The sequence below is a fragment of the Citrobacter sp. TBCS-14 genome (genome assembly GCF_005280805.1).
Classification (GTDB): domain Bacteria; phylum Pseudomonadota; class Gammaproteobacteria; order Enterobacterales; family Enterobacteriaceae; genus Citrobacter; species Citrobacter gillenii.
The window spans coordinates 115,343-162,964 of record NZ_SZWM01000289.1 but is presented as its reverse complement, the minus strand read 5'-3'; the positions used below and the strand labels follow the sequence as shown (position 1 = coordinate 162,964).

The following is a 47,622-nucleotide window of genomic DNA, read 5'->3' as shown; positions in this document are numbered from 1 at the left end:
GCATGACCAGACCATCACCGTGGCGCATGACCGCAGCATCACGGTACGCAATGACCAGACGCTGAAAGTGAAGAATGACCGGACAGTCAGCATCAGCCATGACGACGGGTTGTATGTGGCGAATGACCGGAAAGTAACGGTGGAAGGGAAACAGGAGCATAAAACCAGCGGGGACCATATCAGCCTGGTGGAAGGCAGTCACAGTCTGGAAGTGAAAGGCGACCTCGCGCGGAAGGTGTCGGGAGCGCTGGGGATAAAAGTCGAGGGTGATATTGTGCTGGAGAGCAGCAGCAAAATCAGTCTGAAAGTGAGTAGTTCGTTTATTGTCATCCATTCGGCTGGGGTGGACATTATGGGGCCGAAGATAAATCTCAACAGCGGGGGCTGTCCGGGAGTGCCAGTAGGGACTCTGCAACCCGTTGTTCTGGAGTCACTGACGAATAATGAAGATATAGCGCCTGAACAGAATGATAGCGAAGACAAAAATAACTCTGGGGACAATAACGATTCAGAAGAGCAAAATGAACCCAAAGCTGATGATGAAAACAGAAAAATTCAGATCATCACAAATAAATTGAATATCTTGGAATCACATGTGGTTGGGCTGGATTTTAAAATCAGAAATGAGAATAATGATACATTAATCAGATCTAATACATCCCAACACAATGGAGAAAGTGCGTTATATCCAGAAGAAATGTTTTCAGACGCCAATCACTTATTTATCGGTAAAGAAAGTGATAAATGGCAAGTTTACGTTTCTGTAGATGATTTATAAGGAGAGCATATGTCTTTAGAACTATTAGTCGTTTTTAAAGATTCATTGATGGGAAGTCCATCAGGATTACAATACAAAATTACTGTAAACAACATTGAGATAGAAAACAACCTTATATCCGAACACAATAACTCGCTGGCTTATAATTTTACCACAAAAGGTAATACAGTTACTATTTCTTCATCTGGCTTGCAAAAAACAATCCCAACTGCAAATAAGTATGAAATTAAAACATTTATTATAGATAATGAGGTTGAAAAAGAAATAGGAAGTACGATCCTATCAGATGGAAAAAAAGTAACAATGGTAATTGTATCCCCCTGGACCAGGGTACCAATCAATATTAATAAGTCAGGTGATAATTTTCATGGCGACTTTTTCGACGTTGAATATGAAGAGAGAATATCATCAGGAATTTCTTTCGGTGAGAAAAACACTGTAATAAAAAGCACAAAGATAGTAATAAGGGATATTCCAAGAAAGATAATATTAACCGCCTTGAAATATCGGGGTTCCACAAAATGGGCTGGAGAAGTGGAAAAAGACTCTTACCATCCTATACTGAAAAAGACATATCATTTTGGTTCGAATACAAATAAATGTAGTGCCTTTGTAAATGATGTATTACTTGAGTCTGGACTGACTGTACCGTGGGTTGAAACTGGTTATGCACGTTATTCGCCACAATGGCTTTATCAGGAACTTAGACCTCCCCTGGCAGAAGAATGGGCTGACCCAACAAAATTGACAGGACAATGGGATTACTTCAGTACTCCTCTCCCTGGAGATGTAGGCGCCTATATAAAAAAAGAGAAAGGCGCGACAGGACATGCAGGAATAATTATAGCAGCAGGGGTTACAATTTCGGCAAATAATAGAGAAATTATAGTTAACGATGCAGGATTCAGAAATAAAAATGGCACAGCCGCAATATCAATATCTCATACCGAGTTTGATTTCAATGCTTTTAGAAGGTATAAAGGAAAGACAAATGAATAAAATAAGAACAATTCTAGCCAGTGTATTTATAATTACCGCATCGGTTTACTGTATTTTCTTTATGGCCAGTGAAAAAAACTGCCTATGTTACAAAAACAACCCTTTTAAAGAAGACTCTCTCATCAAAATAATAAATTCGGCAGCAGAATCAAAAGTTATCCAATGGCGAGAAATGGAAAATGTATATACTATATTTTTCAACAATGAATTATACATGATTAGTGAAACCCCAAAAGACTATCTTTCTAGCGCTATTAGAATAATATTAAGTAAAGATTATGATCAAAGCCAGAAAGTTTACACTATTATATTAATGCAAAACCTCCCCATTAAAGAGTATATGTGTTTCATGGATACTGTGAATGAACAGTTTGAAAAGGGTCTCATTGACAAAGAAGTAGCACAATTTGCCATTTTACCCGATATTAACCTTTACAGTACATCAGTTTATTATTGGTGGCTCCCAGACTGGCGAGAAAGATTTAAGAAAAATGCCAACAGCTTATTTAAACAAAAATTGATAGATGATGTATTAAGCGGCCGACGCTTCCTCTATGCGTTACGAAAATAATCAGCATAAAGATCGTAACCCAATAAATACAACCGTTTTTTATGTTGGTAAAACTTTCTCGCTGCCATGCTTAATTTCTCATCAATAGTTACTATTACACTAGCGATCTTATTAACAGGATGCTGTGTTTTTATTAAAAACAAAATAAATTTTGCTTCTGATATATTGCCAGTTGCTTCAGTTGGAAGAAATTATCATGCACAGCTAAAAACTACAGGATTACCGGCAGACGATATGTCAGTGGATGGAAGAAGTATGCTATCAACGAATGGGTTGAATATCATTTCATACAGTATAGGTGGTTTTTGGCATATAGATATTTCTGGAATACCTGAAAAAAAAGGGGAGTTTTCATTTTGGATGTCAGGAAGCACAGTGGGAACTCAGTGTCCGGGAAATGATTTCAAGGAAAAATTCACGGTTATAGTGATAGATTCGAAAAAAGAAAAGGATATACCAGTAAACTTAATAGATGATAAAAAATCATAAAACATAATGTTAATAGTATTAATAAAGTTCCCCCTTACCCCATTCAAGCTAGGGTAAGGGTTCATACTTCACACTAACGTAATTACAGCGGTTGTGTTTGCGCTTCTACAACCGCCAGCGCCACCATATTCACGATACGACGAACAGAGGCGATCGGCGTTAATACATGAACCGGTTTCGCCACACCCATCAGCACCGGGCCGACCGTTACGCCTTCAGAGCTGGACACGCGTAGTAAGTTGTAACTAATACGCGCCGCTTCCATATTCGGCATCACCAGAATATTGGCGGAGCCTTTCAGCGGACTGTCCGGCATCCGATCGTTACGAATGCTTTCTACCAGCGCGGCATCACCGTGCATCTCACCGTCTATCATCAGTTCTGGCGCACGCGCCTTGATAAGCTCCAGCGCTGCGCGCATTTTGCTGGCCGACGGACAGTTGGAAGAGCCAAAGTTGGAGTGCGACAGCAATGCCACCTTCGGTTCGATACCAAAACGCCGTACGGTTTCGGCCGCCATCACGGCGATTTCCGCCAGCTGATCCGGCGTCGGGTCATCGTTAACGTAGGTATCGGCGATAAAGGTGTTGCCGCTTGGCAGCAACAGCGCGTTCATCGCCCCCGCCGTATGCACACCGTCGCGGTGACCAAATACCGCTTTCACCACGCTGAAATGCTCGTGATAGTCGCCAATCGTGCCGCAGATCATCGCATCAGCTTCACCGCGTTGCACCATGATCGCACCAATCACCGTGGTGTTGGCAATCACCGCACGCTGCGCCTGCTCCTGGGTGATCCCCCGGCGCTTCATGATCTGATAATACTCACTCCAGTACTCTTTGAAGCGCGGATCGGATTCGTTGTTGACGATCTCAAAATCAACACCGGCTTTGATCTGCAGCCCCAGTTTCTGGATGCGCATTTCGATCACGCTCGGACGGCCAATCAGGATCGGCTTCGCCAGACCTAAGGTGATCAATTCCTGGGTCGCATGCAGCACGCGCGCCTCTTCCCCTTCCGTCAGCACCACGCGCTTCGGCGCTTTGCGTGCCAGCGAGAAAATCGGCTTCATGAACAGATTGGTTTTGTAGACAAACTCACTCAGCTTATCGATGTACGCATCAAAGTCGGCAATCGGGCGCGTTGCCACGCCGGAGTCCATGGCCGCTTTCGCCACCGCCGGTGCAATTTTGACAATCAGACGCGGGTCAAACGGCTTAGGAATGATGTATTCCGGGCCAAAGCTCAGGTCCTGATCGCCATAGGCGGAGGCCACCACTTCGCTCTGCTCAGCATGCGCCAGTTCCGCAATGGCGTGTACCGCCGCCAGCTTCATCTCTTCGTTGATTGCAGTGGCACCCACGTCCAGCGCACCGCGGAAGATGAACGGGAAGCACAGGACGTTGTTGACCTGGTTCGGGTAGTCGGAGCGACCGGTACAAATAATGGCATCGGAACGCACTTCTTTCGCCAGCGGCGGCAGAATTTCCGGTTCCGGGTTGGCCAGCGCCAGAATCATCGGCGCACGCGCCATTTTCTTGACCATCTCCTGGCTCAGCACTTTCGGGCCGGAACAGCCAAGGAAGATGTCAGCCCCGTCAATCACGTCATCCAGTGTACGCTTGCCGTCATCTTCCACCGCGTAGGCTGCTTTGGTTTCAGCCATATTTGGTTCGCGATCTTTGTAAATCACACCTTTGGAGTCGCAGACCACAATGTTGTGCTTCTGCATGCCCAGCGCCACCAGCAGGTTCATACAGGCAATCGCCGCCGCCCCCGCACCGGACACCACCATACGCACATCAGAGATATTCTTCTCCACCACCCGCAGACCGTTGAGGATCGCAGCGGTGCTGATGATAGCCGTGCCGTGCTGGTCGTCATGGAATACCGGAATATTCATGCGCTCACGCAGTTTTTGCTCTATGTAGAAGCATTCCGGCGCTTTGATATCTTCGAGGTTGATGCCGCCAAACGTCGGCTCAAGGGCCGCCACCACGTTAATAAATTTATCCGGATCGAGTTCGTCGACTTCAATATCGAACACGTCAATCCCGGCAAATTTCTTAAACAGAACGCCTTTCCCTTCCATCACCGGTTTGCCGGCCAGCGCACCAATGTTGCCCAGCCCCAGTACCGCAGTACCGTTGGAAATCACCGCCACCAGGTTGCCGCGCGCGGTGTATTTGTAGGCCGCCAGCGGGTCTTTTTCGATTTCCAGACACGGGGCTGCAACACCGGGTGAATAGGCCAGCGCCAGGTCACGTTGGGTGGCAAGGGGTTTGGTTGGCGAAACCTGAATTTTGCCGGGTACTGGAAACTCGTGGAAATCGAGGGCGCTTTGTCTTAACTGGTCATCCATCTTGTTGTTCCTTTCACGTATCGATCAATAAAGTGGCGCAGGTAACCCTTTTGCAGAGCCGCACATTATCACCTCAGTTAGCGGCGCAAACTTTGAAGGTCGCCAAACTCTCACTACTCAAAGAAAGAATTTGTTATCAATTTATAACAGCCATGTTACCTGCTTAAGCCAGCAATACCATGCCTGTCTGCTATGCTTTTTGCTGACAACGCCTGCAAATTCTCCAAAAGTGTGAATTAATACACGCTCTAACACTTTACTTTTCAAGGAGTATTTCCTATGACCCGTAAAGAGCTTGCCAATGCCATTCGTGCGCTGAGTATGGATGCGGTCCAGAAAGCCAACTCCGGACATCCCGGCGCACCGATGGGCATGGCCGATATTGCCGAAGTGCTATGGAACGATTTTCTCCGCCATAACCCGAGCGATCCTCACTGGTACGATCGTGACCGGTTTATTTTGTCCAACGGTCACGCCTCAATGCTGCTTTACAGCCTGCTGCATCTTTCCGGTTACGACCTGCCGTTGGACGAGTTAAAGAACTTCCGCCAGCTGCATTCAAAAACGCCCGGGCACCCGGAACTGGGCTACACGCCGGGCGTGGAAACCACCACCGGGCCGTTGGGTCAGGGCCTGGCGAACGCCGTCGGGCTGGCGGTGGCCGAACGAACGCTGGCCGCGCAGTTTAATCAGCCGGGCCATGAGATTGTCAGCCATTTCACCTATGTTTTTATGGGCGACGGCTGCCTGATGGAAGGGATTTCCCACGAAGTCTGTTCGCTGGCGGGGACGTTGGGACTGAGCAAGCTGATCGGCTTTTACGACCACAACGGCATCTCTATTGATGGCGAAACCAAAGGCTGGTTTACCGACGATACCGCGAAGCGCTTTGAAGCGTATCACTGGCATGTGGTACACGAGATAGACGGGCTCGATCCTGAAGCGGTGAAGAAAGCCATTCTGGAAGCCCAAAGCGTGACCGATAAGCCATCACTCATTATCTGTCGGACGGTAATTGGCTTTGGTTCGCCGAATAAGGCCGGGAAAGAAGAGGCGCACGGCGCGGCACTGGGTGAAGAAGAAGTGGCGTTGACCCGCCAGAAGCTGGGCTGGCATCATCCCGCCTTTCACATCCCCAAAGAGATTTATCGGGCCTGGGACGCGCGGGAAAAAGGCGAAAAAGCCCAGCAGGACTGGAATACGACCTTCTCCGCGTACCAGCAAGCACATCCTGAACTGGCAGCAGAGTTTACCCGCCGGATGCGTGGTGGGCTGCCAAAAGAGTGGGAAAAGAGTACCGAGAAATACATTCGCGAATTGCAGGCTAATCCGGCAAAAATTGCCACCCGTAAGGCATCGCAAAACACCCTCAACGTCTATGGCCCGATGCTGCCCGAACTGCTTGGCGGCTCTGCCGATCTCGCCCCCAGCAACCTGACTATCTGGAAAGGCTCAACCTCGCTGAAAGACGACCCGGCCGGGAATTACATTCACTATGGCGTGCGTGAATTTGGCATGACCGCCATTGCCAACGGCATCGCCCATCATGGCGGTTTTGTCCCGTATACCGCCACCTTCCTGATGTTTGTCGAATACGCCCGTAACGCCGCACGCATGGCAGCATTAATGAAGGCCCGACAGATCATGGTCTATACCCACGACTCGATTGGTCTGGGGGAAGACGGTCCGACTCACCAGGCGGTAGAGCAGCTCGCCAGCCTGCGCCTGACGCCCAACTTCAGCACCTGGCGTCCGTGCGATCAGGTCGAAGCGGCGGTAGGCTGGAAACTGGCCGTTGAGCGCCATAACGGTCCCACGGCGCTGATCCTTTCCAGGCAGAACCTGGCACAGGTTGAACGCACGCCTGAGCAGGTCAAAGAGATTGCCCGCGGCGGCTACGTACTGAAAGACGGCGGCGGGAAGCCGGATATTATCCTGATTGCTACCGGGTCAGAGATGGAGATCACGCTGCTGGCGGCAGAGAAATTGACGGGTGAAGGGCGTAACGTTCGCGTGGTCTCCCTGCCCTCAACGGATATCTTCGACGCCCAGGACGAGGCATACCGTGAATCGGTCCTGCCAGCAAACGTCAGCGCACGCGTGGCGGTCGAAGCAGGCATTGCCGATTACTGGTACAAATACGTCGGTTTGAAAGGCGCGATTGTCGGCATGACCGGCTATGGGGAATCCGCCCCGGCGGACAAATTATTCCCGTTTTTCGGCTTTACGGTGGAGAACATTGTCGAAAAAGCACATAAGGTGCTTAACGGGTGATCCACAATGTGGGCCAGGCGTCGGGGCCATGCCAGTTATCACAGCTTGGCTCCTGCGCATAACGCACCAGACGAAAACGCTGGCCGTCAAAACGCCAGCGAGTCTGGATACCGCAGTCCGACAAACCTCGGCCCTTGGCGAGCGTAATCAGCTCGCGCGATTTTTCATCGAACGCAGCATTGGTCAACTCCATATCATTGCTTTCTGCATCCGTTTTAAACGGCAGACTCAACCGCACGGAGCGGGAGGTCAGCGGTTTGCTGCGGGACACAATCCATGCCAAATCGATGGTGTTATATGCCCCGGCCTCACAGCCGATCATCAGCAGCGCTTTGTCGTCCGTTAACGCAGACACCCGCACCTCACGACGCATCGGGTCGAGCGAACAACGCAACCCGTTTATCCGCCAGTTCCCATAATCCAGCAGGTCGCTGCGTTCTTGTTCAGACAGCGGCGTTGGCGTGGGATTCACGATGGCCACACCTTTCAGGGCGGGAGCCGGCGGCACGCTGAGCGGCGGCTCGTCGCCTTTTTGTATCCAGGCGGTTTCACTGCCTACACGTTTTTGCTGTGCATCAATAAACAACAGCGCGGCTTTCAGTCCTGCCAGCGACAGGGTTTGCCCCCCTTTTTGCAGGGTAATAGCCTGCGCGTTTTGCACGGTCTGTAAAAAGGCGCTAATGGTGACAGGATCGTCAGTCATCAGATGCCAGGGCGTTACATTCCAGTGTTCACCGGTCAACGGCAGCGGTGCGCCGTCGAGCAGCAAACGCGGCGCAATCTCTGCCTCTTTGGCATCGGGGGAGTCCAGTCCCCCCAGTTCGATGCGCAACACCGCGTCGGTATGCGCCCCGGCGCTGCGGCTTAGGGTCATCACCAGGCCGTGATGTTCACCGGTATTGCGCGCCACGCAAAAATTCTGGTTATTGCAGGTCACCTGCCAGTCGGAAAATGCCTGCTGCGCAGGAGCCGCCCACAAAAAGCGGACCGGCAGCAAACCGAGCAGAAAGATGAAAATAACGCGATAGCGCATGGACGGTACAACCCCGAAGTCAAAACCAACAACCTGAGCCGTATCTTCCTTGCGCGATTGATGAGGCTCAATCAGAATCGTCGGATTGGCCGTTATTTTGTAAAGAAATATAAATCCCGATCATGAGTCCATGAGATGTGACGACTGCAAATAGTTCAGCAATAGCACCGTTTTACCATCTCGGATCTCGCCAGTTTTGATCATCTCCAGCGCCTGCATGAAGGGGAGTTCCAGAACCTCAATATCTTCATCTTCAACGCCGCCACCGGCATTCGCCCGCTGGCTGTCACTGTATTGCGCGATAAAAAAGTGGATTAATTCGGTCACGCCGCCCGGCGACATGTACAACTCAAACAGTTTACGCACCTCACCCACTTCATAGCCGGTCTCTTCTATCGCCTCTTTGCGAATGCAGGCTTCCGGCTCGTCGTTGTCCAGCAGTCCGGCGCAGGTTTCTATTAGCTGTCCGCTTTCGTTACCGTTGACCCAGGTCGCGACGCGAAACTGGCGGATCAGCACCACGGTCTTTTTCTCCGGGTTATACAGCAGGATGGTGGCCCCGTTACCGCGATCGTAAACCTCGCGTTTGTGGCGGATGACCTCGCCGTTGCTACGGGTCAGTTCATAGGTGATATTGCGCAAGATGAAGTAGTTATCGGAAAGGACTTTGTCTTTGATGAGGGTAATTTTTTGCGACATACCGGCTCCACGGAGAGAAGTGAGCAATAATACTACGCCGTGAAACCGGGTTTGTCTTAGAACAATGTAGGCCTGATAAGCGAAGCGCCATCAGGCATTCATACGGCATATTGCCGGATGGCAACGCTAACGCGTTTTATCCGGCCTACCCGCTGATTAGTGAGATTTAACTGATTTTATACCCAGCCAGTCGACGATCCCCTGTGCGGCATGACGCCCTTCCGCCATGGCCGTCACCACCAGATCGGCTCCGCGCACCGCATCCCCCCCGGCAAAAATCTTCGGGTTCGTGGTTTGATAACGGTAAGCGCTCTCAACGTCCGCAGCGATCCGCCCCCAGCTATCAACCTTCACGCCGTGCGCCTCCAGCCATGGCATGCCGTGCGGATGAAAACCAAACGCCATGATCACCGCATCGGCAGGCATCACAAATTCACTCCCGGCGATGGGAACCGGACGCTGCCGCCCCTGCGCATCAGGTTCACCGAGTTGGGTGCGTAAGAAACGCACGCCGCTGACGCGCCCTTCAGCATTCAGCACCAGCTCAACCGGCTGGACGTTAAATTCAAAGTTAGCCCCCTCTTCGCGGGCATTTTTGACCTCTTTTTTCGAGCCGGGCATGTTGGCTTCATCCCGACGGTAAGCGCAGGTGACCTGGCTTGCCCCGTGGCGCAGCGCGGTACGCACGCAGTCCATGGCCGTATCGCCGCCGCCGAGGACCACGACGTTCAGTCCGGCGGTGTCAATAAACGGCTCCTCTGGCAGTTCATCCAGTCCCATCACCTGCTTGGTATTGGCAATCAGGAACGGTAGCGCGTCATACACACCGGGGGCGTCTTCATTCGGCAGATCCGCTTTCATCGAACGATAGGTCCCGACGCCCACGAACACCGCATCGTAGTCTTCCAGCAACGCAGCCAGCGTCACGTCCTTGCCGACTTCGCAGTTCAGCTCGAAATGAATACCCATGGTACTGAAGATTTCACGACGGCGCGCCAGCAATGATTTATCCAGTTTGAAGGCCGGAATACCAAACGTCAGTAAGCCGCCAATTTCAGGATGGCGATCGAAGACGGTGGTGCTAACGCCGTTGCGGGCTAACACATCCGCACAAGCCAGCCCCGCCGGACCCGCACCGATAATGGCGACGCGTTTATCGACTTTCTGTACATGACTTAGGTCCGGTCTCCACCCTTTGCTCAACGCGCGGTCGGAGATGTAACGTTCAATATTGCCAATGGTGACCGCACCGTGTTCATCACGTACCGTACAAGCCCCTTCGCAGAGCCGGTCCTGCGGACAGACGCGTCCGGTAATTTCCGGCAGACAGTTGGTCTGGTGCGAAAGCTCAACCGCTGCGTCAATATTTCCGGCTTTCACCAGTTCGATCCACTGTGGAATATGGTTGTGCAGCGGGCACGTCCACTCACAAATACTGTTCTCGCCACACTTCAGGCAGCGGGAGGCTTCCCGTTCAGCCTGCGCCGTGCGGAACGGCAAATAAATTTCATCAAAGCTGGTTTTACGGGCTTCAATCGGCAGTTTATCGGGCTCACCGCGCGGGGGCGTGGCCCGCATTTGTTCAACTTTACTGGTGACATGCTGCGTCACTCCGCTGGCAATCGCATGCCAGGGTTGACACTCCTGACTGGCTGCGCGCAGCCTGCGTGCTTTTGAAAGACCGGCAAGTGAGCTTTCAGTCACCTGCTGTAGCGCCTGCGCCGGACAGTTCTCAACGCAGGCCGGTCCTTCTTCCCGCCCCTGACACAAATCGCACTTATGCGCGGTCGCTTTCACCTTTCCTTTCGCCACGGGAGTCAGTACGATCTGCATCGTGCCAAAAGGACAGGCAACAACGCAGGATTTACAGCCAATACACTTTTTCGCGTTCACCTGCACGCTGTCATTGTCATGACTGATTGCGCCATTCGGACAGCTTCTGGCACAGGGCGCGTCTTCACAGTGGCGGCAAGTCACCGCACTGCGCTGGTGTTGATGTTTGATGACGGTAATGCGCGGCTGAAAATGCCGTTGGCTCAGGACATGCCGCTCATCGTTATGCGCCATGACACAGGCGACCTCACAGGCGTGGCATCCCAGGCACTGTTGGCTGTTGACCATAATAAAACGATTCATGGCTTCCTTCTTTTTTGGTTGCAAAAACCTTATTCTTTATATGACTGTTATTAACCGACCCTGAAGTGAGCGGCAATGTCCATTTGCCCAGAAAGTACAACTATTTATCCAGAACCTGTGGCAGATCAATTTATTTCATCGCATATGAAATTGTGTTTCAGTTACCATCCTGTTTCATGGCGATTTTATTAACATTTAACAAATACACTGAGTCGTTCGGGCTGCAACCAGGCGCGAGGCGCATTGTGTGAGGATGTGCGAGTGACGGTAAAGCGTCCTGTCTCGGCCAGTTTAGCCAAGGCTTTTTTCTACATCGTGCTGCTGTCAATTCTCTCTACGGGCATTGCGCTGCTTACGCTCACCAGCAGTTTGCGCGACGCGGAGGCAATTAATATTGCCGGTTCCCTGCGTATGCAAAGTTATCGGCTGGGGTATGACCTGCAAAGCCAAAGCCCACAACTCAACGCCCATCGCCAGCTTTTCCAGCAGGCGTTAAACGCGCCGGCATTACAAAATCTGAACGCCTGGTATGTTCCAGAGGCGGTAAAAAGCCGCTATGGACGTCTGCATGCGAACTGGCTGGAAATGAACACCCGACTGATAAGCGGCGATTTGCCCTGGTATCAGGCCAATATCAACAACTATGTCAATCAAATCGACCTCTTCGTTCTGGCGCTGCAGCATTATGCTGAGCGCAAAGTGATGCTGGTGTTTGGCATATCGCTGGCGGGCGGGATCGGCATATTCACCCTGGTGTTCTTTACTTTGCGGCGTATTCGCCAGCAGGTAGTACGTCCACTCAATAACCTGGTGATGGCCAGCCAGCAGATTGAACACGGTCAGTTTGATATCCCCCAACTGGATACCGGCTTGCCCAACGAACTGGGGCTGCTGGCGAAGACGTTTAGCCAGATGTCGAGTGAACTGCATAAACTGTACCGCTCGCTGGAAGCCTCCGTGGCGGAGAAAACACACGACCTTCACGAAGCCAATCGCCGCCTGGAAGTGCTGTATCAGTGCTCTCAGGCGCTGAATACCAGCCAAATTGACGTGCACTGCTTCCGCCATATTTTACAGATCGTTCGCGAGCACGACGCTGCATATTTCCTGGAACTCACCGTCGGGGATAACTGGCGGATCAGCGAAGGAACGAAAAGCCCCGACCTGCCGATGCAGATCCTGCCGGTCACCATGCAAGAGACCGTCTATGGTGAACTACACTGGCAAAGCCCTAACGTAAGTGCGTCCACACCGCTGCTTAATAGCGTGTCAACCATGCTGGGTCGCGGGCTGTACTTCAATCAGGCGCAAAAACATTTTCAGCAGCTGTTGTTAATGGAAGAGCGAGCGACCATCGCGCGTGAACTCCACGACTCGCTGGCGCAGGTGCTGTCTTATTTGCGCATTCAGTTAACGCTACTGAAGCGTTCGATTCCGGAAGATAATGCCCCGGCGCAGGGCATCATGGCCGATTTCTCCCAGGCGTTGAATGATGCGTATCGCCAGTTGCGCGAGCTGCTCACCACCTTCCGCCTGACCTTACAGCAGGCCGATCTGCCTTCTGCCCTGCACGAAATGCTGGAAACTCTGCAAAACCAAACTTCGGCTAAACTGACGCTCGATTGCCGGTTACCGACGCTGGCACTGGATGCGCAAATGCAGGTGCACCTGTTGCAGATCGTTCGTGAAGCAGTGTTGAACGCCATTAAACACGCCAGTGCGAGCGAAATTGCCGTCAGCTGCGTGACCGCGCCGGATGGGAATCATACCGTGTATATCCGCGATAACGGCGTCGGTATCGGTGACCCGCAAGAACCCGCGGGACACTATGGTTTGAATATTATGCGTGAGCGAGCAGAAAGACTCAGCGGTACACTGACCTTCTCGCAACCCTCCGGGGGCGGAACGCTGGTCAGCATTAGTTTTCGATCGGCAGAGACGGAAAGTCAGCTAACGTAAAGAACAGCAATGCGCCGTCTGGTCTGCACCCAGTCCAGACGGCGTTGGCACGAAAGGTACGCTGTAAACGCGTATGATAATTTACATTATCTTCTTTTTTTCTCCACGTTTGGCTCGTACCTTGCCGCTACAGTGAAGCAGGTCATACCCACAAATATACGCAGAAACACGAGGTCCCCTTTTAATGGCGAATTTTTTTATCGATCGCCCCATTTTTGCCTGGGTGTTAGCTATCCTGTTGTGTCTCACAGGAACCCTGGCTATTTTTTCGCTGCCCGTTGAGCAATATCCCGATCTGGCGCCGCCGAACGTGCGCGTCACCGCGAACTATCCAGGCGCGTCGGCACAAACGCTGGAAAACACCGTGACCCAGGTTATCGAACAGAACATGACCGGTCTCGATAACCTGATGTATATGTCGTCGCAAAGCAGCGGGACCGGCCAGGCGTCGGTGACACTCAGTTTTGTGGCAGGGACCGATCCTGACGAAGCCGTACAGCAGGTACAAAACCAACTGCAGTCGGCGATGCGTAAGCTGCCGCAGGCGGTACAGGATCAGGGGGTGACGGTACGTAAAACCGGGGATACCAATATCCTGACTATCGCCTTTGTCTCCACCGACGGCTCAATGGACAAGCAGGATATTGCCGACTACGTGGCGAGTAATATTCAGGACCCGCTCAGCCGTATTAACGGCGTGGGGGATATTGACGCCTACGGCTCTCAATACTCCATGCGTATCTGGCTCGACCCGGCCAAGCTGAACAGCTTCCAGATGACCGCCAAAGACGTCACCGACGCTATCGAGTCGCAAAATGCGCAAATTGCAGTCGGCCAACTTGGCGGTACGCCTTCGGTGGACAAACAGGCGCTGAATGCGACGATCAATGCTCAGTCATTGCTACAAACGCCGGACGATTTCCGCGCGATTACGCTGCGCGTGAACCAGGACGGTTCCGACGTCAAACTGGGCGACGTCGCCACAGTCGAAATGGGCGCAGAGAAATACGATTACCTCAGCCGCTTTAACGGCAATCCGGCCTCCGGTCTGGGGGTTAAATTAGCCTCTGGCGCCAATGAAATGGCGACGGCGAATCTGGTTATCAATCGCCTGAATGAGCTGTCGCAATATTTCCCGCACGGACTGGAATACAAGGTGGCGTATGAAACCACCTCCTTCGTCAAAGCATCGATTATCGACGTGGTAAAAACGCTGCTGGAAGCCATCGCGCTGGTCTTCCTTGTCATGTATCTGTTCCTGCAAAACTTCCGTGCGACGCTTATCCCAACCATCGCCGTCCCGGTGGTGTTAATGGGCACCTTCTCCGTGCTCTACGCCTTTGGCTACAGCGTCAACACGCTAACGATGTTTGCGATGGTGCTGGCCATCGGCTTGCTGGTCGATGACGCCATTGTGGTGGTGGAGAACGTCGAGCGCATCATGAGCGAGGAAGGCCTCTCGCCGCGTGAAGCCACGCGGAAATCGATGGGGCAGATCCAGGGTGCGCTGGTGGGTATCGCCATGGTGCTGTCCGCGGTATTTATCCCGATGGCCTTCTTCGGTGGCACCACCGGGGCGATTTACCGCCAATTCTCGATAACCATCGTCTCGGCAATGGTGCTGTCGGTGCTGGTGGCGATGATCCTGACCCCGGCCCTGTGCGCCACATTGCTCAAGCCGCTGCATAAGGGCGAACATCACGGTCAGACCGGGTTCTTCGGCTGGTTTAACCGCATGTTTAACCGCAATGCTGAACGCTATGAAAAAGGCGTTGCCCGAATTTTACATCGCAGCCTGCGCTGGATCCTGATCTACGGCTTACTGCTCGGCGGCATGGTATTCCTGTTCCTGCGCCTGCCAACCTCGTTCCTGCCGCTGGAAGACCGCGGCATGTTTACCACCTCGGTGCAGCTGCCCAGCGGTTCCACGCAGCAGCAGACGTTAAAAGTGGTGGAAGAAGTCGAGAAGTATTATTTCACCCATGAAAAAGACAACATCATGTCGGTCTTCTCAACCGTCGGCTCTGGCCCTGGTGGGAACGGGCAGAACGTAGCGCGCATGTTTGTCCGCTTAAAAGACTGGGACGATCGTGACGCCACCACCGGCACCTCATTTGCCATTATCGAACGCGCCACCAAAGCGTTTAACCAGATTAAAGAGGCGCGCGTATTTGCCAGCAGCCCTCCGGCCATCAGCGGCCTGGGTAGCTCTGCCGGTTTTGATATGGAGTTGCAGGATCACGCCGGTGCGGGTCATGACGCGTTAATGGCCGCACGGGACAAACTGATAGAACTTGCCGGGAAGGACACCTCTCTCACCCGCGTACGTCATAATGGCCTCGACGACAGCCCGCAGCTGCAAATTGATATCGATCAGCGCAAAGCACAGGCGTTGGGGGTTTCTATCGATGATATTAACGACACGCTGCAAACGGCCTGGGGCTCCAGTTACGTCAATGACTTTATGGACCGCGGCCGTGTGAAAAAAGTCTACGTGCAGGCGGCGGCGAAATATCGCATGCTCCCTGACGACATCAACCTGTGGTACGTGCGCAACAATAGCGGTGGTATGGTGCCGTTCTCGGCGTTTGCCACCTCGCGCTGGGAAACCGGTTCACCGCGTCTGGAACGCTACAACGGCTACTCTGCCGTCGAGATCGTCGGCGAAGCCGCGCCCGGCGTCAGTACCGGGACGGCAATGGACGTGATGGAATCGCTGGTGCATCAGCTTCCGACCGGATTTGGCCTCGAATGGACGGCGATGTCTTACCAGGAACGGCTCTCGGGCTCTCAGGCCCCTGCCCTGTACGCTATTTCGCTGCTGGTGGTGTTCCTGTGTCTGGCGGCACTGTACGAAAGCTGGTCGGTACCGTTCTCCGTCATGCTGGTAGTGCCGTTGGGGGTGATTGGCGCGCTGCTGGCGACCTGGATGCGCGGTCTGGAAAACGACGTTTATTTCCAGGTCGGGCTATTGACGGTTATCGGGCTGTCGGCGAAAAACGCGATATTAATTGTTGAGTTCGCGAATGAAATGAATGAAAAAGGACACGATTTGCTCGACGCCACACTGCACGCCTGTCGTCAGCGTTTACGTCCAATTTTAATGACCTCACTGGCATTTATCTTCGGGGTGCTGCCGATGACCATCAGCAGCGGCGCAGGCTCCGGCGGTCAGCATGCGGTAGGGACCGGTGTGATGGGCGGGATGATATCCGCCACTATTTTGGCCATTTACTTCGTGCCGCTGTTTTTTGTGCTGGTACGCAGGCGCTTCCCGCTGAAGCCACGCCCGGAATAATCAGGGCACAAAAAAGGCGACTTATTATGAGTCGCCTTTTTTTATCCCTTGCGGGATCAGGATGTCTGCCAGAAATTTATTTACGAAGCATGACTTCGATAAAATCTTTCCAGTTCCCCAGTTCACGTTCAATCATAACAACCTCTCTTATTATTATGGGCATTCTACGAAATCATCATCATTAAAAGAAGACAATTTAACCAATGGTTGTGATTGCATCCTCCCGTGTGTGGGGTGTATGTCATCACTATGCGCTATACCCATAAATTTTATGTGACTTACGGCAATATTTTGAAATATTCATACATAATCTACGACTTTGATAATTCTGATGGAAAAACAGTCAGATGCAAAGCAGTAAATTCTGAATTTTACGCCATCCATGATTCTGGAACTTTCAGGAATCATTATTCACTGTTGTTCAACAATGTTATATTTTTCTATAACGATTGAGTGACACTATGTATTATCTGCAATAACACAGATTAAGAATAAATATTCAAATTACGTCAATAAGGATTCAAATGGTCACCCTTTACGGCATTAAAAACTGCGATACGATTAAAAAAGCCCGACGCTGGCTGGAGGAACGCGGTATTGAGTACCGCTTCCATGATTATCGCGTTGACGGTCTGGACCACGCACTCATGCAGTCTTTTATCAACGAGTTAGGTTGGGAGGCGCTGCTCAATACGCGCGGAACCACCTGGCGCAAACTGGATGAAACCACGCGGAGTCGCATCACCACTGCGGACGCCGCGGCCGCGTTGATGATTGAAATGCCCGCAATGATCAAACGCCCATTGCTCTGCGCACCGGGTAAGCCTATGCTGCTGGGTTTTAGTGAATCCAGTTATATGCAGTTTTTTAATGATTGTAATGAGGTGTAGTCTATGTCGTGCCCGGTTATTGAGCTGACACAGCAGCTTATTCGCCGTCCTTCTCTGAGCCCGGATGATGCCGGGTGCCAGGCGTTAATGATTGAGCGCCTGCGCGCGGTAGGTTTTACCGTTGAGCGAATGGATTTTGGTGACACACAGAATTTTTGGGCATGGCGCGGACACGGTGAGACGCTGGCGTTTGCCGGTCACACCGACGTCGTGCCTGCCGGCGATGTTGATCGTTGGATCAATCCGCCATTTGAGCCGACAATCCGCGACGGCCTGCTGTTCGGACGCGGCGCTGCGGATATGAAAGGATCGCTGGCGGCAATGGTTGTCGCGGCAGAGCGTTTCGTCGCTCAGCACCCTAACCATAAAGGCCGTCTGGCATTTTTAATCACCTCTGATGAAGAAGCCAGCGCGAAAAATGGCACCGTGAAGGTGGTTGAAGCGCTGATGGCCCGCAACGAACGACTGGACTATTGCCTGGTCGGCGAGCCATCCAGTACCGAAATCGTCGGTGATGTGGTCAAGAACGGGCGTCGGGGTTCACTGACCTGCAACCTGACGATTCACGGGGTTCAGGGACACGTGGCCTATCCGCATCTGGCTGATAACCCTGTGCACCGCGCTGCGCCAATGCTGAATGAACTGGTAGGCATTGAATGGGATCAGGGCAATGAATTTTTCCCCGCGACCAGCATGCAGATTGCCAATATTCAGGCAGGAACCGGCAGCAATAACGTCATCCCCGGCGAGCTTTTTGTTCAGTTCAACTTCCGGTTCAGCACCGAACTCAACGATGAGATGATCAAATCGCGGGTGCTGGCGCTGCTGGATAAGCATCAGCTGCGTTATACCGTCGACTGGTGGCTTTCCGGTCAGCCGTTCCTGACGGATCGCGGTAAACTGGTGGATGCAGTGGTCAACGCCATTGAGCACTATAATGAAATTAAACCGCAGTTACTGACTACAGGCGGGACATCCGACGGGCGCTTTATTGCCCGCATGGGGGCGCAGGTAGTAGAACTTGGGCCGGTCAATGCCACCATTCATAAAATTAATGAATGTGTTAATGCCGCCGACCTGCAGCTGCTTGCCCGTATGTATCAACGTATCATGGAGCAGCTCGTCGCCTGATGAGCGTTCCTGCAAGAGGAAATGAGCATGGACTTGCTGGCAAAGTATTGGTGGATTTTAGTACTGGTTTTTCTGGTAGGCGTACTGCTGAACGTAATCAAAGATCTCAAGCGCGTTGACCATAAAAAATTTCTCGCCAATAAACCGGAGCTTCCCCCGCATCGTGACTTTAACGATAAATGGGATGATGACGATGACTGGCCGAACAAGGATCAGCCGAAGAAATAATCGCAGTCCCATAGGCCCGGTAAGCGTTAGCGCCACCGGGCATTAAGTGCCGGATGGCGACCTCGCCTTATCCGGCCTACGGGCTAGATCATCTCAATCACATCATCATCGTGGGGCTTACCACCACTCAGTGCTTCATCGAAATAGTGCTTCGGTACGGTAAAGCGCAAATGATCGAGTGCATATTGCATGCTGCGATCGTCAATGGCATGGCCGAGATCCTCGACGATATCCAGCGTCACATCCCCTCCGGCACGAATTAATGCTTCCTGCGCGGCAACGGCGTGAGATAACTCGATAATCCGGTCTTCCCCGCCATGAATCAAATGCACCGTTGTGGCGGTCGTCGCCACCTCCGGCACGCTGGCGTAGCGGCCATTGAAGGCGATGACCCGCGATGCCAGCCCCGGTTCGGCCTTGATACTCTCAAGCGACATAATCGCCCCCTGCGAAAAACCAATCAGCGCGGTTGCCTGAGGGGAAACGCCGCTCTGTTGCTGCCAGTAGCGTACGATGTCGATAAACACCGGCATGATGGCATCAACCCGCTCCTGACGGTTCTGTTCCGTCACGCCCTGCACTGAAAACCACTGCCGGCCGCCGGTGGAACCATAAGGCTGTGCCCCACCGATACTGACAATCAGCGCATCGGGGAACAGCGGTGCAAACCAGGAACCAATTTCGCCCATGGCAACCGGGTTATCGCCGACGCCATGAAACAGCAGCAACAGCTGTTGCGCAGGTTTATCGGGGCTTTGAACAACAAAATGGTCATGTTTCATGGCGATCTCCTTAACTGATAAGAGTAATTCTACGCCGCTTAATCGCAATGACCATGCCAGGAAATTGAAGAAGTCAGTGAAAAAATTGCCATTGCATAATGCGATTCTGTAGCTGTTGCGTCCGGGCCGCATCGATCTGGGCCAACGCCTGCGCCGCTTCAGCCCGCTGAACCAACAACAGCGCTTTACGCCCGGACACCTTCAATCGCTGGCACAGTTCAGTGTCGCCGCATCTCTCGTCGACACGTCCGCGTAATGCCGGAAGAGGTAGCTCGCTGCGCTGGAGTAGACGACTCAGACAACCTAACGACGTGAGCAGCGGCCGATGCGCAAAACCAAATCCAGCCAACGCCTGCCAGTCGTCATCATTAAGCGTAGTCTCTTTCAGCGGCACGACCGGGATCGCCTCATCGTTCCACTGTGCCAGAACGTCAGCATCCCGACGCAGGCGCAGGTGTTCGGTTGCGGCCAGGCGTTTTCCCGCCTCGCTTATTGGCAGCAGCGCCATCGCGGTGTAGCAGCCGCTGCTGGCCTCCCGATGATTCCCCATCCGCACCAGCACAAAGCCGCAGCGCTGCCAGAAACGCCATAGCTCACTCGTATAACCAAAACTGACCGACAGATAGTCACACTGCGTGGAATAGTAATGAGCCTGCTCGATTAGCCGTTGCCCAATACCTTCCCGCTGGCGGGCGGGATGAACCGCAATACGGCTTACTCGCCGTCCAACGAGCGTCGCCGCCTGCGGGTCACTGCCGTGCGCGGCCAGTGATTGCGCCACCAGATTTCCTCTTGGACGACGATAACCTGCCCAGACGGCCTGGCTAAGTTCAGCGGATAAGCCGCCTTCATCCACCAACCAGACGGCCCCCGCCACCGCGTCAGCCGCCGATGCTTGCAAAAAATGCTGGCCAGGCGCGTCCATCATTCGGCGCAAATCCAGCGGAGACGTGCGGTAATGCGCCCCGGAGAGCAGCCGGTATACCGCCAGCGGCAGATGCGGATTACTATGCCAGGCCGTCGACTCAAAGGTGGAGAAGTGGATATCGCCTTGAGGGGGATGCAAAAAAGTGTCGTCGTCGAACACCAGCGTCTCACTGACGGTTTGTTCCAGCGGACACCCCTGAGCCCACCTGATGGGCTGCTGCAGTTCATAACGCAGAAGATGGGGGAAACGCGCGCAGAACTTCAATAAGAACCCTCTGCCGGTTCCCTCGTAGCCCTGAACGGTGGTAGTCAACAGCACACGTGGAAAACGCGAAACCAGCTGATGCAGCAACGGGGCGGGAATAGCGGCCGCTTCATCCACAATCAACCAATCAGCGGTTTCGCTGCCGGTGAGTAACGCATCAGGCGCCATAAAGCGATAACGTTCTCCGGCAAACTGCGCCAGCACATCCGTCGCCGCTTTTGCCGGGGCGGTAACAATGGCGCTTGCCTTCATGCGTGATATCAACTGCCCGGCCAGCGCGGATTTACCCCGGCCTCGCGCGGCGGTTACCGCTGCCACGCCGGGCGGCATATCCAGCAGCTGCTGTAAAATGACCGCCTGCTCTGGCTGAGGCTCGCCGTTAGCTGGCTGCCAGCGAGCGCGCGCGGGAAAATGTCCAGGCGCAAACGGCTGATGCTGTTGCCAGTGCAGGGTTTGTCCGTCACGGGTCATCACCCGTTGAAAGTGTTCGACAAAGTGCGGCGTAGGGATAGGTTCGGCGCAATCGCTCCAGCGCAGTGAATCCACATCAGGATGCGTTTGCCAGGTCAGCCAGGGGGGCGTCAGCAGCACCAGCCAGCTTCCGGCACGCAGCGTGCCGCTTAGGGCGGCAAACGCCGCAGCGTCAAATCCCTGACGGGCATCAAAAACCGCATGGCGAAACTCACGCCCCAGTAACGTTTGTAGCGCTTGCGGCGTGCAGTACGGTTCAGCGGGGGCCGTTGCCCCCACCCAAAGCCAGTCGCCGGGTAATGTGTTGCGTAGCGCAAGCGCCCGCTCCTGAGGCCACAGACCCTCGCCGCTAATAATCAGCAGGTGACGGATGCCTTCCCGGGCCATGTGTTCAGTTAACGCATTCAGTGCGGTGTTATCGGACATCCCTGCCTCAGGATCTTAAATGCCTTTGCCAAAGGTATTACATTGCGCCGGGTCGCCGCTATCAAAACCGCGTTTGAACCAGCTATAGCGCTGTTCAGAGGTACCATGCGTAAAGCTGTCCGGTACCACGCGTCCCTGCCCCTGCTGCTGCAGGCGATCGTCACCAATTGCCTGGGCGGCGTTCAGCGCTTCTTCCAGATCGCCCGTTTCCAGCACGCCCTGCTGCTGCATACTGTTGCCCCAGACGCCAGCAAAGCAGTCGGCCTGCAGCTCCATACGCACGGAAAGACGATTCACTTCCGCCTGCGAGGCATTCTGCTGCATCTGGCGAACTTTCGGTTCTATGCCTAGTAGTTTCTGCACGTGGTGGCCAACCTCATGCGCAATGACATAGCCCTGAGCAAAATCACCGTCAGCACCGAGCTTACTTTTCATGTCGTCATAGAAGGAGAGATCGATATAGACCGTGCCGTCCGCAGGGCAATAAAATGGCCCCATCACTGACTGGCCTGCTCCACATCCGGTTCGCGTCGCGCCACGGTACATCACCAGCTTAGGCTGCTGATAAGTACGGCCCATTTTTTCAAACTGCTGGCCCCAGGTGTCTTCGGTCGTGGCGAGGATCACCGAGGTAAATTTGGCCGCTTCATCATCATTCGGACTGATGGAACGCGTGGATTGCTGCTGCGAAACAGGTTGGCCGGTCATTAACCCGGTGAGATCGACGCCATAATAGCCGGCCACAAGGACCACAATCAGCAGGATGATGCCGCCTTTACCACGTGGCAAACGAAAGCCCGGCCCGCCCATAGAAGGTCCGCCGCCCGAACTGTTACGTCTGTCTTCTACATTGTCGCTTTCGCGACGCCCTTGCCAGCGCATAATCACCTCAACTTTTTATTCATTATGATGATGATCGTAGGCGGTTCGGAACAGGATTACCATAAGAAAGAGTAATCAAACCAGGGGGGAATTGATGAGCCGGAGAGCGATCGCCGGCTCAGGAAGGGATCAGTCTAACTTCACACCCAGGCGATGTGCGACAGCTTCATAGGCTTCGATCAGGCCGCCCAGACTCTGGCGGAAACGGTCTTTGTCCATTTTATCCAGCGTTTCTTTGTCCCACAGACGGCTACCGTCCGGAGAGAATTCGTCGCCCAGAACCACTTCACCTTTATACAAACCAAACTCAAGTTTGAAGTCGACCAGGATCAGACCCGCGTCATCAAACATTTTTTTCAGCACGTCGTTGGCTTTGTAGGTCAGCTCTTTCATTCGTGCCAGATTCTCTTTGCTCACCCAACCAAACGTTTCGCAATAGGACTCGTTAATCATTGGATCGTGCATAGCATCGTTTTTCAGGAACAGATCAAACAGCGGCGGATTCAGTTCAATACCTTCCTCAACGCCTAAACGCTTCACCAGGGAACCTGCCGCGCGGTTACGCACCACGCACTCGACCGGGACCATCTCCAGTTTTTTCACCAGACATTCGGTATCGGATAGCAGTCGCTCCATTTGGGTCGGAATGCCCGCTTCTTGCAGTTTGGTCATAATGAAATGGTTGAACTTATTGTTCACCATGCCTTTACGATCGAACTGTTCGATGCGCGCGCCATCCCCTGCTGACGTATCATTGCGGAATTCGAGCACCAACAGGTCCGGGTTTTCCGTGCTGTATACGGTCTTCGCTTTACCACGATACAGCTCAGCTTGCTTTTGCATCTTTATTACTCCTGGGTGTGAAATAACGATAAATATTGCGTTTTTCTGCTGACGCACACGTTTGCGTATCATACCAGAAAAAAGGGCTGGAGTTATCCAGCCCTTGATTTTTACTTACTGAATGCTGCCTGGAAGACGGCGACCAGCGCGTCGTTCTGGCTTTGCGTCAGGGTATGTCCCTTCGGATCGATAAACTGCAAGCTGCTGCGGTTGTCTAAATCACCGACCTGCAGTTTGTAGTCGCCGGATACGAGACCCGGATCGCTCGCGCCCAGTTCCTGCCAGTTGCTATCGGACAGCGGTTTGTAGGTTACGGCGATGCTGCCCTGAGAACGAGTACTGTCGGTCACTTTCATGCCCACTTTCTCAAGTGCTGCTGGCAGACGCTGCCACACCACGTTGAACGGTCCGCGTACCACCAGCATCGGCAAGCCGGTGTCATCGGCGGCGCTCTGAACATCCATGGTGGCGGCAGAGCGGCTCTGCGCGGCATTCGCGGCGTCGGTGGCGGTCTTATCCAGACCCGCTGAGATAACGTTCATCATCTCAGCGCTGTAGCGCTGCATTGATGCAGCATCTGCCACCGGCTTACCGGCCTGCTCGAGGTTAACCAGTTTCACCGTTACCGCCTGCTGATAGCCCTGCGGTTTAACCGAGATTTGATAACGTCCGCGATACTGCTCGTCTTCATCAAGACGGTTCCAGTCAACCCAATCGGTCGTCAGCGTCTGACTGGCATCATCACGTTTGGTAATGGTGTAGTTTTTCGCCTGAATCACGCTAACGACCTGCGGCCACAGCGTGTTACTACGACCATTCTCTACCAGCAACGTTGCCGTATCACCTGCGATCTGGGTACGTGCACCGCTAACCAATGCCAGCGGTTGAGCCGGTGGGCGAATATCCAGCGCTTTACCAACAGCACCGCTGCCGTTGGTTACCGGGATGGTATAATCACCGGTTGTTACCGGCAGAATCATCCCAGCTGGCGCATGAAGCTCAGCAAGCGGTGCGGCCTCCAGATAGGATTCATCACCGCTCACCTGGCGCTTATAGCGCGAGTCAGAACTACAGGCCGCGAGCAACATAACTAGCGAAACACCCGCAACCTTGGCCAGGCGCGACTTTTGTACTGAGTAAGCCATCAAATCTCCCTAAACTTTACAGCAAACCGGCATGCTTAAGCGCCGCTTTGACGATATCACGAGCATTGTCCGTGATTGGCGTCATCGGCAGACGCAGCGTATCGGTTGCCACAAGACCCAATTCCTTACATGCCCATTTCACCGGGATAGGATTGGGTTCGACAAATAGTTTGTTGTGTAACGGCATCAAACGCTGGTTAATCACCCGCGCCTCGGCAAAACGCCCTTCTGCCGCCAATTTGCACATTTCAGCCATTTCACGTGCCGCTACGTTAGTGGTAACGGAAATCACGCCATGACCACCGAGCTGCATAAAGTCCAGCCCGGTCGCGTCATCACCGCTGAGCAGAATAAAATCGTCTGAAACCAGCTCTTTGATCTGGTGAACACGACTTAAGTTCCCTGTGGCCTCTTTGATAGCGACAATATTTTTTACTTTCGCCAGACGACCCACGGTCTCCGGCAGCATATCGCAGCCAGTACGGGACGGCACATTATACAGAATTTGTGGCAAGTCAGTATGTTCAGCGATGGCTTTGAAATGCTGGAACAAACCTTCCTGCGTCGGGCGGTTGTAGTAAGGCGTCACCGTCAGGCAGCCGACAATACCGCTGTCGTTGAAACGCTGCGTCAGACTAATGGCTTCTGCGGTCGCATTGGCGCCGGTTCCGGCAATCACCGGAATACGCCCGTCGGCCAGTTCCAGCGTCATCATCACCACATCGCCATGTTCATCATGACTCAGCGTGGCGGACTCACCGGTAGTGCCAACCGAAACGATCGCCGAGGTGCCGCTGGCGACATGATAATCAATCAGTTTTTTCAGGCTCGACCGGCAGACTTTACCTTTCTCATCCATCGGCGTAATAAGCGCGACAATACTTCCCGTGAACATGGGCCATCCTCTGTGCAAACAAGTGTCTCAATGGTACGTTTGGTACGACAATAAAAGCAAGCGACCAGAGCCCTTCTGATTGTTGTATGCATGTTTTTTTTATGCTTTCCTTATAATTACCTCACCGCTCAAAGGAAGAACAGGTTTGACATCGTCATCGCAACACTATCTGGTCATTACTGCGCTGGGTGCCGACCGCCCAGGAATTGTGAACACCATCACTCGCCATGTCAGCAGTTGTGGCTGTAATATTGAAGACAGCCGACTGGCCATGCTGGGTGACGAGTTTACATTTATCATGCTGTTGTCTGGTACCTGGAATGCCATCACCCTGATTGAATCAACCTTGCCGTTGAAAGGCGCAGAGCTAGATTTATTGATTGTGATGAAGCGTACAACCGCACGCCCCCGCCCGGCGATGCCCGCCACGGTATGGGTTCAGGTTGATGTCCCTGACTCTCCCCATTTGATTGAGCGTTTTACCGCCCTTTTCGACAGTCATCAAATGAATATTGCCGAACTGGTTTCTCGCACCCAACCGGCGGAGAACGGAAAGGCTGCCCAGTTGTTTATTCAGATTACCGCACATAGCCCTGCGTCACACGATTCGGCAAATATTGAGGATGCGTTTAAAGCACTCTGTACAGAACTCAATGCGCAAGGCAGTATTAACGTCGTCAATTACTCACAGCATGATGAACAGGATGGAGTTAAGTAATGAACCCACTGAAAGCCGGTGATATCGCACCGAAATTTAGCTTGCCGGATCAAGACGGAGAACAAGTAAATTTAACCGACTTCCAGGGACAGCGTGTTCTGGTTTATTTCTACCCGAAAGCCATGACGCCCGGCTGTACCGTACAGGCCTGTGGCTTACGCGATAACATGGATCAGTTAAAAAAAGCCGGCGTGGAAGTGCTGGGTATCAGCACCGATAAACCGGAGAAGCTTTCCCGCTTCGTGGAGAAGGAAGTGCTTAACTTCACGCTCCTGTCCGATGAAGATCACCAGGTTTGCGAGCAGTTTGGCGTCTGGGGAGAAAAGTCATTTATGGGTAAAACCTATGATGGCATTCATCGCATCAGCTTCCTGGTGGATGCTGACGGCAAGATTGAACATGTGTTTGATGATTTCAAAACCAGCAATCACCACGACATCGTGCTGAAATGGGTGCAGGAAAACGCCTGATTTATTTTTGCCGGATTAAGCCTGATGGCGACGCTACGCGTCTTATCAGGCCTACATCCGCGCAAGTCCGTAGGCCGGATAAGGCATTTACGCCGCTATCCGGCATCAACGTCGTTTACTCAAACGTCCCTTTAACACACGCTTTTTTCTCTTTCACCACCGCGTTGCCCTTCGCCCACAGGTGGTAAACCTCCAGCGTGTCGTTGAGCACCAGAATGTCCGCATCGCATCCAACCGCCAGACGTCCTTTATGCCCAAGTCCCAGAAACTCCGCCACCGTGCGCGTGAGCGGACATAATGCCTGCTCCAGAGGAATGGCATGAACCGTCACCAGTTGGCGCAGCGTGTGTGCCAGTGATTCAAATCCGGCCACACCAATCCCCGTCAGATTGCCCTGTTCATCAAACTCCGGCTGGCTGCCGTTACCGTCTGAACTCAAGGTAATCCGCGACAGTGGAACGTCGCTGCGCAGCGCGGTCGCGATGGCCGTTGCCGGATCCACGGGCTCATCAATACTGCTGGTAATGTCGATATACCCCCCTTTGCGGGCATAGGCTAAGGCGGCCTCAAACAACGGTTCCGCGCGGTTAACATGCGTTGGCAGCAGTTTGGTTATCGGCACATCTGAATGCGCGAGGACGTCATACAGCGGCTCCAGCATGCGCGGGCTGTCCCCCATATGGAAGACGCTAATCCCCGGCTTCTGCCCTAATAATCCGCCGACGCGCGACTGCGCCGCCATGTTCGCCAGCACCGCGGTATTCGGGGCTGATGAGCGATGGTCTGAAATCGCACATTTCACCCCTATCACCTTGTCGATCAGCGCTACATCGCGCTCAATACTGCCGGTAATGGTCGGGGAAGGTAACGAATACGCGCCGGTGAGCATCCAGGCACTGATGCCTTCATATTCCAGTGCTCGGGTTTTCGCCAACAGCGACTCCGGATGACGGGTAATTCCGTCGGTACCCAGCAATCCCACCACTGAGGTGATACCCGCTTCAACCAGACGTGATAGGCGCACTTCCGGTGTGCGGGTGTGGGGCCGGCCTCTCCGCCACCGCCAATCAAATGAACGTGCTGATCGATAAACCCCGGACAAACAATGGCACCCTCGAGATTAATACACTGACAGCCGGGAAAATCGTCTGCCAGGATAGACGGCGCGATGGCGACAATTTTTCCGCCCACGACCAGAATATCTTGTTGCCCCAAATCGTCAGGCGCGTAAACGTGTCCGCGCTGGAACAGCGTCAGACCAAGAATTGAACAGTTCATAACCTTCCTTGTCAGGCAATTACCTGCATAACCCAAATAGAGAGCAGCGCATTCATCACGCATACCGCAATAATAAGCGGATAATAGCGAGGATGAACCCCCGCAGTCCCCAGACAGCGTCCGACATTTTGCACTGGATTCCCCATCAGGTAGATGGCCGGTAGCAATACCGTCGCATCATGTCCCGAAAGGGTTCCGGCGACAACCAGACTGGCGCAAACGCCAACGCCGCCGCCCATACTCATCACCGCCGCCAACAGCACGGTGGCAGATTCCCCCGGCAATCCCCACAGCGCCATAACCGGTTCGCACACCCGGCCGACGACGTCGAGCAACCCCGTTACCTTTAGCGCCTGAATAATCACAAACGCCATCACCACGTTCGGTAACAGGCTGGTGGTGGCAATGGTAAACCCGCGCCTTGCGCCATCGATGAACATATCCATGACATTTTTACGTACGTGTGTTGTCATCTCAGGCCTCCTGCTGCGTACGGCGATTTTCAAGCTGCGCGATCCACAGCCGTAGCAGGTTCGCGCCGACAAATTTGAAGACCAGGATCACCGCCAGTGGCGTTATCACCGGAACGGTAACCATCGTAAACAGCGCCGCGCCTGAGGAAAAATAGTTGGTGATACACGCGCTACCGCTGGTTTGCCAGCAGGCAAAAATAGCGCGTTCCTGCTCGGTGATAATCCCCTCTTCCGCCAGCTCTTTGGTCATTCCGGCTGCGGCATCGGTATTTTGCACATTCGCAATCAGCGCCAACGAGCAAATACCCGGAACGCCGAGTAAGGGGCGCAGGACCGGCGTCATTAGCTGCTGCGCCGCGCGCAACCCTCCCAAGCCTTCGGTAATGGAGATGATGCCAAGTGACAGAATGACGGAGGGCGCCAGTTCCAGCGCAAATAAAAAGCCATCTTTTGCGCCCATCCCGCCGGCACCGCGAAACGAGACCGCCGTCTCGCCTGCCGCGTTTATCTGCCCAAATGCGCCGTTGAGAACGGTGAAATCGAACACCCGCCACCAGTCGGTACTTTTCGAAAACATGCCGGAAAAAAGGATAATAGTGACGAAAAAGGCGAGATAGCCAACCCATCCCGCTTTTTGTTGCGTGTGCGTGTTGTGACCCATTTTTTTCTCCTGTTGGTCTTATTCCTTGTGTGACAAAAAAACATCACATTGGTCAAGTTAAAGGCTAATACGGAGAAAAACGACACCCAGGAAGATTATTCAGAAAGTGTGTATAGAGGTCAGACAAGTTCTGGCCCGGCGGCATTGCACCGCCGGGCGTCAGGGTCTATGACTCGTCAATCGTCTGACCATCCGGCCAGGCATGGACGACTGCTTTGATTAACGTCGCCAGCGGAATAGCAAAGAATACGCCCCAGAATCCCCACAGCCCGCCAAAAATCACCACCGACAGAATAATCACCAGTGGATGCAGGTTTACGGCTTCAGAGAACAGCACTGGGACCAACAGATTGCCATCCAGCGCCTGAATGATCAGGTACACGGCAAAGCAGCTCCAGAACTCGGTCCCGAGACCAAACTGGAACAGCGCCACGCCCACCACCGGGATGGTCACCACGAAGGCACCGATATACGGGATCAGGACTGAAAAACCGACCAGTACAGCCAGCAGCAAGGAGTAGTTGAGGCCAAACAGCAGGAAGCCCAGCCAGGTGGCGACGCCTACCACCACCATTTCCAGCACTTTGCCGCGAATATAGTTGGTGATTTGCTGGTTCATCTCTTTCCAGACCTGCCCGGCCAGTCCACGATTACGCGGAAGTACCCGACGTACGGCATTCAGCATCTGGCTTTTGTCTTTCACCAGGAAGAACACCATTAGCGGAACGAGAACCAGATACACCGCCAGCGTCAGCAATCCGACCAGCGAAGCCAGCGAATATTTCACCACGGAATCGCCCATATTGAGCATTCGCGCGCGCATATTCTCTGCCATCGCATCAATGATGCCGGCATCCATCAGCGCCGGATACCGTCGCGGCAAGGTAGCGGCAAAATCAGACAGCTTGTTAAGCATGCCGGGCATATCGCGAATCAGGTAGATCCCCTGCTGCCACGCGACCGGCATTACCACAAACGCCATCAGCAGTAGAATACCGACGAACACCACCAGTACAATGGATGTCGCCCAACGCCTTGAACAACCGATATTTTCCAGCCGCACGGTGGGCCATTCCAGCAGATAAGCCAGCACAATGGCAACCAGCAGCGGCGCTAACAGCCCACTAAAGAAGAAAAGGATGCCAAAACCGGCAACCAGAATAATCAGCAAGGCAATAGCCTCAGGGTCGCTAAAGCGGCGGCGATACCATTGCATCAACATTTCGAGCATAAAACCCTTCCATGAACCTCAATAGCGGGATTGCGATCCCGAATTGTATCGAAATGTCACAAAAAAGACTTCGCTTTTTATAGCGGTTTACGCAAAGTGAAAAGACATTTTTCCTGGGTGTTCATCGTCGAATTTCGCAGTTACACTCCCAAAGCTGTCTGAGGGTGAACGATACTTCACAGCATGGGTCAAATGGCTATCTCAAAAAAGAATACAGGACAGAGGTTATGTTCAGGCAGTTGAAAAAAAACCTGGTTGCTACCCTCATTGCTGCACTGGCCATCGGTCAGGTCGCGCCCGCATTTGCTGACACTGCGGACACCCTACCGGATATGGGAACCTCAGCAGGGAGCACGCTTTCCATCGGGCAGGAAATGCAGATGGGCGACTATTACGTACGCCAGCTGCGCGGCAGTGCGCCGTTAATTAACGACCCTTTGCTGACCCAATACATTAATTCTCTGGGGATGCGTCTGGTCTCACACGCGGACTCCGTCAAAACCCCCTTCCATTTCTTTTTGATTAATAACGATGAAATAAACGCCTTTGCCTTCTTTGGCGGCAACGTTGTGCTGCACTCTGCGCTTTTCCGCTATTCCGATAACGAAAGCCAGCTGGCATCGGTGATGGCGCACGAAATTTCTCACGTCACGCAGCGCCACCTGGCGCGCGCCATGGAAGACCAAAAGCGCTCTGCCCCGCTGACCTGGGTGGGGGCTCTGGGTTCTATTCTGTTGGCGATGGCCAGTCCGCAGGCAGGGATGGCAGCACTGACCGGTACGCTGGCCGGCACCCGTCAGGGGATGATCAGCTTTACGCAGCAAAATGAACAGGAAGCGGACCGTATCGGTATTCAGGTCCTGCAACGCTCAGGATTTGATCCGCAGGCCATGCCGACGTTTCTGGAAAAACTGCTCGACCAGGCGCGCTATTCCACGCGCCCGCCTGAAATTCTGCTGACGCACCCCCTGCCAGAAAGCCGTCTGGCGGATGCGCGTAACCGTGCTAACCAGATGCGACCGACGGTGGTGCAATCCTCGGAAGATTTTTACCTGGCAAAAGCGCGAACCCTCGGCATGTATAACTCGGGTCGCAACCAGTTGAGCAGCGACCTGCTGGATAACTGGGCAAAAGGCAACGTCCGCGAGCAACGGGCGGCGCAATATGGCCGCGCGTTACAAGCAATGGAAGACAGTAAATACGACGAGGCGCGTAAAGCGCTACAGCCGCTGCTGTCTGCCGATCCGAACAATGCCTGGTATCTCGACCTGGCGACCGATATCGATCTCGGTCAGAAGAAAACCGGCGATGCAATTAATCGCCTGAAAAACGCCCGCGACCTGCGCGTTAATCCGGTATTGCAGCTTAACCTGGCGAATGCCTATTTACAGGCCGGTCAGGCCAAAGAGGCCGCTACCATCCTGAATCGTTATACGTTTAATCATAAGGATGACGGCAATGGCTGGGATCTGTTAGCACAAACGGAAGCAACGCTGAATAACCGCGATCAGGAACTGGCGGCACGCGCAGAAGGCTATGCGCTGGCGGGACGTCTTGACCAGGCCATTTCTATGCTCAGCAGCGCAAGTTCACAGGTGAAGCTGGGAAGCCAGCAGCAGGCAAGATACGATGCCCGTATTGACCAGCTACGCCAGCTGCAAGAGCGCTTTAAACCGTACACGAAGATGTAACTATTGAATACTTACCGGATGGTGACGCTGTTGCGTCTTATCCGCCATCCGGCAGTTTTGCTATGCAAGGAGAAATCATGTCAGACGCGATTAAAATCTACCATAACCCACGTTGCTCAAAGAGCCGTGAGACACTGGAATTACTGAAGTCCAACGGCGTGGAGCCGGAAGTAGTGCTGTATCTCGACACTCCCGCAGACGCAGCCACTTTGCGTAATCTGCTGCAGATGCTGGGCATGTCCAGCGCGCGTGAGCTGATGCGCCAGAAAGAAGATCTCTATAAATCGCTCAACCTGGCGGACGAGACTCTGAGTGAAGAGGCGCTGATTCAGGCGATGGTGGAAAACCCGAAACTGATGGAACGTCCGATTGTGGTGGCCAACGGTCAAGCGCGAATTGGGCGTCCGCCGGAGCAGGTGCTGGATATCGTCGGCTAATGTGATGCACCGCAGTCTTTTCGGCTGCGGTGCTTACAGCTTCAGAATCTCTTTGACAAACGGAATGGTCAGCTTGCGCTGAGCGGTGATCGACGCATGATCCAGTTCATCCAGGGTCATAAACAACGTGCGCATTTCGCGATCCAGACGCTTTAGCAGGAAGCGGCCCACGTCCTCCGGCAGTTCGAACCCGCGCAATCTGGCGCGTAATTGCAATGCCTGAAGCTTATCTTCATCCGAGAGCGGCTGAAGTTTGTAGATTTGCCCCCAGTCCAGACGAGAAGCCAGATCCGGCAGTCCGAGATTAAGCTGTCTTGGTGGACGATCGCCAGTGATCAGCAGGCGCGTTTTCCCTGATTCCAGAATGCGGTTGTAGAGATCGAAGATCGCCATTTCCCACAGGGAATCCCCGGCCACGCATTCAATGTTATCAATGCACACCAGCGAGAGATGTTCCATACCATCAAGCACTTCCGGTACGAACCACGTACGTTTATCCAGCGGGACATAGCCGACGGCATCCCCGCGCTGAGAAAGCTCGGCACAGGCTGCGTGCAGCAAATGACTACGGCCCGCGCCTTCACGCGACCAGAGATAGATATACCCGCTATGTTCCTGACGCAGCACGTTTTGCAGCGCGGCCAGTAAAGAGGAGTTATCCCCCGGCCAGAAACTTGCGAAGGTTTCATCGTCAGGAAGATAAAGTGGCAAAGAGAGCTGTGCCGGTGTGTTCAGAGATACCTCAACCCAGGATTTCATAAAATCGCGTTGAGTTTACCACAGAAATACGTCGCGATAGAACCGGGCAGCGATGCCGCCCGGTCAGAGACTTAGTGTTGCGGTCTGTCAGCATCTTCAGCGTCAAGGACAACTTCTTCCGGACGCAGCAAGCTAATCACTTTAAAGATCAGGCTCAGGGCAACGCCGACAATGGTCGCCAGCGCCATGCCTTTCAGCTCAGCCGCACCAATGTGAACCTTCGCACCGCTCACGCCGATGATCAGAATCACCGAGGTCAGGATCAGGTTTTGTGCCTTGTTATAATCAACTTTTGATTCGATCAACACGCGGATACCGGACGCACCAATCACCCCGTACAACAGCAGTGAGACACCGCCCATAACCGGCAGCGGGATTATCTGAATCGCGGCGGCCAGTTTACCCACACATGAAAGCAGAATAGCAAAAATTGCCGCCCCGCCAATGACCCAGGTACTGTACACGCGGGTAATGGCCATGACGCCGATGTTCTCACCATAAGTGGTGTTAGGCGTGGAACCAAAGAAGCCGGAGATCACCGTCGACAGGCCATTGGCGAACATCGAACGGTGCAAGCCGGGATCGCGAATTAAATCTTTCTTCACGATATTGGCGGTCACCACCAGGTGTCCTACGTGTTCGGCAATCACCACCAGCGCCGCAGGCAGGATGGTCAGAATAGCCACCCATTCAAAACGAGGCGTGTAGAAGGTCGGCAGAGCAAACCAGTGGGCTTCGGCAATGGGTGTGGTATCCACAACGCCCATCACGAACGAGAGCGCATAACCCGCCAGCACACCAATCAGAATCGGGATAATCGCCATAAAGCCGCGGAACAGTACCGAACCAAATACCGTTACGCCCAGCGTCACCATCGAAATAATAATGGTTTTAGAATCCGGCATTTGTCCTTCAGCTGGCAGCAAGCCTGCCATCCCCGCCGCAACACCCGCCAGCTCAAGGCCGATGACGGCAACGATTGCGCCCATAGCCGCAGGCGGGAACATCACATCCAGCCAACCGGTACCTGCTTTCATCACGATGAAAGAAACCAGACAGAACAGCACGCCACACATGATAAAACCGCCGAGCGCCACTTCATACCCTAACGGCAGTAGCAGCAGTACCGGAGAGATAAAGGCAAAGCTGGACCCCAGATACGCTGGGATTTTCCCCTTACAGATAAAGAGATACAGCAGCGTACCAATGCCGTTAAACAGCAGGACGGTGGCTGGGTTGATATGAAACAGGACTGGCACCAGTACCGTGGCGCCAAACATGGCGAACAGGTGCTGCAAACTAAGCGGGATTGTCTGTAAAAGCGGCGGTCTTTCACTCACCCCGATAGCACGGCGCGTCATAGTGTTTTCCTCTGAGTATTGTGTTTGAGTAGCGATGGGTTGTTTTATTCAAAAAAAAGCCGACTCTTAAAGTCGGCTTCTTTTTATTTATTCATTTACTTGGTACCAAAAATCTTATCGCCGGCATCTCCGAGTCCCGGAATAATGTATCCGTGCTCGTTCAGCCCCTGGTCGATAGATGCGGTATACAGCTCAACATCCGGGTGCGCTTTTTCCAGCGCAGCGATACCTTCTGGCGCAGCAACCAGCACCAGCACTTTAATGCTGCTGCAGCCCGCGTTTTTCAGCAGGTCGATGGTAGCAATAACGGAACCACCGGTGGCCAGCATCGGGTCAACGATCAGCGCCATGCGCTCGTCAATGTTAGACACCAGTTTCTGGAAGTACGGTACCGGCTCCAGCGTCTCTTCGTTACGGTACATGCCCACCACGCTGATACGCGCGCTCGGGACGTTTTCCAGTACGCCTTCCATCATACCCAGGCCCGCACGCAGGATTGGCACAACGGTGATTTTTTTACCTTTGATTTGGTCGACTTCAACCGGGCCGTTCCAGCCTTCAATGGTCACCTTTTCGGTTTCCAGACCAGCGGTTGCTTCATAAGTCAGCAGGCTGCCAACTTCCGAGGCGAGTTCACGAAAGCGTTTAGTGCTGATGTCGTTTTCACGCATCAATCCCAGCTTGTGTTTGACGAGTGGGTGTTTGACTTCCACGATCTTCATACTCTTCTCCTTTCCTCAGACGAGTGGCAACCACAAAAAAAATCGCCGGATTATACCGCTTTTCCTCTCTGGCGCAACACTGCATACGCTTGATATGGATCAACCAAAGTCATTTACGTCTGAAAAATGAGTATAAGACACGCCCCGCACGCTGGGCGGGGCCGAGCATCAATCCATTGAATTTTATAAAAATTCAGCATTGGTCTGAATGACGTGCTGGTACCATGAAAAAGATTTCTTAGGCGAGCGTGCTAATGTCCCACTACCGTCATTATTTTTATCGACGTAGATAAAACCATAGCGTTTTTTCATTTCGCCCGTACCAGCGGACACTAAATCAATACACCCCCACGGCGTATAGCCCATTAAATCGACGCCATCTTCCACCACGGCTTTTTTCATCTCACTGATGTGGGCCGCCAGGTAGTCAATGCGGTACTGATCGTTCACCGTCCCATCGCTTTCCAGCATATCGATGGCACCAAATCCGTTTTCTACGATAAACAGCGGGAGTTGATAATGATCCCAGAACCAGTTTAGCGAGTAGCGCAGGCCGACCGGATCAATCTGCCAGCCCCAGTCCGATTTTTGCACATAGGGGTTGGAGACCAGGCTTTTCGTTTCGTCATAATCCAGTTGCGGATTCTCCGCTGAAGCCTGCGTAGCAAAGGACATGTAATAACTGAAACCAATATAGTCAACACAGCCCTGAGTCAGCGCCTGACGGTCCTCCTCGGTAATATCCAGCTCAAATCCCCGACGTTCAAAGTAGTTGAGAATATGCTGCGGATATTTGCCGCGCACATGGACATCGGTAAACCAGTAACGGCGATGCATGGCGTTCATCGCCATCATTATATCGTCAGGCGCACAGGTCAGCGGGTAAATCGGGCACATGGCAATCATGCAGCCAATTTGCAGCGTGGGATTAATCTCACGCGCCGCTTTTACCGCCAGTGCACTCGCCACCAGTTCGTAGTGTGCAGCCTGATACATTACCGGCTCACGGTCTTCGCCTGGCTGGTACTTCAAGCCGGAGTTGGTAAACGGTGCAAAATCTTCGTGGAAATTAGCCTGGTTATTGATCTCATTGAACGTCATCCAGTACTTCACTTTATGCTGGAAGCGGGTGAAGACCACCTCGGCAAAACGGACAAAGAAATCAATCAACTTACGATTACGCCAGCCGCCATATTCCTTCACCAGATGGTACGGCATCTCAAAATGCGACAGCGTAACCACCGGTTCAATACCGTATTTCAGGCATTCATCGAACAGATCGTCATAGAATTGCAGGCCAGCTTCATTTGGCTGCGTTTCATCACCCTGTGGGAAAATACGGGTCCAGGCAATTGACGTGCGAAAGCAGGTAAACCCCATTTCGGCAAACAGCTTAATGTCATCCTGGTAGCGATGGTAAAAATCAATAGCCTCATGGTTGGGGTAATTTTTCCCTGGTAGCACGCCATCGGTAATTTCGCGAGCGACACCATTTGCCCCCGCCGTCATCACATCAGCAACGCTAATCCCCTTTCCCCCTTCCTGCCAGCCGCCTTCCAGTTGGTGAGCAGCAACCGCGCCACCCCACATGAAATTTGCTTTAAATCCAGACATGTTAGCTCCTATACCGTTCTGTTTTGCTGATTGAAATGGTAAACGGCACCGTACAACCCGGCGTCGTTGCCGTGGCTGACGATATCGATATATTCCGCAATACCGAACCAGGCCAAATGATGACGCAACAGCGACAGGAATCCAGGGCGTTCAACAATGCCGCCACCGATGAATATCACCTGCGGATCGAACACATTAACGAGGTTATAAAGACCCGTGCCGAGGTCGTTAAAAAACTCAGTGACTAAACGCTGGCAGACAGGGTCACCGTCGTCGTAGCGATCAAAAACATCTTCGCCCGAGACGTCTTCCAGTGCGCTCCCGATATGTTCCGCATAGCGATGACGTAAAACGCGCAGGGTGCAATTTTCATTCATCGAATAGCGTCTGACATCACGTGTTCCGGGTCGGGCGGTTTGCATATAACCAAATTCACCAGCACGAAAACGCGCGCCATGCACCAGTTGGTTGTTGCAGAAAATCGCCCCGCCGATCCCGGTCCCGATGGTCAGAACAAGGAAATTTTCGATACCGGCTACTTTCCCCTGCCAACGCTCAGCAAGCGCGACACAGTTCGCATCATTTTCAACCGTCACCGGCAACCCGGTACGCTCTTCCAGCCATGCTTTGAGTGCAAAATGGTCAAACTGGCGAATCGCTCCGCCCATTTCGATATAGCCGGTAGTCGGATTGACATAACCCGGTGCGCTAATGGCGATGCCCTCGCAGTCAGGATGGGCTGAAACCCAGTCCAGCATGCCCTGCAAAATTTTGTCTCCATCGCAGTCAGGCACTGACAGCTTGCCCTTTTCCCGCAATTCGCCCTGTTCGCTAATCACGCCCATTTTTAATGCCGTACCACCAATATCGAATGCTGCGATATTCATTAATGACCCTTCCTTTTGACGTGTGGTCACCGTTAATTTCATCACTGCTGATAAAAACAGAAACCGGTTTCAGTAAGATACTGTGCATTACGTCATCCGGTTTCAAGCACCATGCTGAACCCGGTTTCATTTTCGTGGCTCAGGTCAAATAAAGACGTATGTGAATGTAAATCGCTGAAAAAAACGGCAGAAAAAAGCCGATGCAGAGCGGACTCGCAAACGTTTGCTTTCCCTGTTAGAATTGCGCCGAATTTAACTTTTACTGCAAGTAAACACGTGGGGAACCAGGCAGTGACCGATAAAACCTCTCTTAGCTACAAAGATGCCGGTGTTGATATTGACGCAGGGAATGCTCTGGTCGATCGAATCAAAGGCGTAGTAAAGAAAACCCGTCGCCCGGAAGTTATGGGTGGTCTGGGTGGCTTCGGTGCGCTGTGCGCATTGCCGCAAAAATATCGTGAACCGGTACTGGTTTCCGGCACTGACGGCGTAGGTACAAAACTGCGTCTGGCGATGGATCTGAAGCGCCACGACACCATCGGTATTGACCTGGTGGCGATGTGTGTCAACGACCTCGTGGTACAGGGCGCTGAACCGCTGTTTTTCCTCGACTACTATGCCACGGGTAAGCTGGACGTCGATACCGCTGCCAGCGTGATCGCCGGTATTGCCGAAGGTTGCCTGCAGTCCGGCTGTGCGCTGGTCGGGGGTGAAACCGCTGAAATGCCGGGGATGTATCACGGTGAAGATTACGATGTGGCCGGTTTCTGCGTAGGCGTGGTTGAGAAATCAGAAATCATCGACGGCTCAAAAGTGGCTGATGGCGATGTGCTGATTGCGCTTGGCTCCAGCGGCCCGCATTCCAATGGTTATTCCCTGGTGCGTAAAATTGTCGAAGTCAGCGGCTGTGACCCGGAAACAACCGAACTGGAAGGCAAATCACTGGCCGATCATCTGCTGGCGCCTACCCGCATTTATGTGAAATCCATTCTGGAACTGATTGAGAAGGTTGACGTGCACGCAATTGCCCACCTGACCGGCGGCGGTTTCTGGGAAAATATCCCACGCGTCTTGCCTGACAACACCCAAGCCGTAATCGATGAATCCTCCTGGCAATGGCCAGCCGTCTTTAACTGGCTGCAAACAACGGGTAACGTCAGTCAGCACGAGATGTATCGCACCTTCAACTGCGGCGTAGGCATGGTTATCGCTCTGCCAGAAGCTGAAGTGGACAATGCTCTTGCGCTGCTGAACGAAAAAGGTGAAAACGCGTGGAGAATCGGTATCATCAAAGCGTCCGATTCCGAACAGCGTGTGGTCATTGAATGAAAAATATAGTGGTGCTCATTTCCGGTAACGGAAGCAATTTGCAGGCGATCATTGACGCCTGCAAACAGAAAAAAATCAAGGGCACCCTACGTGCAGTATTCAGTAATAAGGCCGACGCGTTCGGCCTTGAACGTGCACGCGAAGCAGGCATTCCGGCTCATTCGCTGGAGGCAAGCCAGTTTGCCAGCCGTGAAGCCTTTGATCGCCAGCTAATACAAGAGATCGATGCCTATGCGCCGGACGTCGTGATACTGGCCGGGTATATGCGTATCCTCAGCCCGGCGTTTGTCGCCCACTATGCCGAACGCTTGCTGAATATCCACCCTTCTCTGTTGCCCAATTATCCCGGCCTGCATACACATCGTCAGGTGCTGGAAAACGGTGATGAAGAACACGGAACCTCCGTTCATTTTGTCACTGACGAACTGGACGGTGGGCCGGTTATTCTGCAGGCGAAAGTGCCGGTGTTTGACGGCGACAGCGAAGATGACGTGACGGCACGCGTTCAGGCCCAGGAACATGCCATCTATCCGCTGGTGGTCGGTTGGTTTGTCGATGGTCGTCTGCAAATGCGCGATAACGCAGCCTGGCTGGACGGCATTCGCCTTCCACCACAAGGCTACGCAGCCGACGAAGCATAAAATAGCCTCCCAGCCTCGTAGGTCGGATAAGGCATTCACACCACCATCCGGCACTCATGTGGGCTTTTATGCCGGATGGTGACGCTAAAGCGTCTTATCCGGCCTACATCCTGCAATTCCCCTCATTTTTTCTGGCACATGCCAGTCGTGCTCGCCATAATGATCACGTAGTGTCCCGTGAATGAAACGGAGTAAAAGTATTAATGGGTCAGGAAAAGCTATACATCGAGAAAGAGCTTAGTTGGTTAGCGTTCAACGAACGCGTCCTGCAGGAAGCTGCTGATAAGTCAAACCCGTTGATTGAACGGATGCGTTTTCTGGGCATCTATTCCAATAACCTCGACGAGTTTTATAAAGTTCGTTTTGCCGAACTAAAACGCCGCATCATTATTAGCGAAGAGCAGGGTTCTAACTCTCACTCCCGCCATCTGTTAGGCAAAATCCAGGCCCGCGTACTGAAAGCCGATCAGGAGTTCGATGGCCTGTACAATGAATTACTGCTGGAGATGGCGCGCAATCAGATATTCTTAATCAATGAGCGCCAACTGTCAGCCAATCAGCAGAGCTGGTTGCGTCATTACTTCAAGCAATATCTTCGCCAGCACATTACGCCGATCCTGATTAACCGCGAGACAGATTTAGTCCAGTTTCTGAAGGACGACTATACCTATCTGGCCGTAGAGATCATCCGTGGTGATACCATTCGCTATGCGCTACTGGAAATTCCGTCTGACAAGGTTCCCCGCTTTGTAAATCTGCCGCCGGAAACGCCCCGTCGTCGCAAGCCCATGATCCTGCTAGACAACATCCTGCGTTATTGCCTTGATGACATTTTCAAAGGGTTCTTTGATTACGATACGCTGAATGCCTATTCGATGAAAATGACCCGCGACGCTGAATACGATTTGGTTCACGAGATGGAATCCAGCCTGATGGAGCTGATGTCGTCCAGCCTGAAGCAACGTCTGACCGCAGAGCCTGTGCGCTTTGTCTATCAGCGCGATATGCCCAATGCGCTGGTCGAAATCCTGCGTGAAAAACTGACGATCTCTCGCTACGATTCGATCGTCCCCGGCGGGCGTTACCATAACTTTAAAGACTTTATTAATTTCCCCAACGTTGGCAAAGCCAATCTGGTGAACAAGCCGCTGCCTCGCCTGCGCCATATCTGGTTTGATAACGAAAAGTTCCGTAACGGATTTGATGCCATCCGCGAACGCGATGTGCTGCTCTATTATCCGTATCATACTTTTGAGCACGTCCTTGAACTGCTGCGCCAGGCCTCGTTTGACCCGAGCGTGCTGGCTATAAAGATCAATATCTACCGCGTGGCAAAAGACTCCCGCATCATCGACGCAATGATCCATGCGGCCCACAACAGTAAAAAAGTGACCGTGGTCGTCGAATTACAGGCGCGCTTTGATGAAGAAGCCAACATTCATTGGGCCAAGCGTCTGACCGAAGCCGGCGTGCACGTCATCTTCTCCGCACCGGGACTGAAAATTCACGCCAAGCTGTTCCTTATCTCACGTAAAGAAGGCGACGAGGTGGTGCGCTACGCCCATATCGGGACCGGGAACTTCAACGAAAAAACGGCACGACTGTATACTGACTACTCTTTGCTGACCGCCGATTCGCGCATTACCAACGAAGTGCGTCGGGTGTTCAACTTTATCGAAAACCCGTATCGTCCGGTGACCTTTGATTATCTGTTGGTTTCCCCGCAGAACTCGCGACGTCTGCTGTACGCGATGATCGACAAAGAGATCGCCAATGCACAGCAGGGGCGCTCTTCCGGCATTACGCTAAAACTGAACAACCTGGTCGATAAGGGCCTCGTTGATCGACTCTATGCGGCGTCCAGTTCGGGCGTACCGGTTAATTTGCTGATCCGCGGAATGTGCTCCCTGATCCCGAATCTGGAAGGCATCAGTGATAATATTCGCGTGATTAGCATCGTTGACCGCTATCTTGAACATGACCGGGTCTATATCTTCGAGAATGGCGGCGATAAACAGGTATACCTGTCCTCGGCGGACTGGATGACAAGAAACATCGATTATCGTATCGAAGTCGCCACGCCGCTGCTGGATCCACACCTCAAGCAGCGCGTGCTGGATATTATCGAGATCCTGTTCAGCGATACGGTAAAAGCCCGTTACATTGATAAAGAACTGAGTAATCGCTACGTGCCACGTGGAAACCGACGTAAGGTTCAGTCGCAGTTGGCGATTTATGACTACATCAAATCACTCGAGCAACCTGACACTAGCCTAAATAATTCAAGTTGTGGGAAGGCGGAAAATGAGAGAATCCCCGGGAACTTACGCCAGTAAGTGACTGGGGTGAACGAATGCAGCCAACACATACACAACTTGAAGTATGACGGATAAACGCTATGCCAATACACGACAAGTCACCACGACCGCAGGAATTTGCTGCGGTCGACCTGGGTTCAAACAGTTTCCATATGGTTATTGCCCGCGTAGTTGACGGAGCGATGCAAATTATAGGGCGACTAAAACAACGCGTACATCTGGCGGATGGACTCGGCGAAGACAATAAGCTGAGCGAAGAAGCCATGGAGCGTGGATTAAGCTGTTTGTCATTGTTCGCGGAACGACTGCAGGGCTTCCCCCCATCAAGCGTCTGTATTGTGGGGACCCATACGCTGCGTCAGGCGCTAAATGCCCCTGATTTTCTCAAGCGCGCAGAAAAGGTCATCCCCTACCCGATCGAAATTATTTCCGGTAACGAAGAAGCCCGACTGATTTTTATGGGCGTGGAACATACGCAGCCGGAGAAAGGCCGTAAGCTGGTGATAGACATCGGCGGCGGTTCTACCGAACTGGTGATCGGTGAAGATTTCGAGCCTAAACTGGTCGAGAGCCGTCGGATGGGCTGCGTCAGCTTTGCCCAGATGTATTTCCCGGGCGGCATTATCACTCGGGAAAACTTCCAGCGCGCCCGCATGGCGGCAGCGCAAAAACTGGAAACCTTAACCTGGCAGTTTCGAATTCAAGGTTGGAACGTGGCGCTGGGTGCCTCAGGCACCATTAAAGCGGCGCACGAGGTGCTGCTGGAGATGGGTGAAAAAGATGGCTTTATTACCCCCGAACGCCTGGAAATGCTGACCAGTGAAGTCCTGAAGCACACCTCTTTTTCAGCACTCAGTATGCCAGGGCTGTCCGAGGAGCGGAAAGCGGTTTTTGTCCCCGGACTGGCTATCCTGTGCGGCGTTTTTGATGCGCTGGCAATACGTGAGCTGCGCCTTTCTGATGGTGCGCTTCGGGAAGGCGTACTGTATGAAATGGAAGGTCGCTTCCGCCATCAGGATGTACGCAGCCGTACTGCCAGCAGCCTGGCAAACCAGTACAACATCGACAGCGAACAGGCGCGCCGCGTGCTGGAAACCACTATGCAAATGTATGAGCAGTGGCATGCGCAGCAGCCTAAGCTGGCGAACCCGCAGCTGGAAGCATTACTCAGATGGGCCGCCATGCTGCATGAAGTGGGATTGAACATCAACCACAGTGGCCTGCACCGCCACTCGGCTTACATTCTGCAAAACAGTGACCTACCGGGTTTTAACCAGGAACAGCAGTTGATGATGGCGACATTGGTTCGCTACCATCGCAAAGCCGTTAAGCTGGACGATCTGCCACGCTTTGCGTTGTTTAAGAAGAAACAGTTCCTGCCGCTTATCCAACTGCTACGTCTGGGTGTCTTGCTGAACAACCAGCGCCAGGCGACGACCACGCCGCCGACGCTGACGCTTATCACCGACGAGAACCACTGGACATTGCGCTTCCCGCATGACTGGTTCAGCCAGAACGCGCTCGTTTTGCTCGATCTGGAAAAAGAGCAGCAATACTGGGAAGCCGTAACGGGCTGGCGGCTTAAAATTGAAGAAGAACGCTCACCCGATATCGCCGCATAACGCTTCTACAGGTGCCAGAATTTCTGGCACCTGTTCTTGCAAAATCTCATGCAGCGGCTGCGGTTTACCGATCAGATAGCCCTGCATATAATCAATTCCTAAAGAAACCACCGCGCTGCGTATTTCTTCGCTTTCAACATACTCCGCCACCACCATCATTTTTTTCATTCGCGCCAGGTGACAAATCGATGCCACAATTTGGTAGTCGAGGCTATTCGAAACAATAGTGCGAATAAAGCTGCCGTCAATTTTCAGGATATCGGCGCTCACATTTTTCAGTCGCGCATAGCTGGCATAGCCAGTGCCAAAATCATCAATCGCTATCTGACAGCCAAGTAACTGCAATTGCAGCAGCGTTGCCTGCGCTTGCTCGGCATTGGTTAAGGCATTGCTTTCCGTTACCTCAAAGACCAGTTGCCAGGCTTCAATCTTATATTTCACCAGCAATTGCGCGATATCGGTCGGAAGTCGGGCGCGACACACCGAGGTAGGCGATAAATTAATAGCAAAGCGACGGGCTGGCATTCTCTCCCGATTCTGAGCCATAAATTTCAATGTGTTTTCAATCACCCACAGATCGATGCTGGAGGACAAACCGAACTCATGCGCGACGGGTAAGAAACAATCCGGCGTAACGATTTCATCGTCATCCCCTTTCAGACGCAGCAGGATTTCATGGTACACATCGCCACGCACACCATAAATGGGCTGTGCCATCAGGAAAAAGCGGTTGTGCTCCAGCGCCTGCTGTAGCCGATTCATCATCGCCACTTTATCTTTCAGGTCCCGCTGCAGGTGCATGGCACCACGACGTTGCAAATTTTCAGGCGTATTGGTGGCAAGGGAAAGTTCGGCAATGGTGCTAAGTTCGCCCAATAACAGGTAGATATGATTAACCGGAGAGCGAACATAGCAATAACTGATCCCCACCTGTGGCTGTAAAGGCATACCATCCCAGACAAAGCGGAATTGCTTGATGTGCTGATCCAATGCCTCAATGCGCTGCTGGTGGGACTCGGTGTTAAACCGCAGGACAAGGTCATTACCCGATAACTGGAAGACGTACTCATCCTGTTCCAGAAAGGGCGCTATCCAGTGAGCGATTCTTTGCTTGTACTGGATACGTAGCATGATCCCATAATTTTTGACCAGCGGTTCCATGCCAGGGATCCGCAAGAAACATAGCACGGACCAGGGCGACTTCTTCAGCTCCCGGTTCAACGCGCGCAGATTTGGAAGATGCACCATAGGATCAAAATACGCCAGACGATATGTACGTCGGGTAACGGCTCTCTGACGCGTTGCCAGCACGGCGATGTAATTTACGATAAAGGAGAAAACAAGATAGCTCGACGAGGTGATCGCCAGCTGCGTATCGTAACCTGAGTACCAGGGCATGTAGCTCTGATAATGATGTATTCCCGTAATGAGTATGACCGCCCACATCAGTGAAATAAGTCGATAGCCGTAACGCATTGCCCCCCACAGCATGACGGGCAATAACAGGGATAAGGTATAATTCGTACTGAAAATCGAGCTATTTTCATTTAACGGCATACACAACAGCGTCATCAACGTCGTCAATACTATCAACCACGCTGCAAACTCCGTCTTCGAGACTTTATTATCAAACTGCTGTTTTAACTGAGAAAAATAGCCGCGCAGGTGAAAAGGGTTCCGTATTGCCCGAATGATAAAATAACATAGCGGAATACCCACGAGGTTTCCCGTCAGTAGGGCCTGATAATTGATCAATGTGCCGGTATTGAAAGGCATGACGCCCATCATCCCTGATTTGCTCGCATACACGCCAACAAACGCGGCAAACTGAAAGAGTACCAGAAACAGCGTTGCCGGACAGAAAACCTGCCAAAATATACGCTGAAACATCAGATGCGAGTCACCATGAGCCACGTTGTTCCGTCGGGGGGCGAACACCCGATATCCACCCCAACTGAGGACAATCGTTACGACAAAGTGTGCAATGATTGACACTGTTTCAAACACGCCAACCTGTGGGAGTTTATACCAGCTGATCGCAATGATAATTCCCGGTAATGCGCCCCAGCCAAAAAAGAGCATCAGGCTAATCATCAGCGCTAAAGGTAGATAAAAAAGAACGACATTCCCCGTACTAATATGCGCGTAGGTGTTCACACAACTCAGTAAAGGCAACAACAGGGAGGGTAAGATGAGAGGTAATGCCCACCATTGGTCTCTAATAACAATATACTTTTTATTGATTTTCATAGATGCTCAGTAGAGTCCCTCACATCCTGAAGGGGTATTCAGACAGGTATCCCACCTGACTTTAAAACAATGATGTACAACACATCATAATGACCCATCAATTTTAGTTATCACCTGAATAGGGCGTTTGACATATATCAAGGAAAACAGGACCCATTAATCATTTATTACCTTTTTCCTCTTTTGTTATCGTTAATTCATTATTAATGCAAATAATAAAATTATCTTTCATAACATAAGAAGATAAAACAACTGATGCATTTTTACATAATGATGAATTGACCATTCCCTCACAGTGTGCCTTAATGTAAGCATCGCCCATTGTTGGGTACACTTTAAGGAACCCTTTGTGAGCCAGGTTACCAGCCTACGAAAACGACACCGATTTAACAGTCGCATGATCCGGATCGTACTGCTTATCAGCTTCCTCTTCTTCTTTGGACGCTTCGTCTACTCTGCTATCGGTGCGTGGCACCACCATCAGAACAAGAAAGAATCCCAACAGAGCAGCCTGTCGCAACAGACTTCCCCTGTTCAAATCGATAAACATTAATCGCTTAAAGACCGCTTAAAGCTCTACGCCTCAAGATTCCTTACCGGATGGCTAATCGTCTGACAGTTAACCATCCGGTAAGGGATTTGTGTTCCCTCCTGTCACTATTTTTATAACGCCACACGTCACCCCAGCCAATCAATTTTGATTTCCGCACAATTACACTATCTTTTCGCTCCTCATCACCACACTATTCACGCTGATTTTCTATGTTTCTGTTTATTGGACATAATAAACGAAAATACAGCTCAAATAGCCACTAACCAATAGTGTTAATTAATATAACTGGCGTGCACATTTATATATCAAATGTAATTGAATATTTATATGAGCCTTTTTATTTTTATACATTCGACAGGGTAATACAATGCAGGGTTTTACATTATTTCCGAAAATACGAAGCGGTCTAGAGTGGATCACTGGGCACAGCGATGCAGTTATTCAATTTGGATGGAACATTGTTGCCGCCGTGATTTTACTGTTTATCGGTAAGTTCGTCTCACGGTTGCTTTCTCGCGGACTGGAGAAACTGCTGTTAAAGCGTAAAGTTGATATCACCATTATCCAGTTCTTCACTGCGTTAGTCCGCTACATCATCCTGGCATTTTTTGTCGTTGCGGCTTTGGGCCGTATCGGCATTGAAACGTCATCCATTATTGCCATCATTGGTGCCGCCGGGCTGGCCGTCGGTCTGGCGCTACAGGGATCGCTGTCCAACTTTGCGGCTGGCGTGCTGCTGGTCTCCCTGCGTCCATTTCGCGCCGGCGAGATCGTACAAATTGGTGCAGTCACCGGGACAGTCGAAAAAGTGCATCTTTTCTCAACGACCCTACTCACCGCTGATAGCAAAGAGGTGGTGATCCCTAACGGTAAAATCATCTCTGACAATATTATTAACTACTCTCGCCACCCGTTTCGTCGTATCGACCTGGTGATTGGCGTTGGCTATCAGAGTCGGATTGCAGAAGTGAAACGCGTCATTACTCATATCATCGAGCAGGACAAACGCGTTGATCAGAGTCGCGGCATAACCGTGCGTCTGGGCGAACTTGCCGCCTCATCGCTTAACTTCTACGTTCGCGTTTGGGTGCGTAACGGCGAATACTGGAACACGTATTACGATC

Annotated in this window: 39 protein-coding genes and 2 pseudogenes (1 of these 41 running past the window's edge); 20 read left to right on the top strand and 21 right to left on the bottom strand. The window is 52.4% G+C overall.

From position 1 onward, the window contains the following. From FDX22_RS31050 to FDX22_RS13230, 4 genes are all read left to right on the top strand, one after another. Positions 1–778 (top strand): hypothetical protein (locus FDX22_RS31050; protein ID WP_255432913.1); only part of this gene is annotated, 778 nt, incomplete at its 5' end. Positions 779–787: 9 nt separating this feature from the next. Continuing rightward, positions 788–1,777 carry a hypothetical protein gene (locus tag FDX22_RS13240; protein WP_146717309.1) on the top strand — a complete coding sequence of 330 codons (990 nt, stop codon included), beginning with the start codon at positions 788–790 and terminating at the stop codon, positions 1,775–1,777. Further along, positions 1,770–2,348 carry a hypothetical protein gene (locus tag FDX22_RS13235; RefSeq protein ID WP_181517986.1) on the top strand — a complete coding sequence of 193 codons (579 nt, stop codon included), beginning with the start codon at positions 1,770–1,772 and terminating at the stop codon, positions 2,346–2,348. The genes FDX22_RS13240 and FDX22_RS13235 overlap by 8 nt, the downstream gene beginning before the upstream one ends. Before the next feature lie 66 nt (positions 2,349–2,414). Beyond that, complete coding sequence (locus FDX22_RS13230) at positions 2,415–2,837, top strand: hypothetical protein (RefSeq protein WP_146717307.1); 423 nt, start codon at positions 2,415–2,417, stop codon at positions 2,835–2,837. Positions 2,838–2,919: 82 nt separating this feature from the next. On the opposite strand, the gene maeB is transcribed toward FDX22_RS13230, so the two are convergent. Then, positions 2,920–5,199 carry an NADP-dependent oxaloacetate-decarboxylating malate dehydrogenase gene (maeB, locus tag FDX22_RS13225; RefSeq protein WP_096756215.1) on the bottom strand — a complete coding sequence of 760 codons (2,280 nt, stop codon included), beginning with the start codon at positions 5,197–5,199 and terminating at the stop codon, positions 2,920–2,922. Positions 5,200–5,478: 279 nt separating this feature from the next. Between maeB and tkt the strand changes: the two genes are divergently transcribed. Next, positions 5,479–7,473 (top strand): transketolase, encoded by a 1,995-nt coding sequence (gene tkt, locus FDX22_RS13220; protein ID WP_146717306.1) that lies wholly within the window; start codon positions 5,479–5,481, stop codon positions 7,471–7,473. On the opposite strand, the gene FDX22_RS13215 is transcribed toward tkt, so the two are convergent. The 3 genes from FDX22_RS13215 to aegA form a co-directional block, all read right to left on the bottom strand. Beyond that, the gene (locus tag FDX22_RS13215; RefSeq protein WP_146717305.1) at positions 7,463–8,506 is read right to left on the bottom strand and encodes a DUF1176 domain-containing protein; all 1,044 of its coding nucleotides are present in this window, start codon (positions 8,504–8,506) and stop codon (positions 7,463–7,465) included. The two genes, tkt and FDX22_RS13215, sit on opposite strands and share 11 nt — an antisense overlap. Positions 8,507–8,626: 120 nt before the next feature. Further along, a complete protein-coding gene (nudK, locus tag FDX22_RS13210) occupies positions 8,627–9,205 on the bottom strand; it encodes a GDP-mannose pyrophosphatase NudK (protein ID WP_117343539.1) in 579 nt (192 codons plus the stop codon). Positions 9,206–9,361: 156 nt separating this feature from the next. Then, on the bottom strand, positions 9,362–11,341 hold the full coding sequence (aegA, locus tag FDX22_RS13205) for a formate-dependent uric acid utilization protein AegA (RefSeq protein ID WP_146717304.1): 1,980 nt from the start codon (positions 11,339–11,341) through the stop codon (positions 9,362–9,364). 261 nt (positions 11,342–11,602) lie between these two features. Here aegA and narQ point away from each other — a divergent pair, with 261 nt between their 5' ends. Both narQ and acrD read left to right on the top strand, forming a co-directional pair. Beyond that, positions 11,603–13,300 carry a nitrate/nitrite two-component system sensor histidine kinase NarQ gene (gene narQ / locus FDX22_RS13200; protein ID WP_115257808.1) on the top strand — a complete coding sequence of 566 codons (1,698 nt, stop codon included), beginning with the start codon at positions 11,603–11,605 and terminating at the stop codon, positions 13,298–13,300. Positions 13,301–13,484: 184 nt separating this feature from the next. After that, positions 13,485–16,598, top strand: coding sequence for a multidrug efflux RND transporter permease AcrD (gene acrD / locus FDX22_RS13195; protein ID WP_096756209.1), 3,114 nt, complete (start codon positions 13,485–13,487; stop codon positions 16,596–16,598). Positions 16,599–16,674: 76 nt separating this feature from the next. Here the strand turns inward: acrD and ypfM are convergent, their stop codons facing one another. Beyond that, positions 16,675–16,734 (bottom strand): protein YpfM, encoded by a 60-nt coding sequence (gene ypfM / locus FDX22_RS13190; protein WP_001386977.1) that lies wholly within the window; start codon positions 16,732–16,734, stop codon positions 16,675–16,677. Positions 16,735–17,122: 388 nt separating this feature from the next. On the opposite strand from ypfM, the gene FDX22_RS13185 reads away from it, so the two are divergent. The 3 genes from FDX22_RS13185 to FDX22_RS13175 are packed head-to-tail and all read left to right on the top strand — an operon-like array spanning position 17,123 to position 18,847. Then, positions 17,123–17,488, top strand: coding sequence for an ArsC family reductase (locus FDX22_RS13185; RefSeq protein ID WP_115257807.1), 366 nt, complete (start codon positions 17,123–17,125; stop codon positions 17,486–17,488). Between the two features lie 3 nt (positions 17,489–17,491). Beyond that, positions 17,492–18,619, top strand: a complete 1,128-nt coding sequence (dapE, locus tag FDX22_RS13180) for a succinyl-diaminopimelate desuccinylase (protein WP_096756207.1) — start codon at positions 17,492–17,494, stop codon at positions 18,617–18,619. Between the two features lie 27 nt (positions 18,620–18,646). Further along, positions 18,647–18,847: a hypothetical protein gene (locus FDX22_RS13175; RefSeq protein ID WP_096756206.1), complete on the top strand. Its 201-nt coding sequence runs from the start codon at positions 18,647–18,649 to the stop codon at positions 18,845–18,847. Between the two features lie 83 nt (positions 18,848–18,930). On the opposite strand, the gene ypfH is transcribed toward FDX22_RS13175, so the two are convergent. From ypfH to dapA, 6 genes are all read right to left on the bottom strand, one after another. Beyond that, entirely contained in the window at positions 18,931–19,629 is a 699-nt protein-coding gene (ypfH, locus tag FDX22_RS13170; RefSeq protein ID WP_146717303.1) for an esterase, read from the bottom strand. 73 nt (positions 19,630–19,702) lie between these two features. Beyond that, positions 19,703–21,718, bottom strand: a complete 2,016-nt coding sequence (locus FDX22_RS13165) for a tRNA(Met) cytidine acetyltransferase TmcA (RefSeq protein ID WP_146717302.1) — start codon at positions 21,716–21,718, stop codon at positions 19,703–19,705. Between the two features lie 15 nt (positions 21,719–21,733). Beyond that, positions 21,734–22,600, bottom strand: coding sequence for a neutral zinc metallopeptidase (locus FDX22_RS13160; protein ID WP_117343535.1), 867 nt, complete (start codon positions 22,598–22,600; stop codon positions 21,734–21,736). Positions 22,601–22,729: 129 nt separating this feature from the next. Next, entirely contained in the window at positions 22,730–23,443 is a 714-nt protein-coding gene (gene purC / locus FDX22_RS13155) for a phosphoribosylaminoimidazolesuccinocarboxamide synthase (RefSeq protein WP_096756202.1), read from the bottom strand. 110 nt (positions 23,444–23,553) lie between these two features. After that, a complete protein-coding gene (gene bamC / locus FDX22_RS13150) occupies positions 23,554–24,588 on the bottom strand; it encodes an outer membrane protein assembly factor BamC (protein ID WP_117343534.1) in 1,035 nt (344 codons plus the stop codon). A gap of 16 nt (positions 24,589–24,604) precedes the next feature. Next, the gene (gene dapA, locus FDX22_RS13145; RefSeq protein ID WP_096756200.1) at positions 24,605–25,483 is read right to left on the bottom strand and encodes a 4-hydroxy-tetrahydrodipicolinate synthase; all 879 of its coding nucleotides are present in this window, start codon (positions 25,481–25,483) and stop codon (positions 24,605–24,607) included. 145 nt (positions 25,484–25,628) lie between these two features. Here dapA and FDX22_RS13140 point away from each other — a divergent pair, with 145 nt between their 5' ends. Together FDX22_RS13140 and bcp are read left to right on the top strand one after the other, a co-directional pair. Next, positions 25,629–26,201, top strand: coding sequence for a glycine cleavage system transcriptional repressor (locus tag FDX22_RS13140; protein ID WP_003037954.1), 573 nt, complete (start codon positions 25,629–25,631; stop codon positions 26,199–26,201). Continuing rightward, complete coding sequence (bcp, locus tag FDX22_RS13135; RefSeq protein ID WP_096756198.1) at positions 26,201–26,671, top strand: thioredoxin-dependent thiol peroxidase; 471 nt, start codon at positions 26,201–26,203, stop codon at positions 26,669–26,671. The genes FDX22_RS13140 and bcp overlap by 1 nt, the downstream gene beginning before the upstream one ends. Positions 26,672–26,786: 115 nt before the next feature. Here the strand turns inward: bcp and iadA are convergent. The 4 genes and pseudogenes from iadA to FDX22_RS13115 form a co-directional block, all read right to left on the bottom strand. Beyond that, a pseudogene (iadA, locus tag FDX22_RS13130) lies at positions 26,787–27,949 on the bottom strand (beta-aspartyl-peptidase). 11 nt (positions 27,950–27,960) lie between these two features. Next, positions 27,961–28,422: a YjiG family protein gene (locus tag FDX22_RS13125; protein WP_117343531.1), complete on the bottom strand. Its 462-nt coding sequence runs from the start codon at positions 28,420–28,422 to the stop codon at positions 27,961–27,963. Between the two features lies 1 nt (position 28,423). Beyond that, positions 28,424–29,083: a nucleoside recognition domain-containing protein gene (locus FDX22_RS13120; RefSeq protein ID WP_117343530.1), complete on the bottom strand. Its 660-nt coding sequence runs from the start codon at positions 29,081–29,083 to the stop codon at positions 28,424–28,426. Between the two features lie 166 nt (positions 29,084–29,249). After that, entirely contained in the window at positions 29,250–30,314 is a 1,065-nt protein-coding gene (locus FDX22_RS13115; protein ID WP_096756194.1) for an AI-2E family transporter, read from the bottom strand. A 227-nt stretch (positions 30,315–30,541) separates the two neighbouring features. On the opposite strand from FDX22_RS13115, the gene bepA reads away from it, so the two are divergent. Next, positions 30,542–32,005, top strand: a complete 1,464-nt coding sequence (gene bepA, locus FDX22_RS13110; protein ID WP_115257799.1) for a beta-barrel assembly-enhancing protease — start codon at positions 30,542–30,544, stop codon at positions 32,003–32,005. A 77-nt stretch (positions 32,006–32,082) separates the two neighbouring features. Beyond that, entirely contained in the window at positions 32,083–32,442 is a 360-nt protein-coding gene (gene arsC, locus FDX22_RS13105) for an arsenate reductase (glutaredoxin) (protein WP_096756192.1), read from the top strand. Positions 32,443–32,475: 33 nt separating this feature from the next. Here arsC and FDX22_RS13100 read toward each other — a convergent pair whose 3' ends face one another. The 5 genes from FDX22_RS13100 to bglK form a co-directional block, all read right to left on the bottom strand. After that, positions 32,476–33,177 carry a DnaA inactivator Hda gene (locus FDX22_RS13100; RefSeq protein ID WP_212726261.1) on the bottom strand — a complete coding sequence of 234 codons (702 nt, stop codon included), beginning with the start codon at positions 33,175–33,177 and terminating at the stop codon, positions 32,476–32,478. Positions 33,178–33,272: 95 nt separating this feature from the next. After that, on the bottom strand, positions 33,273–34,562 hold the full coding sequence (uraA, locus tag FDX22_RS13095; RefSeq protein WP_146717301.1) for a uracil permease: 1,290 nt from the start codon (positions 34,560–34,562) through the stop codon (positions 33,273–33,275). Positions 34,563–34,657: 95 nt separating this feature from the next. Beyond that, positions 34,658–35,284 (bottom strand): uracil phosphoribosyltransferase, encoded by a 627-nt coding sequence (upp, locus tag FDX22_RS13090; RefSeq protein WP_096756189.1) that lies wholly within the window; start codon positions 35,282–35,284, stop codon positions 34,658–34,660. A gap of 183 nt (positions 35,285–35,467) precedes the next feature. Further along, entirely contained in the window at positions 35,468–36,898 is a 1,431-nt protein-coding gene (locus tag FDX22_RS13085; protein ID WP_146717300.1) for a 6-phospho-beta-glucosidase, read from the bottom strand. Between the two features lie 8 nt (positions 36,899–36,906). Then, positions 36,907–37,785 (bottom strand): beta-glucoside kinase BglK, encoded by an 879-nt coding sequence (bglK, locus tag FDX22_RS13080; protein WP_146717299.1) that lies wholly within the window; start codon positions 37,783–37,785, stop codon positions 36,907–36,909. A 291-nt stretch (positions 37,786–38,076) separates the two neighbouring features. Between bglK and purM the strand changes: the two genes are divergently transcribed. The 4 genes and pseudogenes from purM to ppx all read left to right on the top strand — a co-directional run bounded on the left by purM (position 38,077) and on the right by ppx (position 43,695). Further along, the gene (gene purM, locus FDX22_RS13075) at positions 38,077–39,114 is read left to right on the top strand and encodes a phosphoribosylformylglycinamidine cyclo-ligase (protein ID WP_146717298.1); all 1,038 of its coding nucleotides are present in this window, start codon (positions 38,077–38,079) and stop codon (positions 39,112–39,114) included. Beyond that, entirely contained in the window at positions 39,111–39,755 is a 645-nt protein-coding gene (gene purN, locus FDX22_RS13070; RefSeq protein WP_146717297.1) for a phosphoribosylglycinamide formyltransferase, read from the top strand. Before purM ends, purN begins: the two co-directional genes overlap by 4 nt. 203 nt (positions 39,756–39,958) lie before the next feature. Continuing rightward, positions 39,959–42,022, top strand: a pseudogene (gene ppk1 / locus FDX22_RS13065) (polyphosphate kinase 1); the annotation flags it as partial. A gap of 131 nt (positions 42,023–42,153) precedes the next feature. Further along, complete coding sequence (gene ppx, locus FDX22_RS13060) at positions 42,154–43,695, top strand: exopolyphosphatase (RefSeq protein ID WP_117343526.1); 1,542 nt, start codon at positions 42,154–42,156, stop codon at positions 43,693–43,695. On the opposite strand, the gene FDX22_RS13055 is transcribed toward ppx, so the two are convergent. After that, positions 43,675–45,945 (bottom strand): sensor domain-containing phosphodiesterase, encoded by a 2,271-nt coding sequence (locus FDX22_RS13055; RefSeq protein ID WP_146717296.1) that lies wholly within the window; start codon positions 45,943–45,945, stop codon positions 43,675–43,677. The two genes, ppx and FDX22_RS13055, sit on opposite strands and share 21 nt — an antisense overlap. Positions 45,946–46,294: 349 nt before the next feature. Between FDX22_RS13055 and FDX22_RS13050 the strand changes: the two genes are divergently transcribed. Together FDX22_RS13050 and mscS are read left to right on the top strand one after the other, a co-directional pair. Then, positions 46,295–46,498: a YfgG family protein gene (locus FDX22_RS13050; RefSeq protein WP_115257795.1), complete on the top strand. Its 204-nt coding sequence runs from the start codon at positions 46,295–46,297 to the stop codon at positions 46,496–46,498. 367 nt (positions 46,499–46,865) lie between these two features. Then, on the top strand, positions 46,866–47,622 hold the 5' portion of the coding sequence (gene mscS / locus FDX22_RS13045; RefSeq protein WP_137399757.1) for a small-conductance mechanosensitive channel MscS. Its footprint extends 122 nt past the window's final position; the window shows 757 of its 879 coding nt (coding positions 1–757); it begins with the start codon at positions 46,866–46,868; the stop codon falls past the right edge of the window.

Excerpts from the sequence above, each read along its gene's own strand:
- FDX22_RS13240 (WP_146717309.1), top strand. The coding sequence starts at position 788 with ATGTCTTTAGAACTATTAGTCGTTTTTAAAGATTCATTGATGGGAAGT.
- FDX22_RS13235 (WP_181517986.1), top strand. The coding sequence starts at position 1,770 with ATGAATAAAATAAGAACAATTCTAGCCAGTGTATTTATAATTACCGCA.
- FDX22_RS13230 (WP_146717307.1), top strand. The coding sequence starts at position 2,415 with ATGCTTAATTTCTCATCAATAGTTACTATTACACTAGCGATCTTATTA.
- maeB (WP_096756215.1), bottom strand. The coding sequence starts at position 5,199 with ATGGATGACCAGTTAAGACAAAGCGCCCTCGATTTCCACGAGTTTCCA.
- tkt (WP_146717306.1), top strand. The coding sequence starts at position 5,479 with ATGACCCGTAAAGAGCTTGCCAATGCCATTCGTGCGCTGAGTATGGAT.
- FDX22_RS13215 (WP_146717305.1), bottom strand. The coding sequence starts at position 8,506 with ATGCGCTATCGCGTTATTTTCATCTTTCTGCTCGGTTTGCTGCCGGTC.
- nudK (WP_117343539.1), bottom strand. The coding sequence starts at position 9,205 with ATGTCGCAAAAAATTACCCTCATCAAAGACAAAGTCCTTTCCGATAAC.
- aegA (WP_146717304.1), bottom strand. The coding sequence starts at position 11,341 with ATGAATCGTTTTATTATGGTCAACAGCCAACAGTGCCTGGGATGCCAC.
- acrD (WP_096756209.1), top strand. The coding sequence starts at position 13,485 with ATGGCGAATTTTTTTATCGATCGCCCCATTTTTGCCTGGGTGTTAGCT.
- FDX22_RS13185 (WP_115257807.1), top strand. The coding sequence starts at position 17,123 with ATGGTCACCCTTTACGGCATTAAAAACTGCGATACGATTAAAAAAGCC.
- dapE (WP_096756207.1), top strand. The coding sequence starts at position 17,492 with ATGTCGTGCCCGGTTATTGAGCTGACACAGCAGCTTATTCGCCGTCCT.
- FDX22_RS13175 (WP_096756206.1), top strand. The coding sequence starts at position 18,647 with ATGGACTTGCTGGCAAAGTATTGGTGGATTTTAGTACTGGTTTTTCTG.
- ypfH (WP_146717303.1), bottom strand. The coding sequence starts at position 19,629 with ATGAAACATGACCATTTTGTTGTTCAAAGCCCCGATAAACCTGCGCAA.
- FDX22_RS13165 (WP_146717302.1), bottom strand. The coding sequence starts at position 21,718 with ATGTCCGATAACACCGCACTGAATGCGTTAACTGAACACATGGCCCGG.
- FDX22_RS13160 (WP_117343535.1), bottom strand. The coding sequence starts at position 22,600 with ATGCGCTGGCAAGGGCGTCGCGAAAGCGACAATGTAGAAGACAGACGT.
- purC (WP_096756202.1), bottom strand. The coding sequence starts at position 23,443 with ATGCAAAAGCAAGCTGAGCTGTATCGTGGTAAAGCGAAGACCGTATAC.
- bamC (WP_117343534.1), bottom strand. The coding sequence starts at position 24,588 with ATGGCTTACTCAGTACAAAAGTCGCGCCTGGCCAAGGTTGCGGGTGTT.
- dapA (WP_096756200.1), bottom strand. The coding sequence starts at position 25,483 with ATGTTCACGGGAAGTATTGTCGCGCTTATTACGCCGATGGATGAGAAA.
- bcp (WP_096756198.1), top strand. The coding sequence starts at position 26,201 with ATGAACCCACTGAAAGCCGGTGATATCGCACCGAAATTTAGCTTGCCG.
- FDX22_RS13125 (WP_117343531.1), bottom strand. The coding sequence starts at position 28,422 with ATGACAACACACGTACGTAAAAATGTCATGGATATGTTCATCGATGGC.
- FDX22_RS13120 (WP_117343530.1), bottom strand. The coding sequence starts at position 29,083 with ATGGGTCACAACACGCACACGCAACAAAAAGCGGGATGGGTTGGCTAT.
- FDX22_RS13115 (WP_096756194.1), bottom strand. The coding sequence starts at position 30,314 with ATGCTCGAAATGTTGATGCAATGGTATCGCCGCCGCTTTAGCGACCCT.
- bepA (WP_115257799.1), top strand. The coding sequence starts at position 30,542 with ATGTTCAGGCAGTTGAAAAAAAACCTGGTTGCTACCCTCATTGCTGCA.
- arsC (WP_096756192.1), top strand. The coding sequence starts at position 32,083 with ATGTCAGACGCGATTAAAATCTACCATAACCCACGTTGCTCAAAGAGC.
- uraA (WP_146717301.1), bottom strand. The coding sequence starts at position 34,562 with ATGACGCGCCGTGCTATCGGGGTGAGTGAAAGACCGCCGCTTTTACAG.
- upp (WP_096756189.1), bottom strand. The coding sequence starts at position 35,284 with ATGAAGATCGTGGAAGTCAAACACCCACTCGTCAAACACAAGCTGGGA.
- FDX22_RS13085 (WP_146717300.1), bottom strand. The coding sequence starts at position 36,898 with ATGTCTGGATTTAAAGCAAATTTCATGTGGGGTGGCGCGGTTGCTGCT.
- bglK (WP_146717299.1), bottom strand. The coding sequence starts at position 37,785 with ATGAATATCGCAGCATTCGATATTGGTGGTACGGCATTAAAAATGGGC.
- purN (WP_146717297.1), top strand. The coding sequence starts at position 39,111 with ATGAAAAATATAGTGGTGCTCATTTCCGGTAACGGAAGCAATTTGCAG.
- ppx (WP_117343526.1), top strand. The coding sequence starts at position 42,154 with ATGCCAATACACGACAAGTCACCACGACCGCAGGAATTTGCTGCGGTC.
- FDX22_RS13055 (WP_146717296.1), bottom strand. The coding sequence starts at position 45,945 with ATGAAAATCAATAAAAAGTATATTGTTATTAGAGACCAATGGTGGGCA.